This is a genomic window from Terriglobus sp. 2YAB30_2, from assembly GCF_052114765.1.
Lineage (GTDB): Bacteria > Acidobacteriota > Terriglobia > Terriglobales > Acidobacteriaceae > Terriglobus.
In genome coordinates, this window is the sequence record NZ_JBFRFJ010000003.1 from 113,481 (window position 1) to 171,151 (window position 57,671).

Sequence of the window (57,671 nt, forward strand, 5' to 3'; positions counted from 1 at the left end):
ATCCTGGTCCTTGATGTATGCGGCAACCGGGCTGTGGTCCATGAAGGCGCAGAAGCGCTCATTGCTTGAGAGCAGGTCTTTCGCGAGGGCATCTGCTGTACGGGTTAGCTCGTCGACCTGTACGATCCGCTGTCGCAAGGCAATCTGCACCTCGACCTGACGACCGAGCATCTTGAGGATCTCGACCTGCTCTTCTGTAAACGGCCGTTCAACAAGATCCACGACACACAGCGTGCCCAGCGGATATCCGTTCACATCGCGAACCGAGACACCCGCATATGCCTTTATGCCTGACTCCCCCTGGACAGAAGGAATGTTGGCAAAGCGTTCGTCGGCTGTGAGGTCAGAGACAACCAGTGGGGTGCGTTGCAGCAGCGTGTAGTGACAGATTGACTCTTTGCGAGGAGTTGACGCACAGGTCATACCCTCTGCCGATTTCAGCCACACGCGAGCATCGTCGATGAATGCCACCGTCGCAATGGGCGACTGCAGCATCTTTGCCGCAAGCCGTCGTATGTCATCGAAGGCTTCTTCCGGTTCGGAATCCAATAGTCCGGTCGCGTGTAGTGCACGAAGACGAGCTACTTCAAAGAGCTGCTGCGTCAGTGCTGCCTGAGAACCACGAATCGCCGGCATAGTAGGAACCTTGAACTATATGTCGGCAGAAGGTTTTACGACTTTAGTAACGCAGGCAAAAAGCAGAAGCCCGGCGAGCTGATTGCACTTCAGCACGCCGGGCTCTAACTATTTCGAGGGTTATTGCCTTGGCTGCTCCAGCCGATAGCCGGAGGGAACCTGGAACAACGAGGTTGCCTGCTCGCCAACCTGAATGTTGTGCAGCTGATACCGTGTCTCGCCGAACCTGGGATCATTCGTGGACGACTGAACGATGGTATCGATGCCTGTAGCGAACCAGGTCTCGGTAACGATGGCGATAGGCCGTTCATTGCCTACCTGCCCGGCGGGAATCGTAATGGTCTGCTGACGTCCGTTACAGAGAACGCCTTCAATCGTTTTGGAGCCGAGATCCTGCTGCGTAATGCTGCGCGCCTCATCGAGCGGAGGAAGCTTGCGTAATGGCGGATTGCTCTGGGCTTCACGTTCATCGAGGAATTTGCGAGACCGCGGCAGTTGCAACGCTTCTTTCTGCCCCGGATCCAATACGTAAGCCATATTGCCTACCGGGTCATCGATAAAGACCTTCACTTCGTGAGGACCAGGATTGGCGGGATCGATGTTGCCAAACGTCTGCTCTCGCCGGGTTCTGCCGAGGCTGTCGCGATAAAACCTGCTGACCGTATGGCGCACGATCCGGTTGCCATCGGGCAATGTTTGAACCGTCTCGGTCGTGGAATCAGCCACGTATGGTTTGCCTTTGATCAGCTTGCTGTCAATGGAAAGCACTTCGACAGCGCGATCCTGTTCATGCCGCTCAGCCTGCTGAGCCATGTTGATGGCCGGCAGGAAAGAGATGGTTAGCGAGGTGAGAACGGTATAGACGATGCGGTGATATTGCATTGGAAGTAATCCTTTCTAAGCTGAAAATCAACGAACAAACCGAACGGCGCGCGACAGGCCATCCTGGCCCACGACAAACTCCGCCAGAACCATCTCTGAAGCAACGGCCGGAGAAACATCGAAGCCATACTGCCGAAGCTCATCCCGGCGAATCTGCATGCGGACGAGCGTAGCCATCGATGGCGCAGGCAATCCCTCACTCGATGGCAGAGTGATAAAGGGATTCATGTCGTTCATTGCAGGTGCAGTCGTTGGTCTCTTCCCCGTTCTTGTATGCGCGGCCGGAGACTTCCCTTTGGAAGCGGATGGAGTTGAACGCTCTTGAGCAGCTCCGGCTGCTGGGAGTGTGTTCGGTAGACTCGCAACGGTTACCGGCTGTACGTGCAAAGCGGGTGTCGCATGGTATCGATAGAACACTCCAACCGCGGAGCAAGCTGCCAGTGCAGCACCCAAAGCTGCCACTCGAAACCATGAACGTTGCGGAGATTTACCAGAGACGACGCCTGCCTCCACCAGCGCGACCAGACCGCGTTTCACCGAATCGGGAGCGCCGATCTCCTGATGCTCCTGACGCAGAGATGAAAGAGCTTCCTGCAATGAACGATTCATGGACGTATTCCTTTTTCCGCACCTGCCGGAACTTCGGACAACAATGTGGCGAGCCTGGCTTTAGCGCGATGCAATCGCGAGCGAACGGTGCCTATCGGTACGGCGAGGATGAGAGAGACCTGCGGATAGGTCATCTCTTCCAGCTCACAGAGAATGACAACCTCTTTCAGCAGTAACGGCAGCTCATCAATTCCCTTACGGACCATCTCGACGGCCTCTTTCCGGCTGAGCCATTGATCCGGAGCATCCGAAGATGGCGCTTCAACAGGCTCTTCCCTGTCATCCAGCTCAACGAAACGCTCGTCGCGCTCCAGGCGCTTCCACAACTGCCTGCGTGCAACGCCGCAAAGCCAGGTAGAGAATGCGCTTCGTTCTGCTTCGAAGTGATGAGGATGGCGAAGAAACGCAATAAAAGCCTCCTGCGTAACCTCTTCGGCCATAGAGGCATCACCACACATGCGCAGGGTGAAGCGATAAACGATGGCTCCATGCCGCTGATATAGCTCCGCGGTCGCATCTCCGTTGCCGAGACAGGCAGCTCGAACCAGTGCCGCATCGGATTCACGATCGCGAGAAACTCTGTATCGCTTGAACATGGCTATTCATGATTACCGCGAGCGGGCAAAAGAGTTCCCTCAGAACGAGAAAAATCGATTCCTATCCCACCCATTTGCGATGCAATGGATGGGGCACCCAGTTCTGTGGTCAATCGATCGATGCGTCTACCGGGATCCTGACGGCCCCGTATCTTCCGCCGCCTGCAGTGCCTGCTGCGCCAGGCGACGAAAGACCTCGCGCAGTTCCGTGGGACTATGGACGACGATCCGGCGTCCCAGGCTGAGCAACATCGCGGCAACCATCTCCAGACGATCACGGCCGCAGCGCAGGCGGGTTCCGCCTTCCTGCTCCTCAGTCACGACCCTCCAGGGAGAAAACGCCCGCTCCGCCTCCCCGATCGGCATATCGATCCAGACATCGATCTGGTAATCCGACTGCACAAATGGCATGTGCGCCCGCATATGCTGCTTCGCATCGAAGCGCGCAGGAGGATCGAAGCTGGTGGAGGACACCTCCAGCTCCTCAACCCGATCCAACCGGAAGGTACGCAGCGCTTTGCGCGACAGGCAGTGGCCGATTAGATACCATCGGCCATCCGTGTGGAGCACCGCATAGGGCTGAATCTTCCTGCGTGAGTCCGTTCCGTCATGAGAACGATACGAGAAGCGAATCTCTCGATGCGTACGAATGGCGGAGGCCGCACGGATCAGGGAGTCCACGGATGTAGAAACCACCCACGGCCCCGGCTCGATAGCCACCACATCTTCCACCGTGCGAATGCTGTCTCGCAGCGAGTGCGGCATGACACGCTCCAGCTTGGCGAGCGCACCCTCGGTTGCTGGTGCAAACGCCGACAGCCCCATCTGGCTGAGCGAGCGCAACCCCAGGGAGAGCGCAAAGGCTTCCTCATTGGTCAGCAGGAGCGGCGGCAAACGGTAGCCCGGCCGAAGACGGTAAGCCCCACCCACTCCACGGGAAGACTCGATAGGGATACTCAGGTCCTTCAGTCGGACGATATAACGCTGCACGGTACGCAGATCGACCTCCAGACGCTCGGCCAGCTCTGCCCCAGTCACGTGGTCGCGCGCCTGCAGAATCTCCAGCACCGTCAGGACGCGCATGATGGGGTCGTACATACGATTTTCAGTTTGGCATTAATTTGCGACAGAGGTTGTCGGGAATTCCGGCTAATCTTCTCCTGAGCCTGGATAGGCTACCTGGAGGAATCGATATGGCAACCGAGACAGCAACCGTGAACGTAGTGACTGCAGACGCCCTGCTCAAGAGCTGGCAAGGACATCGGCGGCTCACGCGTCGCGTGATTGACGCATTTCCGGAAGAGAAGCTCTTTCAGTTTTCAGTGGGCGGCATGAGGCCCTTTGCCGAAATGGCGTGGGAGTTCATCCGCATGGCCGTCCCGATCGTGGATGGAGTCGCCACCGGCAAATGGGAGGAGTTCAACAAGGGAGACAAGCCCACTACCAAGAGCGAGATTCTGCGCCTGTGGGACGAGCAGACCGCAGCTCTGGACAAGAAGTTCCCGGAGATTCCTCCGCATCGCTTCTACGAAGTGGACAAGGCCTTCGGCCAGTGGGAAATGCCGGGGATCGTCACCATCCAGTATGCGATCGACAACGAGATCCATCATCGCGGCCAGGGATATGTCTATCTGCGTGCGCTTGGCATCGAGCCACCGCCGTTCTGGGAGCGGGACTAGAGCATTTTCCCTGTAGGTGTAGAGTAGGGCTTCCGCATCCATGGGCGTTTTCCGCAATGAAAACGCCGCTTCACGCCGCTTCCGGAATACCCAGCAACAGGGAAAATCCTTTTAAACGTCTCTTACCTACCCGGAGGGCTACCGAGGAATCGCATCTATTCGCGCGACCGGTAGCCCTCTCTCCCTTTTGGAAGATCTCTTTCAGCTGAGTTGAGTCAAATTCCCGGCGCCGACATCTATCTCGATGCGGCTGCGAGTCTGCATTGATCGTGTCCGCCAAAAAGCACGATGGAGATTTGGCATGCGCGTGATGGTCGCTGAGGGGTTCGAAGGTTACAGCTCGTTAAAACTTATCCAGAGGGACAAGCCTGTTCCCGGTGAAAACGAAGTGCTGGTGCGCATGGCTGCGGCCGGGGTCACTCCTCTGGACTACACCATCCTGAGCGGCCATTATCCGAAAGCCAGAGCGCCGCTTGTGCTGGGCAACGAAGGCTCCGGCGTGGTTGCGTCCACAGGCGATGCTGCGTTCCCGGAAGGGACACCGGTGATGTTCTTTGGCCCCTACGGAGTGCTTCGCGATGGCACCTACAGTGAGTGGTCGGTGGTACATCGCGATCATCTGCGCCGCGTTCCGGAAGGCGTCGATCTGGCGGCGGCCGCTGGTTTGCCGGTTGCCTATCTGACCGCCCAGCTTGCCCTGGAGAAGGCAGGATTTGCTCCCGGGAAAAGCGTGCTGGCGCCCGGAATCGGAGGCTCGGTAGGAAATGCCGTCACGCAATTGGCACGAGCCCGCGGAGCAGCTCATGCAATCTCTACCAGCTCTTCCTCTTCAAAAGCCCGTGAGGCTGCCGAGCTTGGCTTCGCAGAAGTGATCGACCTGTCACAGGAAACGCTGCGGGATGGAGTCAGACGCATTACTGAGGGAAAAGGCGTGGACGTCATCATCGATGGCGTTGGCGGCACAGTTCTGAGTGAAGCGCTGGGAACGCTCGCCCTATCGGGAACAGCAGTCACACTTGGCTACTCAGGTGGCCAGAAGAGCACGATCGACGTCACCGACCTGATTTGGAAGAGAGCCTCACTGCTCAGCCTGTCATTGATGTCGTATTCTCCCGAAGCCTGGCAAAAGGCGTGGGACACCATGGAGCCTCTGTTCGCCGCAGGCAAGCTGGTGCCAATGGTAAAACGCACTTTCCCCTTACAGGAGGCAGCCGAAGCCTTACGCTTTCTGCTCGAAGATCGCCCCTTCGGCCGCGTCCTTTTGCAGGCATAGGCTCTTTCGCGATCCTCAAGACCTTCTCTAGAAGGTCTTGAGGAACTCGATCAGCGCTCGCTTATCATCATCCGAAAGTCCTGGCTCGCCCTCGCCCGTCAACATATCTGTGCCGAAGTAGTGTCCCTTGTTCACAACGAAGTCAGGGCACTTGTTGAACTTGATCAGATCCGGCTCAACGCTCGCGAAGATGTGATTGATCTCCGCATCGCTGGCGCCGTCGCCGATCTTCTTCAGGTCTGACTTGATCTTGAGCACCAACCGGATTGCCTGGAGATTGTGTTCAAAACGATCCCAGCTGCTGCTGTTGTCACTCATCAGGTTCAGGCTTGCAAGCAGGCTAACAGGCGTCCCAGCAGGGATGGGACCGAGCTGGACGCCGTCCTTACCAAAGAGCCATGGCGCCAGCGCATGCGCGACCTCTGGGTGGCTGGAGAACGGCTCCGGCAGATAACCCGCGCCTGCTGTCAGATAGGAGCGTTGCGTCGTGCGATCCACAGCCCCCGCAAGCTTGTCTGGGAGAACGCTGTCCTTCTCCCTTGTCTCAGGCCACAGGAGCTGATGAATCGCATCGTTGAACTCCTTCATGCGCTCATCGACTCCAGGATCGGGGCTTGGCCCAATGCGATAGTAGTTTGAGTTGTTCCCGACCGTGTTGTTCAGCAGGAATGGCGCCGTTGACCAGACGCTGATCAAGCTTGGGACGCGCGTGTACCCCCTGCCACCCGCCGGCATCTGATAACTCGATGTTTTGCCGGTGTAGGGATCCTGCACATCGATCGAGCCGACGGAAGGCAGGTCCTTGTAACTCTGCGACGTGAAGTTATCCCAGATATTGCCACCAAGACCGTTCGTTGCCAGCGGACTGCACGCGTTGGTCTTAAGTAGCGTGACCGGTATCCTGGCGTCCGTAGAGAGGAAGTTATCGTTCAGGAAGTCATCTCGCAGCACAATATCCCGCATTGCCTTCTTGAATTCCGGCGTCTTGGTCCACGTCCAGTATTTGTTCCAGCAATCGAGATAGTTCTTCCCTGCGCATCCCTGCAGGCTCACGGCATTCGGAGAATCGGGCAGCTTGCTGGAGTGGCACCGCGCGCAACGTTCCGCAAAGACCTCCTTGCCGCGTGTCATCACGGCTTTGTCTTTGCTGAGATAGACCTTGCCGCCAGGAGCATCCGCCAAATGGTGCGCATCGGAGCTCTTCAACATAAACAGCGCCAGATAGGGCGTCTGCTGCTCATTGGCCACCCAGTAGCTTGAGTTCTTGCGGGCGACCGCGATCTCGATCGGAGTAACTTTCTTGCCGCCGATCAATGCATTGAAGTGCTGCAGCCACTCCTCGCTGAACATGCCGATATTCAGATACACGCGATTCAACGCGCCCAGAGCGCCTACGGAGTCAGCACCGTCTTTCAACACGTGCGGGGTATAGACAATGTCCGGAGCCTGAAAGAACTTCGTCAGCTCATTGCCCGGCGGGAGAACGTCGTTGAACTGCTTGTTATTCAGCCCACCGCCGGCCAGTGTCTCTTTCCCCCACCGACTCCCCTGCTCAAGGCGCGCCTTCAGGCCATAGACCGCATTCATCGTCCGCGGATTGTTGATGTTATCCGTGGAAACCAGTGAGGTGTCCAGAGAACCAGGCCGCGATGTATGGAAGAGCTGATAGACAAAGCTCGTGTGGTCGCCATCCCAACGGAAGATGCGATCAATCCAGAAGTACTGCGCGCCGACCAGCGAACTGAGGTTCTCCCACTTCGGATTGTTGGGGTCAGCAGGCGGCTTCAGCGGATTAGGACCTACATGGCAGAACCCGCACGACATACCGACGCGATACGGCCGGACTAACTTCGGATCGTTATAGTAACTCGGGTCGGTGTAATAGCGGTTGGCATCCCAATGCCGCTTGGCCTCTTCATCGAATGCAGGATTCGGAAACAGACGCATGCCGACAATCCCGGTCGGGTAACCATAATAGGACCCCACATCCACGGTCGTTCCCCGCGCTCCGATCTTCACACCCGGATACTTTTTCTCATCGGCATAGGGATCAGCCGGGCAATTCGGATCCCTGACATCCAGCCACAAGCCAAATCGATTCGGGTCTGGTCCAGTGGCCTTCTGGAAACAGGGCTCGTTGATCAAACCGAAATAGGCCCACCGATTGTCACGTGTCCCTTTGAGTGAAGGATGATCCGAGATGGTCTTCAGAAAGTCGAGCGCGCCGAAGCTCTTGACCGAGATCACATCCCAGAAGCGATCATTTCCTCCGCTCCACACGATCCAGTTGTTGCGGCCCTTGATCTCTTCGGCGCTGAGCTTGATGCCTCCATCCATGTCATGGAAGTAGTCATCATCAGCGGCTTTGAAGCTCTCCGGCGCTCTTCCTGCCAGCGCGGCTTCGTCTTTCAGTTTCCCTGTAGTGGAACGCGTAAAGGCAAAGAAGGCGGAGACGACAACCACCAGCACAATCGCCACCAGAGCGACGAGGGACAAAAGAATAATGCGCCAGATGCTTCTGCGTGGTTCCATATCGCGATCAAAATCGCTCATCTCGAAACTCCTCCTGAGGGCTGGCTTGCCTTTGCATCTTCCAGAATGACGTCGCTTGCTTTCTCGGCAATCATGTACACCGCGCTCACGATGAAATATCCGGGAATGCGGGAAAATACAGAAGCGTCTACAACGCGTAGACCTTGTACGCCATGGACGCGGAAACGGTTATCGAGAACAGCCATCGGGTCGCTTGCCGGGCCAATCTTGTTGGTGCAGGAAGCATGATGTCCCCACGCCTCATGCTGTACAAACTCCGCAATCTGCTGCTCTGAATCGATCACTGTTCCGGGCCATACCTCCGTCATACCGGCAAGCTTGCGGATCTCCCCGTTGATCTCCCGGACAAATTGCACACCCTTTACGACGGCATCCAGATCTTCCTGCCTGGAGTCGTTCCCTTCACCGAAGTAGCGGAAGTTGATCTCCGGAACATCGCGTGGATCCGCGCTGCGTAGCTTCACATAACCGGCCGTGTTCTTTGTATGTGCCTTCAACACCGCCCAGGTAAAGCGATCTTGATATTGCCTGAGTGCATTTGAGTAGCCCGGGACGTATCCTTCGAAGGACGACGGCAGGCCAAAGATAAATAGGTCAGGATCAGGCTTGTCTGGTGTCGAGCGCTTTGTGATCGCGATCGCGGCACCATTCGAGGTATAAACCCCTGTCCCCTTCTTCCAGGCTTGAAAAGCTTCGTCCCCCTGTGCGCCATCGGCAGGGGCTTTGAACGAGGCTCCATGCAGCAGGGCGAACGGCTTCTCCATCTGAGAGACAATTCCGACCTCGTAGCGGTCCTGCAGGTTTTGTCCCACGCCAGGCAGATGCTTCACTACACCGATATTCAAGTCGCGCAGCTCATTCTCATTCCCAATGCCCGAGAGCATCAGCAGTTGCGGGCTGTTGAATGCTCCGCCCGAAAGAATGACTTCACGCCGCGCTCGAACAAACTTCGTCTCAGGCTGATCGCTCTGTGCGGCCTCTCGGGATGCGCGGTATAAACCTCTTCCGGCGAGATATTCCACGCCAACAGCGCGTGTTCCTTCGAAGACGACACGTGAGGCCAGGGCGTTCAACTGAATCTGTAAGCGCCCCTGGCTACGGCCGGCGGCATCGAGCAGGCGTTCCCGTGCACTGTTGCGACAGCCGGACCGCGTTGCCAGCGGCGTCAGCACTACACCTTCACGGCTCGTACTTGTAACCGCACGCCAGTCATTTGGGTCAAAAAGAGTCTCCAGCGCAAGCCCAACATTGTCGATATGGTTGGCGAGGCCTTTTACCGCCGCCAGCGTTACCAGCTTCAGCAGCTCTTCATCCTTGAAGACCATCTTTGGATTTGCGATCTGCGTGTGCAGCCAGCCGCTGAACCCATGTCGGGAAGGATTCGATCCCTTGCCTAGCAACATGCCCAGGATCGCCTCTTTCAAGCGCCGAAAGGAAGAGACGTAGTCGCAATACTCAATCCGTTCGAAATACCGCCTCATGTTCTCCGGCGACCACGAATTGTCACCGGTCAGTGCTTGGAGATGCTCCCAGTCACTATTCTGCGGATAGACGGTGATCATCGCGTTGTGAGCGGTACAGCCGCCGAGGGTTCCAGCACGTGGATAGAAGATGCCGTTTTGTTCAGCGACAAACTTCGTATCCTTCTGCTGCATTGCCTGGTCGCTATAGTGGCGTACGAAAAAGTCCCAGCTCATCGCCGGGTCTTCACTCGCGAAGGGATGAAAGCAAGGGATGCGGTAGTTATATCCGCTGTTGTCGCCACCGGCTTCAAGAACCAGCACCGAATAACCAGCTAATGCGAGGTTGGCCGCGACCGGGCCGCCGCCCGCGCCGGAGCCTACTACTACAAAGTCAAAGATGTCATCTGCCACTGCAGCCTCGACGCAAACGGGGGAGTCAACTCGGAAGCCTGGGTGCTACGGGGAGAAGAGAAAAATAAGACGAATGAAACAGACGTATTATGGTCACCTAACAAAAACAGGGAATGCTTCTATCTGTCAAGCAGAATTTCATCATTTCGATCATGACGACCAAACGTGCTCTCAGACCTCACTTCGCGATCGGTGTGCTCTCGACGTTGGCCCTGTTAACAGGCTGCGTGCCCAACCGGATCTATCGTCCTGGCTCGGCAGCAATCGAGACCTCTCCCACAATCGACGGAATCCCCGGAGGCTCGCACTTTAAGCTTGCAGCCATCGAATTCGATGACATGGGTGAGGCATGGGAAAAGTGCGCCTCGATATCCGAGGTCGATAGCTGCCAGTTGTCCCGCACTGTTGACCTTATTCGAACGGAAAAACAACGCGCCGGCGAAGTTGTGGTTGTTGTCTTTATCCACGGTTGGAAGAACAACGCCTCGAAACAGAATGAGGAGAAGAAGAACCTGCACGATTTCAAGATCGTGATGGAGCGGCTCTCGCGCGCGGAAGCCATGAGCGTGCAGGGCGTCCATCACACGCCGGCTTACGTCGGCGTGTACATGGCGTGGCGGGGCCAAGTCGTAGCCGGGGATCTCTTCGCAACCTTCTGGAATCGTAGGTACGCGGCGCAGCGCGTGGGCAGCACGGACTTTGCCGAATCGCTCTACCGCATTATGGGGGCGACCAAAGAAAACAGCCCGAGCTCCCGCATCGTGATCGTCGGGCATTCCTTCGGAGCGCGTGTGCTTGAAACCGCACTCACCAATACGTTCGTGAGTCTGTTGATTCCTCGTCCAGGAAGCGGCGATCAAGGCGAACAACTCTCCCCCGCCGATCTTGTGGTTTACGTTAATCCCGCGACCGACAGCTTCCGCACCAAGCAGATGATCGAGCTGATGCAGCGGACCGGCTTCGATGTAGCAAGAGGACAGACCGCCGGCAAGAGCCCATTGTTTCTTTCGGTCACATCCGTCGGAGACACAGCTACGGGCGTGGCCTTTCCATTGGGGCAAGGCTTGTCTGCGGCGAGCAAGAGCTTCCGTTCAAACTATGAGGGCATGCCACAGGCGCCGCCACAAAAGACGTTCTTCACGCATACCCCAGGCCACATCCCTTATTTGTTCAGCCACGAGGTTCACAACACGCAAGCGCCCTGCGTGAGCACGCAGGATATGGTCCGCTTTCACGCGCGGGGAACATGCTTCGAGCTGGCGCCCAGGTCGTCTCGATGGAACGATACTGCCTTCTGGGTAACGACAGTTCCCAAACAAGTCATTCGCGACCATACCGACATCTTCAACGACGGATTCGCAACAATGATCATTGAATTGATGAAGCACTACCAGGTGCTTGACAGTCCACAGGCAACGACCATGCTGCATCGTCAGTGATTCGTGGAACCTACGGTTCAGAGCGATTGCACTTTGTCATTTTGAAGCGCTCGGGTCCACGTCCAGTTTTGCTGGCGGAGAAATCTGCTTTTCTTGTTTCTCTGCCAGGACGCCCGCCCTGGAACATTGCTCTAATGCACGGTTGAGAAGAGCTCATTGATCTTCTGCAGCAGATCATTCCGTTTGAATGGCTTGCTCAGAAACGCGAGTTGCCCTTTATGGAAGCCCTCGCGTGCTTCCTTGTCATTGGTGTAGCCGGAAAGAAAAAGCGTCTTCAGCACGGGGCGTTTCGTCTGCAGCTTCTCTGCCAGCTCCCTGCCTCCCAGGTTTGGCATCACGACATCGGTGAGCAGCAGATCGATCTCGCCGTCGTACCCCTCTGCAACGCTGAGCCCATCCATCCCATCGCATGCTTCCAGCACCGTATATCCCTCACGTTTCAACACTGCTGCGGTGTAGGCACGAATGGCCGGCTCATCCTCGACAATGAGGACCGTTCTTCCCGTGACCGGCCCTTCTTCGATCACCGGACTCTCCACCGGCGAAGCAAAAGTTTCCTCTCCGGAAGATTTGAGTGCGGGGAAAAGCACGTCAAAGCGAGTTCCCTTACCCACCTTGCTGGAAACGGAGATATAACCCTGAGCCTGTTTGACAATGCCATAGACCATGGCAAGGCCAAGACCGGTGCCCTTGCCACTCGATTTGGTAGTAAAGAAGGGCTCAAAGATATTGCGTTGAACCTCCTCGCTGAAACCTATTCCAGTGTCGGAGACGATAAGTTGAGCGTAGGTACCAGGCTTGAGCCCTGGAGATAGTCTTGCGGCAGCGCCCGTTATTCGTGTCAGCCTGGATTCGAGACGAAGTATTCCACCCAGAGGCATCGCATCCCGTGCGTTGGTGGCGAGATTCATCACCACCTGCTCAACCTGGGTGGGGTCAGCGAAGATCTCATTCACCTTCTCTGACAACACAAGATCGATGCGGATGTCTTCTCCAATAATCCGGCGCAGAAGATTATGCGTCTGTGACATCACATCATTCAGGCGAATGCGCTCAGCCCGGATAAGCTGGCCTTTTCCGAAAGCGAGGAGTTGCTGTGTCAGCTTCGCCGCGCGGTCGCCTGCATCCAAAATTGCGTCGACCAGCTCACGCTGCGTTGCATCCAGCGGATGCTCCGTGAGCAGAAGCTGCGAATAACCGTTGATGATCGTCAGAAGATTATTGAAGTCATGAGCGATGCCGCCGGCCAGCCGGCCCAGGCTTTCAAGTCTTTGCGAGCGATTGAGCTGATCGGTCGCGATACGAAGCGCATTTTCTGAGAGACGGCGTTGCCTGGCGTCGCGAAAGGCTAATACGGCTCCCACGATATGACCATCGTCGTCCCTGATGGGGGCCGACGAGTCATCAATCGGGATAAGCTGCCGGTTTCGCGTCATGAGAGACGTTTCTCCCTTGAGATAACGCGTCTCGCCCTCTCGCAGAGCCCGCTGCAGCGGATTCTCCAGCACCGTATTGGCGACATCATCAATAAACGTCAGCACCTGTTCGACAGGAACACCCGATGCTTCTGCGAGCGTCCATCCCGTCAGCTCTTCCGCTACTGGATTAAGAAAGGTGACCATCCCGTCTACATCGGTCGCAACGACTCCGTCGCCAATGGAGGAGAGGGTTGCCGCATATCGGCGCTCACCGTCGCGCAGTCGTTGCTCCAGCCGGGACCGTTGTGTCGCAACCTCAATGGCAATCAGCAGCTCCCTCTCATCGAGAGGTTTCAGCAGATACCCAAAGGGAGCGGTCTGTTTGGCCCTACTGACGGTAGAGGCATCGGAGTGCGCGGTGAGATAGATGATGGGGACTTCTCCATCCTCGTTGATCGCGCTTGCTGCCTCAATGCCGCTCATGTCGCCCTTGAGATGGATGTCCATCAGCACGAGGTGGGGTTTCTCAATCCTGGCAAGTTCAATCGCATCCCTGCCAGTGTCTGCGACGCCGACAACGCGATGCCCCAGTCTGCTAAGCCGAGCCCGCAGTTCCATGGCGATGAGGGCTTCGTCCTCGACGACAAGAACATTGAGGGGAAGGCCCGCGGTTTCCGTGCGTGCGATGGGTTCTCTCATCGGAGCGGCACCACGATTTCTGCACAAGTGCCTGGATGGAGCGGGCTCATCTGAAATTCGCCATTCACCTGCTTCACAAGCGACCGGACCAGATTCAACCCGGTGTTCTCGGTTAAGTAGGGAGTGTCCTCCGGAGACAAGGTATGGAACGCTCCAACTCCATCGTCGACGACAGAAACGCGCATGAAGTTTTCCGGTTTGACCGTCACCGAAACGGTAACTCTGCCATGCGTTCTTCCCTTGAAGGCGTGCTTGAACGCGTTGGTCAGCAGCTCATTCATGATTAGACCGACCGGGACGGCGCGATCGATCGATATCTCTACCGGTTCCACATGCGTGATCAGTTGGATATGAGCGCCGGCGCTGTGATTGATATGGACGTTTTCCGCCAGCTCTCTGGTATAGGTACCGAACTCGACCGCATTCAGGTCGCCGGAACGATAGAGGGACTCATGGACAAGGGCCATGGATCTCACGCGGCTGCGGCTCTGCTCCAGCGCCTGCCGGGCTGCCGGGTCATTTGCATCAAGAGACTGAAGATAGAGCAAGCTGGAGATGGCAGCCAGATTGTTCTTCACCCGATGATGAATCTCTCGCAAGAGCACCTCTTTCTCGTTCAGCGAACGCGCCAGGTGATATTCCTGCTCTCGGTGTAGGGTTATGTTCATGGCGACACCGGCGAGATAAATTTCTCCATTTGAACCGGCGAGAGGAAACTTATGGGTCCTCCAATATTCCAGACCTTCGCCCAGACCAGGCGTCGTCTCTTCCACTTCGACGGGAGTGCCGGTTGCAAGCACACGCAGATCTACCTCACGAAAGGAATCCGCTGCTTTTCGAGGCCATAACTCATGGTCAGTCTTCCCAATCCACTCGCTCCGTGAGATGTCGAAGAGCTCCGCAAATGTCCGGTTGTAATACTGCATGCGTCCCTCCGCGTCCTTGATGAACGCCAGAAAGGGGCTGCTGTCCATAAACGCATCGAAGCGCCGCCGGCTGGTCTCTGCGGCACTGGCGAAAGCACTTGCTTCGTTGCGAAGTTCATCCAGGTGCCGGGCGGTTCTGACCTTATCGGGAATCTCCACCGAGATGCCCGCAACCATACGATCATCTGCCGCCCCCTCAAGAGGCACTTTGATCGCGCGCCAGTACATCGGGCCACCCGAAGCATCAACGGTCTCCACGCATTGATCGAGCATGCTGCCGGAACGCAGGATCTGCTCATCTTCCTGAGCAATCGTGCGAGCCACCGTGTCCGGCCACAGATCTACACTGCTGCGGCCAAGCCATTCTGTCTGCGAGATACCGAAGCGCTCCGCGAGTTTCTTGTTATAGAAAAGAATCCGCCCCTGGTGGTCTTTAAGATGTGCCTCAATCGGCAGTGCATCGAGGAAACAGCGAAAGATCCGATCTCTTCGCTGAATCTCACCCGTGGCCTGATCCAGGGCTGCTTCATCCATCAATTGCCGGAGCTGCAGGGCGAGTTGACGACCGAGCGCACGCAGAGAGCGGATCTGGACGGCCCCAAGTTCGCGAGGGCGGGTATCCATAAGACACAAGGCGCCGAGGATTTCCCCATTGGGCGCCTTAAACGGAATCCCCGCGTAGAAACGGACTCCGTTTCCAACCCGGCGCGCAAGCTCACGAGAATGTGGGTCCAGCTCTGTGTCGTTGACAACGAGCAGATCGCCCTGTTCCAGAACGTACATCCAGATCGGCTGATAGCCAGCGAGATCGCTTGTCTCGATCCCTATCTTCGATCTGCAGATGACACAGTCTTCTTCGACGAGCGCGATTGCGCCCATCGGGGCTTCACATATCTCGCCGGCGAGGGCCAACACTTCCTCAAATTCCCTCGATATCTCAAATAGCAGGAGAGAGCGCACGGCTTTGAGGCGTGCAGACTCGTCTGCGTGCAACTCGTCTGGCCGCACGTCGCGTCCTGGAAGCATTGTTTTTAACCACCCACTACATCGGTACTACGTTCGGAGATCTTGATTCTGATCCTATCCGGGGCAGGGATACTCCCCAAATGGCCCTGAAGTCACCTGGCCGTGATTACTTCCCGAAATGGGAAAACTCTTCAACGAAGGCTCGACCGATCTGACCGGACTTGCGAACGTCATCTTGCCATCACCGGAAAGACAGCCGGAGAAGCCGGCTTTCGTGGGACCGAAGATCGATTCTGATCTGAGTGGTTGCGGGGATACCCTTTGTAGACCATGGATCGAGGATCGACGTCGGAAGTGGAACGTCGATCGATCGCCAGGAGAACTCGTGACTTTCCGGCATCTCCGCCACATTAAGGAGCAGCACCGCGCGGTCGCCGTTTTCAAGGGGACGTTCCCATATTTCAAAGCCACCGAGCTTGCGCTTCAGGACGGCTTGCCGTCCCAGGCCGTCCTGATCGATTGCGATGAGCTTCTTATTCAGAAGAATGCCTCGCGTGGTCTCCGTCATAGTTCGTACGTCGTTACCGGCAAAAAGGGGTGCAGCCAGCATGGCCCAGAGGTTCATATGCGAACGGTTCTCAAGATCGTTCATGCCGCCATTTCCCACCTCCAGCATGTCTGGGTCATTCCAGTGACCAGGTCCGGAGAATGGGGCCGCCATCTGTTGCGTGAGTGCGTTTTGATGCATCGTCCCAAAATCGGCATGTATGTCCGCCGTGGTACGCCAGGTACTTGCGCCTACATCGGAGCCCCACGACCAAACATCCTCCATCCCGTACTGGCAAAGGCTGTAAAGAATCTCTCGGCCCGTAGCCTGCAACGCGGCACCCATCTTCTGGAAGACCGCCTGGCTCTCCGATGGCAGATAAACCCGAGAGGCCGTGCACCAGTCATACTTCAGGAGGTCGACTCCCCATACTGCGAAGGTTTTCGCATCCTCTACTTCATGCCCATAACTTCCTTCATGCTTTCCGCAGGTCCGTGGCCCTGGAGAAGAGTAGATGCCAAGCTTCAGGCCTTTTGCGTGGACATAATCAGCGAGCCCCTTCATATCGGGGAAACGTTCGTTTGGATGGAGGCGCCCGTTCGCATCCCGCTGGCCTTGCCAGCCATCGTCGATCACGATGTAAGAGTAGCCCGCCTCCCGCATTCCGTTGGAGGCGATTGCGTCCGCGACCTGTCGGATGATCACGTCACCCACGTTTTGGTGAAAGTAATTCCAAGTGTTCCATCCCATTGGGGGTCTCATGGCAAAATCCGGAGGCGCCTTGACGGCATGGATGGCGGGTAGAGGAGGACGATCCGCTGGAATCCTGAGATCGCGCTGATCCGCTCGCGAAAGGAGCAGAGTCTGGTCCGGCTCATGACTACCCGTGAACAAGAGTTCAAAACCGGTTGCGGTGCGGGCTCCAGAAAACTGAAATGTTGTACCGGCTTGGAAAGAGATTTGATCTCCTTCCTCTCGACCGTCATGGATCGGTAGATCGCCCCAGTCGAACCGAACCGTTCCCATGAGACGACGATCCACCTGCCTGAACTCGAAAAGCACCGGCCGGCTCGAGCCGTCCCTTAGCCTCCGTGTCGCCTTCCACCAAGCTCTGTCTGCGGGCCGCGAGACTGTATGCGGAACGCATACCCGGCAGAACGACAGCATAACTAGAAAGGCTAATAAAGCCAGGCTTCGTCCCCTACGGCGGACGGGCCAAAGTGAAACCAGGAATACCTTAAGACCGATTGCCATCCATACGGTCTTCGTGGTGGAATGTTTGCGCTCAAGCAAGTACATAGGTTTTCGCAAGAATCGGCGGCGACAACCCCTCAGACAAGTGCATTAACCGTCAAAGAACGTCTGTTAACGTCAACGCCTTCAGAATTCACCGATACGCCTTGGATCTTCGACATGCCGACAGCAAATATGCCGTTACCCCCAACCGAGAATCACTCCCAGGAAGATACTCTGGCACACGATGAGCGCTGGCTTCTGATTCAGCGGATTGTCCGAAGTAAAGGGTTTCAGCGGGCAGCGCAGCTGCGTGCGATTCTGCTCTACGTTTCAAAGTTCGCGATTTTCGGAACAGAAGAGCAGTTGCGCGAGCATGATATCGCTCGCGAAGCACTTGGCCGGCGTGGGGATTTCGATCCTGCTTATGACAACATCGTTCGGGTTCAGGTAAGCCATCTCCGCCGCAAGCTGGCGGAGTATTTCGCTGACGAAGGCAAAGAAGAAACGATGCTTATCGAGATTCCGAAAGGAAGTTACCTTCCCCATTTCGAATCGGTACGGCATCACAATGGCGCTCCCGCCGAGGAACACACGACTCAGTATCCTGAATCTATCGAGCCTCAGGGGACGACTCACGACCTTCTGAAACCTCCAGGTGTGGTACCTTCACCCCTCGGCGGCGTCAGCCGATTACCCCTGGTCTGGGCTTCTCTCGGAACCGCAGTTCTGGCAATGGCGATTGGATTGGGCATTCGGTGGAATATCGGGGAGCGTTCGCAACAAAATGTTCCGCCGATCCTGCTACCGATGTTGCAACAGGGCAATAACGTGGCCGTCGTGCTTCCCGATGTGTCGTTGATGATCATTCAGCAGATGCTTAACACGGAGATTGGTCCGCTGGAATACATCGAGAGCGATTTTCCTCGCAACCAGGTGAGCAAGGTTGCCGATCCCCAACTGCGAAATACATTGATGTTTCTTGGCATAAGAAAGACGACCAGCTTCAGCGAGACGCGGCTCGGGCTGGAGTGGATGGAGACCTTATCGAAAGCCGGCATGCATGGGAATCTTCTCTATTCGCGGGACCTGCATGTGCGCGATCTAAGTGATGGCAATGTGGTACTGATCGGCAGCCGGCGAAGCAATCCCTGGATGTCACTTTTCGACTCGCGGACAAACTTCCAATTCATCGAGAGCACGGAGACCCACACTTACTCATTTGTGAATCACCATCCGCTCGCCGGGGAAGAAGCGCGCTATATTCCTCACCATGTTGCCAACCAGGACATTAATTATGTGAATGTGGCTCTGGTTCACAGTTTAGGAGAGAAGGGATTTGCGCTGCTGATCAACGGCTCCGATTCCCAGGCGAACGAGGCGGCGGTTCGGTTTGTCCTGGAGGGGAAATTTCCCAAAGCGATTCAGGACGAACTGCATCGCAAGGATTTTCATGGGATGGAGATCCTTCTCAAGGGATCACACCTTGACGGCGAGTCCAACGACAGATTCGAGATTGTAACCTTCCGAGTGGCCTCCGCGTAAAACTCGCCTGTGTCACTGCTAGAGCATTTTCCCTGTGGTTGGAACGTAGGGATTCCGCATCTATGGGCGTTTTCCGCAATGAAAACGCCACTGCACGCCCCTTCCGGGATACCCAGCAACAGGGAAAACGCTCTAAAACTCAAGCCGTCCCCCCAATTGCAGGAAACGTGGATTGAACGAAGTAGAACTCTTCCCAAAGAAGGAGCTGTTGGTCACATTCCCGATGGGGCCGAGGTTGGCGCGATTCAGCAGGTTCGACGCTTCGCCTCGCAGCGTAAAGGTCGCTTTCTCTCCGCGAATCCAGGGAATGGCGAAGCCTTTGGCCAGGTTTGCATTCACCGTAAAGTAGCCTGTGTTCCGGAAGATATTCGCTGCCTGGTTTCCCATGCCGGGTGCCTTGGTGTAGTTCGCGGGAGCACTGAAGTCGGAAAGAACAAATGCCCCATTACGGGCCTCTTCTCGACTGAAGGCGCCACGGTGGGACCCGTTGTACGAAGGAATACCGAAGTTATTGCCGTCAGCCATGTATCCACCGCCAAGTGGATTTGAGGCCGTGGGCGCGGTGTAGGCCGTTGTATTGACCACGGTGAATGGTGTCCCCGACTCGGCGGTAATGATGGTGCCCAGGCGCCAGCCCGAGGCCGTTAAGTTAATAAGACGATTTTCTCCGACCCTCGGGACCGTATATCCACCAGAGAGTGAGAACACGTGGGTTCGATCGAACGCCGTGCTGCCATAGTATTGCTTGGGAGCAATCACATTAGCCATCAACTGCGTTGTTGATGTGTTCGATTGCCCAGCGTTCGGCGCATCCTGCAAGGCGTGACTCCAGGTATAGGAAGACTTCCAGAACAGTCCCTTGTGGCTTTGCCGAATGGCAAAGATCACGCCGTTGTAATTGCTCGTAAGGCCATTGCGGTAGAACGTAATCTGACCCCAATCCTGGGTACGACGCTTCTGAAATCCGTTCGCGATCAGGTCACCAGGAAGCAGGTTGTAATCGCCGCCGTAATACAGGTCATAACCGCGGCTTCCCACGTAGGTGAGAGAGAAGACAGCCCGCCCCACGCTCTCCTGCTCGATACCAAGCGAGTAAACCATGACCTTCTGCGACTTCAGGTCACGGTCGTATCCATTCAAGCCCGAGGCGAACTTGGTTGTACAAGAGGGGTCGTAACAAATATTTCCCTTCGAATCGGCGCCATAGGTCACCACTGGCGGCAAATGGAAACCATACGGAGCGACGGGAGTTTGAAAATCTCCATAAGGAATCGGTTTAAGAAATGCCTGGTATTGCGGAGCGCTCGATGTCGATACGGATAACGAGATCCGGTTGGGCGGATTCGTTGGAAGATTCATCGAGACTTCACCAGGCTGCACGGAGTCAAGATAAAGACCGACCCCGCCACGCACCAGCAGCTTGCCATTGGGTGCCGGTGTCCAGGCAAAACCGCCACGAGGCTGGATATTTCCCTTTCTGCGGCTGACGAACGCATTGTCTGCGCGGCGGGTACTCGCGTCCAGGACATTGCTCAACAGATCGCTGCCGGAACCAGTGAAGATTGGATAGAAATCCAGTGCGTCATTGGCAGTTTTTGAGGGGTTGCCGAAGTCATCGTAACGGATACCCACATTGAGTGTAAGGCGGGGACGGATCTTCCATTGATCGTCCACGAAGATGCCATTCCAACTAACCTGCGATCCGTATATCTGCGGCTGATATTTGCCGTCACCGCCGATTGAGAAGTAAGACGCATTCGTCGCCTGATCCTGCAGGAAGGTCAACTCGTTCGTGAATTGAGTGCTGAATGGACGGGCATAGCGATCCTGCCGCGAGTAGGAATCGCCGTGGAAATACTGGTATCCGAGTCGCAGGCTATGGGCGCCAAGATTCCAGCTCACCGTATCGCGAACATTCAGGGGATGCTCGCGCGTGCTGGTACCGTTTTGCGTCGTCTGAATATTCGATCCGGTATTAATGCGCGGTGTTGGTGGAACTGACTGCGAAATCGGATTCGCCGCCTCAATGGCCTGCCAGGTACGGGCAGCGCCGAAATGGGCCTCATTAACCAGACGCGATGAAAAGGCGCGAACATAGTTAATAGACCAGTACCAGGTCACGCTGGGCGATGCGGAATCGAAAAATGCCCGGTCCGAAAGAAATCCTGAGGTCTGGTTGAGATGGATATATTGCCCGTAGATGCGGTCTTTCCCGCCACGGAAAAGCTGATCCAGACGAATGTTCCATTGTGTGCCGTTATATGGGTTGGTCTGTGCCGACTGTCCGACATAACGTACTGGAGTACTGCAAGGGAGATTATTTGTCGCAGGTGTTTCACAGCCTGATGTTGCGGTGTGTGGAAATGCGGCGGAAGCCAGAACAGGAACACCGTTGTAAACCCTCGTGGGAGGCGCCATGGCGAGAGCCTTAGTCCCCATGGCGGTTGGGTAGGCCGTTTGCGCCCAATTCACCAGTTCTGGAGCCAGCCAGGTGTCGAGACCACCACCCGCGCCCGCTGAGCGAAGCAGTTGCACCGAGCCAAAGAAAAAAGTTCGATCCTTCCATAGAGGCCCGCCAAGCGCCGCGACAAAATTCTGACGATGGAAGTTGAAGTTCGAGGGAGAGAAGACCTTTGACGCGCTTAGAAAGCGTCCTGTGTATGTGAAGTCCAGGCTGCCGTGAAAGCTGTTCGCGCCGGACTTGGTCGTGAACGCTGTCTGGAGGGAAGAACTCTGTCCGTTTTCGACCGAATAACTCTGCGTCTGTAGGCTGACCTGATCGATCATGTCCGGGTTAGGCAGAATTGTTATATTGCCCCGGGTGGTCGTGCTCATTACTGGCAGGTCGTCGATGAGGTAGAGATTGGATGCGCCAGGCAGACCATTTGCGGTGATCGGAGAGGAAATAGAAGAATTCGACCCTGGCTGAAAGGTGCCGCTCCCAAATATCGACGAGCCATAACCAATCCCGTTACTTGGGTCGACAAAGCCACCCACCCCTGGTGCAAGCTGAACCAACATCGTGGTGTCGCGATTTGGAAGCGGCAGCAGACCGATATTCTCACTCGTCAAGGTGGCCTGTACCCGGGTTTCATCGGGATTGATGCCCTCGGAGGTAGCGGCGACATTCACCAGTGTGTCGGTTGCTCCGACCCGGAGCTCTACATTTACACCACGCACTTCATTGGCTCCAACCTGGACGTCGATCTGGCTCGTGGAAAAGCCCGGGGCACTGATCCGGAGTTGATACGAACCAGGAGCAATGGATGGAAAAAAGAAGCTTCCGGACGACGAGGTCGCTGTTTGGAGATCGCCCCCCGTAGACAGGTTATGAAGTACGACCGAGGCTGCTGGAACAATCGCGCCGGTCTGATCCGAGACCGTCCCTTGAACCGTCCCGCTGAATTGAGCGATTGCGATGCTGCTCCATAGCAATGCAAACAGACCAATGACCCGAAGATACCTGCTTCTCATCTTTCCCCCAAAGGCAGCCGGCAGAGTGGATGCAACCATGCCTGATCCGGCGCAACGCGAATCCTCGGGGCCAGGTTTCTGCTCCGTCAAGGGACTTAACGTAAGTGAACCGGCGTTTACGTTAATTCGCTTTTAGAGTCAGAGACATACCGCCACGTCACGAACTCTAGCCACCAACCGAATCGAAGAAACGTAATCCCAAACGGCAGAGCCCGCAGCGTGCATTCCGGCACGCGGAATAGCTACCTATTTACGTAAAGATGTGTTCTTAGACGGTTAAGTCACTTGAGCCTCGTCGGCATGCGGCACGACGATTCCCCGGTTCCCAGACCGGTGGCTCACGCGTTCTGAAACGGTTCACATGGCCGGGACGAGGCGTTGCGGCAAGCATGCCGCAGCAATGGATGCAAACGATCGTCGACTAACAGGCGGATGGAGGATACATGTTGGTAGCCATGACTCGTAAAGCTGTATCGGCAAGCAGCACCCCGCGATGGGTGCGGCTTGTTCTAGGTATTTTTCTTCTCGCAAGTGCACATGCGGCAATTGGCCAGGGTACATATACCGGCAAGATCGGAGTGGAAGTCTCAGAAAGGCCTACCGGCTTCCGTGATGCCTTCGTCCATCAGGGGCGGCTTTTTCTTACGACAGATGGTTCTGCGAAGGCCCCTTACGACGCCAACGGTTGGCCCACGACGGACGGACTTGCGGTGATCTTTGACCAGCGTCCCTACCTGGCATGGAATCCGCCCATGGATGATCCAGATGCCGTACAACCGGATTGCAGTGGAAAGTACCTGATGTCCTTCTATGGACAGGCGACGCTGTCTGCGGGACCAGACTCGCCCTATCTTACTTTCTCGAACCAGAGCTACGACCCTGTCAACAACTATTCCATGGTCTACGTGACGCTGCCGCCAGGACAACCCTCGCTGATGACGATCCTATTCACCAACACTCAGCGAACCCAGACATCGGGATTAAATACCGGCATTCGCTATCTGAAAGCATTCCGTCCAGGACTGTATCCAAACGGTTCTCCAACCCATTTCGATCCTGCCTACATCAACGCCCTGGCTCCGTTTGGCTATCTGCGCTTCATGAGCTGGACCGGGACAAATTATTCGGCCGGATATTACGGCGACCCTGGGCATCACCTTATTAACTGGGCCGACCGCAGCCTTCCGTCGGACGCGTATCAGGGGATGGGAACTGCCGTGCGTGCTGGCGCGACAGGGGTCTCCTGGGAGTATGTGATCCTGCTGGCCAATGAAGCGAATAAAGATATCTGGATCAACATACCGGTCAGCGCCACAGGCTCAAGCCCTACCGACACGACCAGTTATATCTACAAACTTGCGCAGTTGTTGAAGAATGGGGATTCTTTCACGGGCAATCATGGGCTTAATCCCGGATTGCATATTTACATCGAACACAGCAATGAGGTTTGGAACTCGAGCTTCTCACAATACACCTGGAACCGGCTCGCAGCCATCGATGAGGTAGGGCAAGGTGGATCTCCGCTGAACAACGATGGGGATACCGTTCAGCTCGACTGGGCCTATCGGCGTCATGCCAAGCGCTTGTATGAGATCGCGAAGATCTTTGAAGCGGTCTTTGGATCTGGATCGCTCAATACCACTATCCGTCCGGTTTACGCCTGGTGGAACCTTCAGGAGGGCACGAACTCTACGGGAGCAAAAACACTGGCGTGGATGAACGCGACCTATGGACCGCCCAGCAACTACTTCTACGCCATGGCGCAAGGATCGTACTTCAGCGATACATCTCCATCGACGACGGCGACCATTCCTGACGTCCTCGCCAACATGCTTGCATCATCGAATGCCTCAGTGACCAAGACGCAGCAGAACAAAGCCACAGCAAATCTCTACGGCCTGAAGCTTTTCGCCTACGAAGGCGGTCCTGATAACAGGAATACTTCGAATGTCGGGATACAGATTGAAGCTAATCGAGATGCCGGAATGGGGCCGCTTGTTGAGCACCATATCGTCGATAACTGGTTTGGACAGGGCGGGGATATGTTCGGCTACTTCAGCCTCGCCGGCTACTACAGCAGAAATGGAGACTGGGGCGCGACGGAAGATTACCGGATTCTTACAACGCCGAAGTACCAGGCAATCATGAATGTACTAAGTCAATAAGTTCGCAAAATCGGTGTGCTCGCTATGTGTCGTCTCTCGTGTCGACATAGCGAGCACATCCATCCAGGAGTTGATTGTTCCCTTCGTGGGCCTGACTTCTTAGGTGTTAGTGACGTGCGCGTAGCGTGCCGTCGAGCGCCTTGCTCTCACAGGATGCTGGAGCATCGATCGGGTTGCACCGAGCGACCAGACCACCTGGGAAGCCGACAAAGAATCCCGTCCAGGATGCCGGCTCTGACGGCGGATAGTCTGTGCTGACCAACTGCGCCCCGCTGGCAAGAACTTCTTCACGCCGCTTGGTGTCGTTCGTGCGTGCCGCCGTCGTGCCATCGTCAGTGCGTGCGCGAACGAGATATCCCTGCTTTACCAGAGCATCGATCTCTTCCTTCGATCCGCTGTTCATCTCGGTGAAGGCAGCATCGTCACGTCCGGGAACAGCGTTGGTAAACATCACCCGTCCCTTCAGTGCAGGATGTCCATCAAGATAGGTCTCTTCCTTGGGCCGCTGATCGATCAGGAAGACCACCTTGCCACGCGCCTTATCAAGCGTCGGCCAGTTCCCCGCTTTCACGGCTTCAGGCAGCGTCGCGTACTCGCCGCGCACCATGTCGGGCGTGATCATCTCGTCCTCGGAGAAGACGCTGCGGATTTCGGCATCAACGGCGTCAAACGTCTCCGAAGTAAATGGCAATGGCACCTCGGCATTGGGCAGGTTACGCACCGCGCCTTCCTTGGTCTCAATCAGAAGAAAGACCGGCAGCGCCATGGGATGCGCTTTGGACCATCCCTTAACCTGCTGCAGGCACTTCACAAAGGTGTGGCATTGGCTACGCTCATCGAGGTCCTGAACGTGCATGACCTTGAAGCCCGGCTTGTCCATCTCGTGATCCGGATCGAAGTCCGGGTCAGCGGGCAGACCGGCAGCCTTGACCCATTCCACGACCTTGGGATGCGCGAACTTGCCGCCCTTGGGGTCGGCAAAGATATCGATCTCCAACTGGCGCACACCGCCGTCGAGCTGATCCGCCAGAGATGCATGACGGTACTCCAAGCTGTGGTATGCATCGGGATTTCGCTGCTCCAGCCACTTCGCCTCGCTGGGAGCAAAGCCCTTGTGATAGCTGTTATGCGAACCGATCACCTGGATCTGGTTCATGTGAATCTGTTTGTCCTGATTTCCCAGGGAGTGCTGCGCAAACGCAGCCGGTGCAGCCGCAACGGCGAGCAGAGTTACGAAAAAAGACCGCATGAGTACCTTGTAAAGCGACGATGTTGCCGCAGGATGAATGGCCTTATCTGGGGCAGAACAGAGTATATGCAAAAGGCGCTTTCTGGAAGGCGCCGGCGCCTTCAAACTGCTCCGGCGAAAAGATCGCCGGGAGCCCGGGACACAGGACGGCCAGTCATTTAGAATCTGCATATAGCGTCTCCTGTGCGAAAGTGGCGAAATTGGCAGACGCACCAGACTTAGGATCTGGCGGGGCAACCCGTGGGGGTTCAAGTCCCCCCTTTCGCACCAACTTTTTCCACTCCTGAAAGGCATCATGAGCCAGCAGAACAAACCCGCGGAAAACAGCACCACGCTTCACCTGGAAAAGACCGAAGACTACCGCGACAGCTACGCCAACAGCGTGCAGGTACGGATGTCGGTTTGGGACTTCCAGCTTATCTTCGGCACCATGCATCCGCAGGCTGCCGATGAGGTGACGGTGCGCAACTTCCAGGGCGTGTACCTTAGCCCGCAGCAGGCCAAAGCCCTGCTGGGCGTGCTAGGCGAGAATGTGCAGCAGTACGAGCGAGCCTTTGGACAGATCGCTCTGGAACCGAACTTCAATCCTCCGGGACCAGTCCACTAAGTGGTGCCAAATCGCAACGCGGCGTTGCCGCTCTGGGCAATCTATCCGCTGCTCTTCGCGGGGATTTACCTGTCGCACATCACGCTGTTGCGCCTGCCTTACTTCTGGGACGAAGCCGGCTACTACATCCCTGCCGCGCTGGACTTCTTCCGTACCGGCACGCTGATTCCCTTCACCACCGTCACCAATGCGCATCCTCCCTTGCCCTCGATTCTGATGGCCGGCTGGTGGCACATTGCGCGCTTCGTTCCCTCGGCAACGCGCACACTGGTGGTCATGGTCAGTGCCGCTGCGCTGCTGGGTGTCTTCCGCGCAGCGCGCCTGCTGGCGGGCACCGCGGTTGCAGCCACGACCGTGCTTTTGACCGCCGCCTTCTCCATCTGGTTCGCGCAGAGCACGCTGGCGCACGCGGATATCTTCGCAGCGGCCTTTACCCTTTGGGGTCTCTCGTTTTACTTCGAAAGCCTTGTCCGGACGAGCTCCACCCGGAATGCCATCTGGGCAGCTATGCTCTTTGCCTTCGCTGCTCTGGCCAAGGAGACGGCCATTGTGACTCCTGTGGCTCTCGCCGGTTGGGAGCTGGTAACGGGCATTCGCGCTCGCAAGGTGCGGTGGACCTGGGTGCTGGTGCTGGCGTTTCCCTTGCTGCCCCTCATCGCCTGGTACCTCTATCATCAGCACGAGACCGGATACATGTTCGGCAACCCGGAGTTTGTGCGCTACAACGCCACGGCAACGCTCGACGCCAAGCGAATCGCGCTCTCGTTCTATCACCGCATCCTGCACCTGGTGGTGCATATGAACATGTGGGTGGCTACAGTGCTGACAACCGGAGCCCTGCTGCTGACGCCCTATGCCCCGGATCGTGCCCGGCGTATCGCAGCGCCGGCCATGGCGGCGATCGCCGTCGTCCTTCTGGCTAACCTGCTTGAGTTCTCCGTCCTTGGCGGAGCATTGCTGACCCGCTACCTGCTGCCCTGCTTTCCCCTGTTGCTGCTTCTGTATGTCAGCCTCTGGCGGCATCACTTCCGGCAGTGGTGGTTGCTGGCAGCTATCAGCTTCGCGGGATTTGTTGCAGCCATTACCGTCAATCCTCCATACGCCTTTGCTCCCGAAGACAACCTGACCTACCGCGACTTCGTAATGCTGCACCAGCAGGCCATCAACATCATTACGGAGCGTTATCCCCAGGCAACCGTCCTGACAGCATGGCCTGCATGGACAGAGCTGATGCATCCGGACCTCGGCTATGTGAAGCAGCCGTTCAAGGTCGCACCCATCCAGAACTTCTCAGTCGAAGAGGTACAAGCCGCAGCCCGGCATCCTGAGAAGTACGACACGGCGTTAATCTTCAGCACCAAGTACGAGCCCGCGACAGGCAAGCTCAACCTCGGCCGGCCGCTCGAAGGCGAGGCCACCCGGTACTTCGACTTCCATCGCGACCTGCTGCCAGCGGAGGCCGCCGCCGTGCTGCATGGTGAAGTCGTGTGGCAGGCGCAGAAGAATGGCGAGTGGGCGGCAGTGATCCGTTTCCCCAGAACCGTGGACGCTGCCATCGAGGCTCCAGAGACGTCAAAACACCTATAATCAGACCGGTGATGATGTTTTCGAAACGCCGCATTCTAGAGCATTTTTCCTGTTGCTGGGTATCCCGGAAACCGCATGCAGCGGCGTTTTCGTTGAGGAAAACGCCCATAGATGCAAAAGCCCTGCACTACCCCTACACGAAAATTGCTCTCCTGGGTCTTCTCTCGGTTGCAGGCGCCGTGACGGCACAGGCTGCACCCGTCTCTCATGGCCACGTTGTGCTGGTGTTACCGTTCGACAACCGCTCAGGGCAGACGGGATTGAACTGGATCGGCGATTCCTTTCCGGAGATGCTGAACCAGCGTCTCTCGTCCTCCGGTTTTCTGACCATCAGCCGCGATGACCGCATGTATGCGCTCGATCATCTCGGTTATCCCCTGGATCTGAAACCCAGCCGCGCCACCGCATTGCGGATTGCACAGACGCTGGACGCCGACCTCATCGTCATCGGCAGCTTCACCATGCAGGGGGACCGGCTGGCAGCGCAGGCGCAGGTACTTGACGTCAACAAACTCTCGATGTCCAAACCAATTGAAGAATCGGTCGACAAAAACCGCTTCTTCGATCTCGAAAACGCGGTCGCCTGGAAGATTGTGAAGGACGTGGATCCTTCCTTTCCTGTCGCGGAGCAGACCTTCCTGACGCAGAGCGCCAATGACAAGCTGGAAGCTTTTGAGAGCTATGTCCGCGGCGTCTCGGCACAGACGCCCTCAGAGCGGCTGAAGCGGCTTAAGACAGCGGTCTCGGTCTCCCCGGACTATGCCGCCGCCATCCTGGCGCTGGGCAAAGCGCAGTACGCGCAGGGACAGTTTGAAGAGGCTGCGGCTACGCTGTCCAAGCTTCCGCAGAACAATCGCCTGGCCCTGGAGGCGAACTTCTATCTTGGCCTGGCCAACTTCAACTCCGGCCAGTATCCGGCCGCGGAGACGGCATTCGGTTTTGTCGCCAGCCGTCTGCCTCTCCCCGAGGTCGTAAACAATCAGGGAGTCGCGGCCAGCCGCCAGGGGAAAGACGCCGGAGCACTGTTTCAGCGCGCCTCCACGGCCGATCCGAAGGATGCCGATTACCACTACAACACCGCGACCGCGCTCTTTCAGCGCCGCGACCTCCCCGGAGCGAAGGCTGAGTTGCAGAAGACCCTTAGCCTGAGACCGGCCGATGTCGAAGCTCCCTTGCTGCTGCAGAAGATCGATAATCCATCCGTTGATTTCGAGGCACTGCCCCGTATCCGCCGGACCTACTCTGAGTCCGGATTCCGTCAGGCCGCCTTCGAGCTCGAACAGATGCGGGCCATGCAAACTGCGACTCTGCCTCCGGCAAAACAGTCTGAGGCACTTGTGCAGCAGGGACAGGACTATCTCCAGCAGGGTCTCGTGCTGGAGGCCGAGCGTGAGTTTCAGTCGGCGCTGCAGATGGACACAACCTCAGCCGCAGGCCACATCGGTCTGGCACAGGTACGCGAGCGCAGCGGCAACACCGCGGAAGCCCGGAGCGAGGCTGAGGCCTCTCTCAAGCTGAAGCCCAACGCCGCAGCCTACCTGGTTCTGGCCAGACTCGAACTGGGGGCCGGACAGCTTCCCCAGGCAGCAAACGACGTCAGCAATGCCATGCGCATTGAGCCCAGCAACGCCGCCGCCATCGCGCTGAAACAGACCATCGCCAGTCGCGGACAACCGGTGCAGTAATGTCGCTCGCGCTCGTTTCTCATCCGACGGTTCTCTTCGTTGCGATCTTCATGGGCGTGCTGCTGATCTACGCAGAGGCCAATCGTCCGGGCACCATAGTTCCCGGCTGCGTCGGTCTTCTGCTGGTGCTGGCCCCTCTGCCTGCCCTGCTCACGCCTCCCGTACGTCCGGCTTCGGCTGGACTTCTCTCGGCAGGTTTTGGCCTATGTGTCCTGCAAGCGTGGATTCCTGTCCGCTGGCTGGCTACGGTGATAGGCGTTGGCGGCATGGCAGCTGGGATCGCACGGTTTTACGACAGCTCGGTGCAGCCGAACCCGGTCGCCGGAGTTCTGCTGAGCGGGATTCTGGGCGTCACCACCAGCTATCTGGCAACAGTTGCACTACGAGCGCGCCGCGCCAAGCGCCTCACGGTACACTAGAAGCATCGTTTTTCGGTAAGGAGTCACCGCTGTTCATGTCGAAGTTGTGCCGCGCGTTTCTGCTCGCAGGTTTAGGTCTCGCCTCCGTCGTCTCCACTTCTGCATACGCGCAGACGTCCACCACCAAGCGGCTGGCGAAGCACATTGACCGCATGGACTTCGCCCTTCAGGGCGCGTACGTCAGCCACTCCAGTGTCAATGGAACCAACTATCTGAACCAGAAGGTCGATCAGAGCGTGAGCACGACCTTTGGCGCTTTGGTGCAGCTTCGATACACCATAAAACCCCCGGTCGGATTTGAGTTCAACTGGAACTACAGCCGCTCAACCCAGACCTACTTGGGAGCCACCCCTTCTGGCATTTTAACGGTTCAGGCAACACCGAACGAGTTCACTGGCGGGTATGTCTATCATGGGCCGGAGATTGCCGGGATTAAGACATTCGCCTCAGCCGGAGCCGGCTCAACCGACTACAAGCCGACCCGCTTTGGCGGTGTTGGTCTACAGCCGCAGTGGCGCCTCACCTACTACTATGGATTCGGCGGCGAGATGCCGGTCTTTACACCGAACATTGGCATTCGTGTTCAGTTCCGCCAGGCCTTTCATAAGGCGCCTGACTTCGGAGCGAACTACCTGCAACTCGAGAAGCAGAACACGACCATCGAGCCTGCTTTCGGGTTCTACGTACACTTCTAGGTAACTTTAGGGGGATATCCACCGCGCCATAGTTGGCCTATCATCGCGTTTGTAGGCTATGGCTGACGCCGTGGCCCGGTGGATACCATCCCCTGTTATGAGCACTTTGGTCGACGACCTGGATCTGCAACCCGCGCGGAAAGATCGCGAAATTCATCTCAGCACCGGCTCGGTGCTGGGCATTTTCTTTGCTGCTGCCTTGATCTGTGCCTTGTTCTTCGGCTTCGGCTATACCGCCGGCCGCCGCTCGGCGATTGCCACCCCCGCCGAACAGAGTGAATCCGGCAGCAACTTCAGTAATTTCAAGCCCGCGCCCGGAGCGGTCGCGATTCAGCCGGTCCCCGGTTATCTCTCGGCAAAGCAGGCGGCTGACGCCAACGCAAATACCGGCACGCAGCAGTATTACGGCGCTGCCGGTAATACCACGGCTCAGGCGCCGCCTGCCGTCACCGCCGCGAATGCTGATACCACGCCGAAGCCATCTCAGCCGGTAAAGACATCCACCCCCACGCAGGAGCCCGTACCAGCGCCGGCACCCGCTCCGCGCCTTGCTGCCACCGTCGCACAGCCGCAGGTACCCACGGTACAGCCAGTCTCCCTGCCAACAACGCAGCTTCAAGGACCGGCCATCGTGCAGGTTGCCGCAGTCTCGCACCAGGAAGATGCAGAGGTGCTGCTGAGCGCATTGAAGCGGCGTGGCTACGCGGTCTTTACGACCTCGGCTCCGACAGATCACCTGATCCACGTGCAGCTCGGACCGTTCTCCAATCGCAAAGACGCAGAGGCGATGCGTCAGCGTCTGCTCTCGGACGGCTATAACGCCATCGTCAAATAGCAACCGCGTCGATGGCCGCAGGCAGCTTCTCGTAGATACCACCGAAGCCACCGTTGGACAGAATAGCGACGACGTCGCCCGGCTGCATCTCCTTCACAAGCTTCGCGACGATCGCATCCACATCCGGTAGCAGCTCCGCGGGCTTACCAGCAGATTTCAAACCAGCGACGACACTCTCCGGGTGCAGCCGTTCTTCGGCTGGAATGCTCTCGCTCTTGAAGACAGCGGCCAGGATGATGGCGTCAGCCACCGCCAGCGACTCGATCAGCTCTTTCTCAAAGACATTCCGGCGCAGCGTATTCGAGCGTGGCTCCAGTACAGCGATCAGACGCCGCGATGGATACTTTGCGCGCAAAGCACGTAGCGTCTCGCGGATAGCAGTCGGATGATGCGCGAAGTCATCAATGATGGTGACACCGTGGGTTTCGGCAATCACCTCGAGGCGGCGCTTCACGGAACGGAAGCTGGCAAGAGCCTCGACAATGCTGGCAGAATCAATTCCCTGCGTCGCAGCCAGGGCCGCGGCAGCAGTTGCGTTGAGGGCATTGTGTTCGCCCGCCATCGGCAGGTAGAGTTCGGCAAAGGGTTCGCCACCGCGAAGCAGCGACCAGCGCGAACCTTCGTCTTCATGGCGAAGGTTGGTCACTCGCCAGTGGGAGTTCTCCGCCAGTCCATAGCGCTCTACGCGGCAGAAGGCGCGGGCGACGCATTCGGTGACGTTCGCGCTGCCGTCAAAGGCGACGACGACGCCATTGCGCGGCACAAGGTTCACGAACCGCTTGAACGCTGTCTTCACGCTGGCAAGATCCGCGTAGATATCGGCGTGATCGAACTCGACATGCGTCAGGATCGCCGCCTGCGGGAAGTAATGCAGGAACTTCGGTCCCTTATCGAAGAAAGCAGTATCGTACTCGTCGCCTTCGAGGATGAAAGGCTTGGTGCCGCGAACGCGAAAGCTGGTGCCGAAGTTTTCTGCAACACCACCGATCAGGAAGCTCGGCGAGAGCTCCGGCCTGCGGCGCGAGGCTACCTCAAAGATCCAGGCAAGCATGCTGGTGGTGGTCGTCTTGCCATGGGTTCCGGCAACGACAAGCGAGTCGCGGCCGCGAAGAAACTCATCGTGGATCAACGTTGCCATCGAGAGGAACGGCAGGCGATGCTCCAGCACATACTCCAGCTCGACATTGCCGCGCGAGATCGCATTGCCGACAACCACAAGATCAGGTGCAGGCTGCAGGTTCTTCTCGGCATAGGGCTCAGAGATCGGAATACCCAGCGACGCCAGAAGATCCGACATCGGTGGGTACGCTGCCGCGTCTGAGCCCGTGACCTTGTGTCCCTGTGCCTGCAGCATGCCGGCCAGCGAAGCCATCGCCGTGCCGCAGATGCCGATGAGATGGATGTGTTTGAGTCCCTGCATCTAGACGACAGCGCTTTCCAGAAAGTTGAGTTGCGACTCGTTGGAGCAGTCGAGCATGCACGACACGCCCAGCGGCAGACTGATATTCGGCTCCGAGACATGGCCCGAGCGCAACCCTATCGCCACCGGCCCGGCGAAGTCACGCAGCGAGTGTTGGATAGCATCTTCAAGCAGTTGCATATCTTCCGGAATAACGCACTGCTTCATGTCTCCGAAGACAATGCCCTGCACCGTATCCAGCCTGCCTGCCCAACGCAGATGTAGCAGAATACGATCCCACTGGTAAGGCTTGGTGCCGATGTCTTCCAGAAAGAGAATGCTGTTGTCAGTCTCCGCCGCCCAGGGCGTCCCCAGTGATTGCGCAAGGATCGAGATGCAACCGCCGCGCAGAACTCCGGTCGCTTTGCCTGGGCGCAGCACGCGCAGGCCGTCCGCAGAAGTCAGGCTCCATTCCGATGCACCTTCGAAGACCGAGTACCAGCTCGGCCAATCCACACCATTCTCGCGGGCAAAGTCTGCGGCTACCATCGGGGCATAGAAGGTGTTCAGGTTGCAGTGCGTCTGGAAGTAGGTGTGTAGCGAGGTGTGATCGCTGTAGCCGATGAAGACCTTTGGATTGGCTCGAATCAGCTCGGTATCGAGCAGGGGCAGCAACTCCGCTGTTCCCCACCCACCGCGCGCTGCAATGATGCCATCGATGGTCTTATCCGCAAAGGCTGCATGCAGATCGTTGACTCGTTCTGCGGCGGTACCAGCGTAGTAGAGCGGACCTCCGCCGAAGACATGCGGATACAGCACCGGCTCATAGCCCAGCTCGCGCAAAGCAACTGCGCCCTTCTCTACCAGCGCACGCTGAGGTGTGCTCGCCGGTGACACAACCGCCAATCGAGCGCCCTTGCGCAGCGCCTTCGGCTTGGGGCTCACAGGGTGACCTTTCCAACACAGATAATCTCAGCAGGCCCGGTCAAACGCATCTCTTCTGCCGGCGTAGGCCAGACCACGCGCTGGGTTCCGCCCTCAGCCGTAGCCTCAAGTGTCGTGCTGCAATCGCGCAACGCAATCGCTGCGGTCGACGAGGCGCATGTGCCTGTGCCGGAAGACGCCGTTGGGCCAACGCCGCGCTCAAAGATGCGGAAGGCGATATGCCCCGGCGACAGCACACGGACAAATTCGACGTTGGTCTGCTTCGGAAAATCAGGATGGAAGCAGATCTTTTCGCCTAGCGCCTGCCAGGCAAGCCCATGCGAGGAGAAGTCATCGGTGTCCACAAAGATGACGAAGTGCGGATTCCCAACGTTGACGTTGGCTCCTTCCACGGCGCCGACGCCCTCGATCTGGACTGTCTGCGGATTCACCTGAGGCACTCCCATGCCGGTCTCGATCAGAAAGCCCGTATCTTCGCAGGAGACGGTCGTGCACGCGCGCGGTCCACCGTGCGTCCCGAGCGTTACCTGCTTCAGGCCCTCGCTATAGGCCAGCCACGCAGCCACACAGCGGGTGCCATTGCCCGAGAGCTCTGCTTCGGAGCCGTCGGCATTGAAGAGGCGAAGGAAGTAGCTGCCATCGTCGCGGCGTTCAAGGAACTCAACACCGTCGGCGCCGACGCTGGTGTTGCGGGCGCAGAGCTTGCGGGCGATCTCTGCATGTTTACCGTGAGCCAGCGTCTCTTCCACCACGAGGAAATCATTGCCACAGGCGTGTGCTTTTACAAAAGGAATCATTGTTTCTCTCTACTTCTTCGGCTGATAGATCTGTGACTCGTAGATCCGGGCGCAGGGCTGCCCTGTCGTACAAAGCACAGTCAGCTCTTTCAGGTTGCTGGAGTTCTTTTTGACTGCATCCGAGACCGGATCCTTGTCGATAGCAACCACATAGGCAGCATACTTCGCCGGCTCAGCAAGAGCCCGATGGAAGCTGTCGTAGTCCGACTCGGAGATGAACTGCTTCAACGGAATTCCGGTCTGCTGAATGGCTCCAACATGGTCTGAGGTGTACATCATCACCGGCAGCCCCTGCGGCATAGCCAGAAGCTCGCGGGCAATGGAGGTCTCAAACGGAACGCGTGTGCGCGAGTTAACAATGCCTTCCTTCAATACCAGCGGCGTAAACCATGTCATGGCCACGCAGTTCGCGATCGCAAGCACCATCACCGCGGGCTGCAGGAAAACCGCCTGCACGGGCCGGGTACGGATGAGACGGTTCTCGAACCATGCAACTACGACAAAGGCAAAGACGACCAACGCCGGAAGCAGCTCCATGCCGTAACGCGCGTTGTAGTACGAGTGCGGATAAAGCTGCGGAATGAAGATCGGCACCGATCCGAATGAGACCGAATAGATATAGAAGGGCAGCGGCATCCACAGAAGGACCGACGCGCGCGCCAGCCCACGCTTCCACAGCATCCAGGTGCCGGCAATTGCAGCCGCCATCAACAGGAAGCCCGTCTCCCAGGCAGCGGCATCCACCTGCGCGGTCCGTGTATAGAAGAGCAGTGCCCAGGCGGGGTTATGCCAGCCGCGATAGTGCTGCCCCGGAGGAGCTGTCTTGCGCTCGATGGCAGCGGCCGAGTACGGTCCACGCATGAAGTCCAGCGGATCTCCGGTGTAGCGCCAGTTGTGCGCCATCCAGCCGATGGGAGCCAACACGGTCAGCACGGTGAGAATGATGAAGGCGACACGCACCCGCTCGAAGACACGCTTGTTCTTCACCAGCGAGATAGTCAGCATCAGCCAGACGCACGCGGCAAGGATCCAGCCGTCGTAGCGTGTGTAGACCGAGAGTACAGACAGGATGCCGGCGGCAATGAGCCTGGCCTTGACCACACGGATCTGCTCGTCGCGAATAGCGTCGATGCACTCCATCACAACAACGGTCGACCAGACGAAGATCGCGAGGAACAGCGGCTCTGTCATGGCAGTGGTTGCCAGGTAGAGAAGGTTCGGGTTCAATGCATAAAACAGCGTCGCGCCAAAGGCCCAATGACCTGGCAGCATGCGGCGGGCAAGACGATAAAAGCCGACATTGCCAAGAATGTAGAAAGCAAAGGAAGGCCAGGTCCCACCTGTGCCTGTCTGCCACCACTCTATCTTGGAGACGAACGGCACCAGCAGCAGATGCGGCAGCGGCAGCCAGACGCTGCCAATCTGCGGCAGCCCCGGATTCACCGAATCGATGATGCGACGCGCGATGGCGAGATGAGCCACTGCGTCGCCGTAGAGCAGAAGGTATCCGCGCGAAGCCGAGATGAGTACTGCCAGAAAGGCCAGGATCATTGACGCAAGCGCAATGGGAAACATCTCCTCACGCTTCGCCGGCTTGATGGCCATGCGCGCGGCAATGGTCCCCTCATCATTGGGGATAGCGTCACGATTCCCCTGACGCGGCTGTTCGTTGTACTTACGCCTCAAGCTCAAGGTGTGAGATCTCCTGGAAGAGACGGAAGCGTTCCTCCACCTCGTCCTTCGTCGTGTGCTGCAGACGCTCGGTCCCGAAACGCTCGACGGCAAACGACCCCATCACGCCGCCGTAGAACATCGCCTTGCGGAAGACTGCGGGCGTGAGCTTCGGCTGCGATGCGATGTAGCCGTAGAAGCCGCCGGCGAATGAGTCGCCGGCGCCGGTCGGATCCACAACCTCATCCAGTGGCATGGCAGGAGCGCGGAACGGCAGCGTGATGTGCGTCGTGTCCACAAAGCTGCGATCACAGAAAAAGGCGGTGGCGCCATACTCTCCGTGCTTCACCACCAGGGCCTTCGGCCCCATCTCCATCACCTCGCGTGCGGCCCGCAGCAGGTTCGGCTCGCCCGCCAGCATACGTGCCTCGCCATCGTTGATGAGCAGGACGTCGAGCTCCTTCAGGACCTTTTCCAGGTTGGCGCGATGATCGGCGATCCAGTAGTTCATGGTATCGCCGGCAACCATCTTCACCTTGGGCAACTGCTTACGCACCTGCAACTGCAATACCGGATCGATGTTCGCCAGGAAGAGATACTCGCTGTTGAGATAGCTGTCAGGGATCTTGGGAGCAAAGGTGCCGAAGACATTCAGGTCGGTCGCCAGCGTCTTCGCCTCGTTCAGGTTCTCGACGTAGGAGCCGGTCCAGTGGAAGCTCTTACCCGCGGCGTGCTCAATACCGGCGACATCGATGCCTTTGGAGGTGAGCACAGCTTCGTGCTCGGGAAGAAAGTCCTCGCCGACGACACCAACGACCCGGACCGGCGTAAAGAAGCTGGCGGCTAGAGAAAAGTGCGTCGCCGCACCGCCCAGAACGTTCTCGCGCTTACCGCTGGGAGTTTCAAGGTTGTCGAAGGCGACGGAGCCTACTACCAGAATTGCCAATGTTCTTGTTCCTCTTTAGATCTGGGATCTTATTTGTAGCAAGGGATCTTATTCGTACTTGTCGAGCAGCAGCGCAAGTTTGGCGCGTGTGGCCGGGGGAATAACCTTCTTGTCGGTCATGACGGCGTACTTCAGCGCCGAGGAGCAGGCACAGGTACGTTCGCCGGTCGGCATGGCCGCAACCGCCGCCTTAACCACCTTGGCCGCATTCGCCGAATTCGTATGCATCACCGCAATGATCTGATCGACGGTGACATCATCATGTCCTTCAAACCAGCAGTCGTAATCGGTGACCATCGCCAGCGTGGAATAGCAGATCTCCGCCTCGCGGGCGAGCTTCGCTTCCTGCAGGTTAGTCATACCGATCACATCCGCTCCCCACGAGCGATACAGGTTGGACTCCGCGCGGGTGGAGAACTGCGGCCCTTCCATGCAGACGTAGGTTCCGCCGTGCTTGCCCACCACACCCACTTCCTTGCAGGCCGACTCAAAGGCCTTCGTGATCGTGGCACAGACGGGGTCGCCGAAGGCGACGTGACCAACGATGCCGTCACCGAAGAAGGTAGACGTCCGGGCAAAGGTGCGGTCGATGAACTGGTCAGGAATCACGAAATCCGTCGGCTTATGCTCTTCCTTGAGCGAGCCAACCGCGGAGACGGAAAGGATGCGCTCCACGCCAAGCTGCTTCATCGCATAAATATTGGCGCGGAAGTTCAGCTCCGTCGGCAGAATGCGGTGTCCTTTCCCGTGGCGGGCCAGGAAGGCGACCTTTCTGCCTTCGAGTTCCCCCAGCACCAGCGGATCGCTTGGATCGCCGAAGGGCGTGGTGATCTTCTCTTCGCGGATGTTGGTAAAGCCGGGCATGGAGTACAGTCCACTGCCGCCGATGATGCCGATCTCTGCCTGCTGCAACGCGTTCATTCTCCTGTTGGGGCCAAACTCTGAGTATATCGTTCAGCAGCGTGGATTCCTGCCTTCATCGCCCCCAGGCGGGCGAACCCTGTGACCAGAGGAGCCGAGAGCGGCTGCAACGCCAGCCTTTCGGGGCCCTCGCCCTGGTTGGAGGTGATCTGATCCCGCAGCTTACGGGCCAGATCTAACGGAAATCCTTCGCTGGTAAAGATGCCGGAGCCCATGGTCGAGACCAGGACATCCCCCTCGCTGGTCGAGTAGACCTCCTCGCCCTCTTTCTCGTCATCCTTGCGACGCTGCAGACCTGAGTACTTGCGCGCCAGTTGCGCGGTATAGAGCTTCTGGAAGCTCTCCGCCGAGTCAGTATTCTTCCAGCGCGAGTAGTAGAGCAGGCCCAGATTGCCGGTCGTTGCCGGGGCATTCTTCTTGAGCCCGGCGTAGTAGACGCCTCCGGCCCAGGCCGGAGCCAGAGCATCGGCCATCTGCGGTCCTGCGAAGAGTTCGGCAAGCATATGGACATCGAACTCCCCAAGCACGCCGACATCGTAGGGGGTGTAGTCCTTCTCGACCAGCGGATGGATATCCGCCAGATGGATGAGCGGCTGCGGAGCCTTTGTCACGTAGGTCTCTGGATGCATGATCTGCGACGTGTTCACCGGTGGATCGTCGAGAACGCCGGTGAAGGCCTTCTGAACGCCGGAGCGGCGCAGGATGGACTGCTCGAAGGTCAGGCCATTTGCATACGGAAAGAGCAGGCTCTGCTGCAGGATGAGGGGAGCGCGCGCCAGCACCGGCGAGCTCTCCGTCCCGCTGAGCATATCCTTCATGCGCCCCATCAGCTCCTCGGGAACATCCGCCAGCGTGCGGCCCGTGTCCTTCATGGAGTAGTCGACAAAGACAACCATCGCCTGCCCCTCAAGAACAGCCTCGCGCGTCGTGTCGACCTCATCGTTCTTGATGTGAGCGTTGTCCTGCTGCGCGTTCTTCGCGATGTCCTTCAGTCCCTGGTCGCCCCACTTGGTGAGGTCGACGTGCTGGTCCTGCAGCGCGTGCGTCAGCTCATGCGCCATCACCGGCTTCTGGGTCTCGGCATCTACCCAGTCCAACAGGTTGATGGTCTTGGTCTTGTTGTCGTAGTAACCCGCGATCTGCTCGGTCAGAAGGCTCAGCAGAAAGGGCTTGAGATCGAAGTCACGGTCGAGCAGACCGAACTTCTTCAGGACGATCTCGCTACGCTCCATGCGCTTGGCGCCCTCGTCCTCGTCGAACTTCTGCTTTAGGTATTTCGTCACCGCATCGCGGGTGATGAGTACCTTCTTCACCGGGCGGCTGGAACGCAGGCCGGAGTCTTTGGCGGCAAACCCCTGGATCTCGTCCACGCTCTTAAAGAGCTCCTCAGCCTCTTTGGGGGTGATGTGGATTTCCGGTTTTTTCCCGGCATCGGAGGTACCCGGAGGAGGTCCGGGCGTCTGGGTCTGGGCAAACGCAGCCAGCGGCAGAAGTGAAACGGTAACAGCAAAAACAGCGCGGTACGGGTGGCGCATCAAACGGGAGTCTCCCATCATCCAACGAAACGTATACTTAGGATAGACGCCGTTTTATGAGCACACTTGCACACAACGAAGCTCCGGCGCTTTCAGTGGACCATCATCTCGCCCTGAAAGCACTCCTGTCCATGGCGGCTATCTATCCCTTGGACGCAGAAGGGCGGATCGCGGTTCGCGGCGAAGACCGAGTTCGCTGGCTGAATGGCATGTTGACGAACAACATTCGCGATCTGAAGGCCGGAGAAGGCTGCTACAACTTCCTGCTCTCGGCCCAGGGGCGTATCCAGCACGACGCCACAGCATTTCTGCTGGAAGATCAGATTCTGCTGGAGACCGCCCGCGAGCGCATTCCGGCGCTCATGGCGGCTCTCGACCACTTCATCATCATGGATGATGTGGAGCTGGAAGACGTCTCCGAAAAACACCAGGGGCTGGGCATTGCCGGCCCCAAAGCCGCAGAGGCCCTGGCCGCAATCGGCTTGGACGTGGCCGGAATTGCGCCTGTCTCTACCCGCGCCTTCGAATGGCGAGGCTCAATCGTCTGGGTTGTCGCTCGGTACAGCCCACTCACGCCGCGCTTCGAGCTGTGGGCGGCGAATGTCGCACAGCTTACAGAGGCTCTCAATACTCTTCCCCAAGCGGATGACAACGCCATCGAGTCTCTCCGGATTCTGGAAGGCGTTCCGGCCATTGGCCGCGATCTGCGGGAGAAGGAGCTGCCGCAGGAGACCGGACAGGCTCGCGCCCTGCACTTCACCAAAGGCTGCTACCTGGGACAGGAGATCGTGGAGCGCATCCGCTCCCGTGGCAATGTGCATCGCACCTTTGCCGGTTTCCGTTTCAGCGGCTCTGTCCCCGCTGCCGGAACGGCTATTCTGGCCGACGGCGCCTCGGTTGGCGAGCTGACCAGCGTAGACTCCGATCTGAATATCGCTCTTGGATTTATTCGCCGCGAGGCCGTGGAACGCGGTCAGGCGCTTACCTACGAAGGGGGCGCTCTGACGTCGTCACCGCTTCCCTTCCGCATCAAATAGAAGGCATTTTATTTATGGCAGATAAAGTTACCCCGTTTGTTGTCAACGATCGCCGCAAGTTCACCACAGAAGGAGAGCTGCGGCCTGAGTCTGAACGTCCTCACGAAGAAGAGCAGGAGGGGGCCTCGAAGGCTGCTGTCACGGCAATGCCGGAGCCTCCCCAATCTGAGCCGGCTGCGGAACCTGAGGCCGCGGAGGCCGCAGAAGCCGACGAGCAGGAGCTGCCGAAGCTTACGGAAGAGCAGGCAGAACGCTCGAAGGCAGCCTATGAGGCGACCGCCGAGCGTCTGGATACGGCTATCCGCGCCGCAAACCCGGGCATGGAACAGCCGCCGCCCGTGAACTTCGACCGCCTGGTGCAGTCCATCTATATGACCGCGATCATGCAGCTCGGCGGCGGAACACCCGAAGGCGAGCAGGCGCGGGTCGACATTCTGGGCGCACGCCAGTCGATCGACATGCTGAACGTGCTGCAGGAGAAGAGCAAAGGCAACCTGACCGAGGCCGAATCACGGATGCTCGAAAACGCTCTCTTCGAAGTACGTATGGCCTTCCTGGAGATTACGCAGGCTTTGGCCCGTCAGGCTTCTCGGCAGCCTGAGTCTCCGCTACCTCCACCGCCGGGCGGAGGTCCGCGCATCGTTCGCTAGTGGCATGGAGGCGACCCTTACATTTCTCGGCACTGGCACCTCTATGGGTGTGCCGACGCTTGGTTGCGGCTGCGCCGTGTGCACCTCCGCAATGGATGGCACACGGCCGCACAACCGTCGCACCCGTGCTTCCGTTCGCCTGGACTATAACGGCCGGACAGTGCTGATCGATACCGGCCAGGACTTTCACTTCCAGGCGATACGCGAGAAGGTCACCCAGGTCGACGCCGTGCTTTACACCCATGGCCATGCCGACCACGTTCTCGGCATGGATGACCTGCGTCCGCTGTCGTTTGCCAATCCCATTCCGCTCTACGCCGACGATGAGACAGCAAGCGTTATCGAACGCATCTTCGAGTACACCTTCCGCACTCAGGATCGCTACATGACCTCTGCGCGTGTGGAGATGCACCGCATCAGCACCGATCCCGGCACCACGGTCGAACTCTTCGGAGCGGTTTTCCAACGTATCCCGGTGCAGCATGGCAGACAGGTCATCACGGGCTGGCGTTTTGGAAAGGCTGCCTACCTGACAGACCTCTCTTCCCTGCCTGACGAAAGCTTTCCGTTGCTTGAGGACCTCGACGTCCTGATCGTGGATGCCCTGCGCCGTGCGCCGCACCCCTCGCACTCGAACCTTGAGAACTCCATCGCACTGGTGGAACGCATCAAGCCGCGGCGGGCGTTCTTCACCCATATCTCGCACGACCTGGACCACGACGCCATCAACGCCGAACTGCCGCCACACATCCGTATGTCCCACGACGGCATGTGCCTCGATTTCGAGATTGCCGAAGACAGAACCGCAGAGGGCAGGATTGCGGGGGGCAAGGAATGAAGATCTTCCGCTCCATTGCCGAGGTTCCGGCGAACTTCGGACCTTCGATCATCAGCATCGGCAACTTTGACGGAGTCCATCGCGGCCACCGCTGGGTGATCTCGGAGATTATTGCGCGTGCCCGGGAATCCGGCACGAAGTCGATTGCAGTCACCTTCGATCCTCATCCGGTGCGCATTCTGCGGCCCGACTCGCCGACGAGGATGATCTCGCCGATCGAAGAGAAACTGCGGCTGCTCGCCGCCACAGGCCTGGATGCAACGCTCGTTCTGCCGTTTACGCAGGAGCTGGCGCAGACCTCTGCCGAGACTTTTATCTCAACAGTCATCTGCAACTGCCTGCGTGCTACCGAAGTACATGTCGGCAGCAACTTTCGGTTCGGCTACCAGGCACAGGCCGATGTGATGCGACTGGCGGAGCTAGGCAACGAACTCGACTTCTCGGCAAGGATCTACGAACCGGTGCCTCTGCGCGGCGGCATTATTTCTTCAAGCCGCATTCGCCAGCTCATCCTTGCAGGAAACCTCTCCACTGCGCGTGTCCTTCTGGGAAGGCCTTACAGCATCTGCAGCACGCCTGCCAGGGGCCGTGGATACGGCACGAAGTATGCCGTACCCACCATCAACCTGGCGCCGTACAGCGAGTTGCTTCCCGCCAACGGCGTATATGTCACCACGCTGCAGATCGGCGAAGAAGGTCCTATCTTCGAAGGCGTGACCAACGCCGGCAACCGGCCAACCTTTGGCCCGGACAGTTATGCCGTCGAGACACATCTCTTCAACTTCCTTCCCGTGGACATGACCGAAGAGACACCATTGCGGCTTACCTTCCTGAAGCACCTCCGGCCTGAGATGAAGTGGGAGTCTCCCGAAGCCCTGAAAGCACAGATCGGCAAAGACATCGGTCGGGCACAGCGCTTTCTGCGCGGCTATCGACGGTTGATGCAGTAGCAAGCCCGAACTCCCATTAGCAGTCTGGATATTCTTTCAGTGGGAAGCCGAGCCGACCGAGAAGAGCACCGTTCGATAAATCCCAAATTTCACCTGCTGATGTCACAAGCTGATTCATCGTTTCCATAAAAAGGACTTCCCAAGCATCGAATTCACAGACGTCTTCGTGCGCTCCAGTTTCCGGATCGAACTTCAAAAGAGTTCTGCTCGTCTTCTTTTCAAACTTCCACAAAACACCGAAAAAAGCATTCCTCTTTCGACTGTAGTGAAGTCGTGAAATTTGACTGCCCGCACCCGGTTCAAAAATCCATCGAAGTTCTCCACTAGAGCGACTGAAACAGCGAACAACGCCGCCCATTTCGGAAAAACAGACCGAATCCGGCGAAAATCGTGCATCCAAAATAATGGAACCAAATCCGCTTAGGACGTGAGTCTGGCCACTTCCGATAAGGAAATTCTGGCGATGGTTGCCTTTCGCCGGTATCCGCAACGCGTCTCCGGATACCTCCTCGACGTAACGTTCGGCATCATCGATAATCTCGATAACTTCGCCGGTATGAATATCGAAGCGCAATACTGATTGCCCATTTTTGGTACACAAGACCGACTTTCCAGATGGGTGAAAACTTAGCGAACTGGGGTAAACGACCCTCTGTTCCCAGAGTTTTCCGCCACTTGGAATGTCATAAGCGGCCACTTTGCCGAGACTCTTAGATAAGCCGGTCACCAAAATTTCCCCGAACGGGGAAATTGAAAGATTGCCGGCACCAGAACAAAAGACAGTGGGAAACTCGCATATTATCTCTCGGGAGTTCAGATCCCAAATCTGGACGGTTTCTTTAAAAAGGCCCGCAGCAATACGAGCTGAGCTACTAGATGCCGCAAGTTCGCGAATAGCGGAATTCAGCATACAACTATGCAATCATCCTCAAGAATCTCCGTTAGTTTGTTCCCATCATCTCGCAGATAGATCTGATGACGCCTCTCAAGGCATTTTTCATTTTGAACTACTGTTTAAATCTGACCACCACCGCCTCCTCCATTATTGCAATAAGAAGCAAAAGGGTGGTTATAGCAGGGATTCACAATAATGATGAAATCTGACAACACTCGCCCACCTCCAATACCGAAATTACGAAGCATTTGTGTCCCTTGTTGCAAGATTTCTTGAGGGGTTGCAGTTGGATTCTCTTCAATCCATCTTTCCCAAGTCCCATTCCAGTCTCCCCCTGCTTTCGTATGAACGCCGTTACCGGAGCGGAGCCGGTGCGACGCCTTTGCTAGCGGAAGTAAATATTTGCCAATATCTATTTCATGACCTCTGAACCAGTTTGCGAACTGTTGCGGAAATATATGGTGTAGTTCTATATCGTCCGGTCCTGCAAAACCGCTTCCGCAAGCCCCGAACTCGCATCCAGGCGTGCTCAAACCGCCCACATCTCCAATCATGGAAGCAATACTGGAGTATGGACCGTGGTGATACGCTCCTTGCTCATCCCAATTCCCATTGCTTGGTCGAGGTTGGAGACTTCCCTTAAATTTCGGGCCACCGGCTAACCAATGGATTAAGAAACCAAAAGCACAACTCGCATCCGCTCCGACGTTGCCCCCGAGAGTCACCGCGGCTCCCAGGCACCCTCCCGCCCCGCCGGGATACCCTACTCCATCGAGTCCAGTCGGATCCATCTCCGTAAGCGGCGAGTTCCCAACATAGGCGTAACGATTGAGGCTCTGCGGATCGGAGTCATCATAGCTTCCGTCGTACGGATCGGGGCTCATCCATCGGCCCTGGGTCGGCGAATACTGGCGGAACATGGCGTGGTCGGTATTAGACTCCGCATCGTGATCGAGACCCGCAAAATGCAGGTTGTCCTGCCCATCGCCCTGGGGACTGATTTCGTTGGCGGAATACTCGTCTCCCCATGGAGCGGAGACGTAGGTTGCTGCAACCGCGCCGGTGTTATCAGTTCGTAACCGCTCCGTTCCAACCGGGTTCTGATGATCGAAGTAGGTCCTGCCATTCCAGGCACGGTAAGCGATCCGCTGATTACCCCAGTAAATGCGGCCCTGGGTGGCAAGGTCACCCGGCTGGTACCAGCCAGTGATACGCCGACCAGCGTAGTCGTAGGTCCATTCGTAGGTGGCGCTACTGGTCTGCGTTCGCACCCGGTGGTTCAACGCATCGTAGGTATACTGCGCGGTCGCACCGCTGTCTACCTGCGTGATGTTGCCTTCCGCGTCGTAAGTATAGATATGGAGCCCATCGTTGCGTAGGTTCCCAGCCGCATCGTAAGAAGCGCCGGTTAGTCCCTGAATCTGGTTGGTGGAGCTGTTGAAGGAGTAGCTCAGATTGTTTCCCGATGGCGATGAGACCGCAGGCCAGCGGTTGCCATACCGGTCATAGCTGTACTGGTAGGTTTGCGACGAGCCGGTGGTGGCAGTAGCCAAGGTGAGCCGGTTCAGCTCGTCATATCCATAGTTGAAGCAGCGGCCTGTCTCGCATGTAGTCGTCACCCGCGAGCCCGTCTTCGCGAACCAGGTTCCGTAGAACTGGCTGCTGTAGCAGTTGGTCCTGCTCGGTGTATTGCAGCCGACCTGCATTGTGAGCCGCCCCATGGAGTCGTACCAGCGTTGAATCGTGTCTCCGTTACCGAGGTCGTACAGAATCGGCCCGAATGGACCGTTCTGAACGTTCGATACCAGGTTGGAAGGATTGTTCGCGTCATTATAAGTCTGATTGGTGATCGATGTGACCTCGCCCGCAGGAGAATGGCTATAAGCAATCGTGCCAGTCGCACCGTCGCCCCATGAGGTGAGGTTTCCGGCCCAATCGTAACCAAACGTCATATGCTTATAACTTGGTGACCAGTTGCATCCCGATGGAGTGCACTCCGACAGGCCAGTGACTCTTCCCATGGCGTCATAACTGAAATTTGACTCTGCCACGTTGCCTAATACGGGGACGGAGGTGAGCGAAAGCCGTCCTTTCAGGTTTGTTTGGGTCGTATTAGCCCAGTTCATGCTGACGTCATAAATAAAGGTCTTCGTGGGAGTCCCATCATCATAACTAACCGAAAGCGCACGACCCACCTTGTCGTATTGGGTCACCGTGTTGGTCCTGGTGCTGGCACTGGTCTGATTAGCACGGGGCCGAGTCCGAGTCACTTGCAGACCCGTCGAGTTGTAGGTATAGCTGTACGTCGTCTCGCCGCGCTCCGGCTCCTTGGTATAGATGGTCCGGCCCAGCGAGTCAGTTTGGAAGATGCGCTGCTGCACTCCCTGCGTGATCGTGGTCTTGCGATTCGCAAGATCATAGGTATAGGTCGTGAGATATCCCGAACCGGGGATGTCCAGACCACAGTCCGGTGGGGCACCACTTTCTCCCTGGTATACGGTGCTCGAAACCTCGCAGACTGCTGCGACTCTTCCCAAGGCGTCAGTCTGGGTTATTTTCTTCACGCCGCTGACATCGGTTACCATCACTGCACGTCCAGTGTATTGATAGCTGGTGGTGCCATCTGGCGTGCTGATCGTCGAGGTACGGCCGAGAGCGTCGTACATATAGCTCGCGCCTGAACCTGAACATTGTTTGGCGGTTGACCAGCCACTTCCCTGATAGCTCAAGGATTGAAACTGCAATTGACCGAGAGAGTTGTAGCAATAATCCGTTTGATACCAAGGATTCGATCCCTGCCCATTCCAAACCGCCACTCTGCCCTGGCGGCCAAACCCATCGAACAATGTCTCTGTATCGGCGTTCTGACCCGAGGTCATGGCCTGTACTGAACTGGTCTGATTGACAGCAAAGGTGAATGTTGATTTGGCGCCAGTGATCGGGTAGTCGATCTCCTTTGCTCGCCCGAATGCGTCGAAGTTGCTGTAGGTGGTCGGCTGCGAGTTTGCATCCGTCGTGCTGGTCAACGCACCGGTACTCACGTCATATCCCGCACCGGTAGAAAGGACAATCCCGCTCGATAGCGTAGGGGCGGTCACACTTGTGGTATACGTGTTTGTCGAATCATGCCCATACGTAGTCGTGCCATTCGGATCAGTCGAAGACAGGAGAGTTCCCGTATCGTCGAAGCTATAGCTCGTGGTGAGTGTTCCGTTAGTGGTGTTGAGCCATCTTGCGACAGAACTGAGATATGGGCCGCCGGCATTACTGGAACCGTGCTGCGGAATCCCTGTCGTTTGCGAAGCTGTGTTGGTGTATCCATAAATCGTAGCGGTTATCCAGCCGCCCGGCCACTCGCCTGGATTGCAGCTTATCTCCTGCGTCAAATCAAAGCCAGAATACACATAGTGGGTTTCCGTAGTTGGCGTGGAAGGAGCACTACCAGCGTAAAAATCCCATCCTTTAACTGCGGTTGTCTTCCCGAGCCACGGCGAGTCAAATACATACTGCTGTTGGCTTTGTAGCCCATTGTCAAGTGTTGTGACAGATGACGATTTTGTGATGTAGTTCGAACCACATCCGGAACACTGAAAGGAATATGCGTTTGCAGTTGTGACTATAGGGGTACCGCTCGCGCTGCCGGTGTAGACTGACACCTTTGTATTCCAGGCGCCATTGTTTAGCGTCATTTCGTAAGCCGTCTCGTCACCGCTCGGCTTGTGGACGACCACTTTTTCTTGACAGCCCGTTCCATTGCTCGCACATTGCGTGATGACCGATGGAGTGAATGTCGTCGCCGGGTCGGAACCAACTGTCCTGCTCGTTAGCCAGCGATTCATGTTGTTGTATGAATCCTGAAAATTGGTCCAGCCGTATTGGATGACACCACCGGTAGGCAAAGTGACCGATTTCATCTCTCCATAGGAGTCATATGTAAAGGAATACGAGCTTCCATCGGGCAATTGAATGCTCTGCACAGGATAAAAAGTCCCCGCCCACCCCGAAACCGCAGGTTGATCGAACCGCGTGAAGATGTCAACAGGTGATGTAGTGACCGTGTAGCGAACTCGTGTGCCGTTGTTGCTGATCGGCCCATTTGGCGCAAGAACGTCGTAATAAGTAACGCTTCCGTTTTTAGTTACGATAACGGGAGTTCTTCCCACATCATCGATGAGATTTCCGTTGGCGTCGCTGGACCAATAGTTGCCGAATCGATCGATTACCTGGGGATAAACCTGGTTGCCATTGTTATCCAGGATGAGAGGATTTCCATTTGCATCCGCCTTCAGTAGGTAACCGCTGGCATCTGATGCGTAATTGGGGCCGATCGTATCCATATACGTGCCGGCGCAGTCATCCTGAATAATTGCTCTAGCGGAGCCAAAATCTCGCACAGTCCCTGAAGGATCGCTCCACGAGACATTGTAGACAGTGGTGGTTTGAGCGCCACCCATCCCCCCGGCGCAAGCATAGGAGGTCGACGGATAGGCCAGGGTATACACCAGAGTGCCAGTTTCGGCTCCTGTGACGAACCTCCATCCTCCCTGAAGATCTGGAGCATTCGGTATATTGCTTGGGTAGAATCCGTAATTCAGGTTGATGCCATTGACGGAAGTGGGAGGGAGTATTCTCCAAATCCGGCTGTCGTAGACAAGCCGCTCATCAAGCTGAAGCGCACCACGCTGTTTGTGCGTAGCGAGCGGAAATTCCATATGCAAATTCCCGTTCGTGATGTTGATGAATCCATTCTCGACAGGAATGTTGACGGCAAACGCCGGATTGCCCGTCGCATAGATGTAGTCCTGAGCAAAGGAATAACCGGCAACCAGGCACAAGTAGATACAGAGAAACAAGCGAGCGGTTCTCATCGTGGCGTCCTTAGAACTCGAAGTAGTTCGATTGAATATTGGGATTGAGCTGGACTTCGGAAAGTTGAATCGTCCACTGTTTCTGACCATCGAGAGACTGCGTATACAGGAACGGAATCATTACGCCATCCACTGGCCGGTAGTCTCCGTATGTAATGACACGCAGGAGTTCGCTTTGCGCTCCATTGGGCCGGATGGCGTTCGCGGTCTTGACCAGGAGATGTGTTTGGGGGTCGAAGTAGAGATCAGTTGCAATATTCTTCCGAGGGGTAAGCGGCTGTTCGATTGTCACCCGGTGAAGACTCATACCGTCGATGACCGTCACGCCATGATCGAGGACCGAGGATCTGGCCTGAAGGTCAGCAAGACGCGGAAGCTCGAACTGCACGATTCCTGATGCTGCGATCTCAGGAGCAAGCGGGAACATCTTTCCATCAGGCTGCTGAATACTGCCTAAACGGTTATTGATCCGGCTGCTGAAAGCTCCAATTGGCGTCTGTACATCGAGACGAAACCTTTTGCTGCCAATAATGGTTAAGGTCGCTGAATAGGAATTCTGGTCACTGCTGTAGGTGATCAGCCCTGATCCCTGCATTCCATTCCAGGGAGCGGCACCCACAACTTTCAGATGTGCAAGCACCTCAGATAGAGCAGCGGGATCAAGCTGTCCAAGCTTGTCTGTGGCGACGGGAATCGGTGTAGGAGCCGGGCGGGACTGAGAATAAGCATTTATAGCCAGCCACGACAATAATGCACAAATTACTGCAGCCCTAGCGATCAGCGAGGGTTTTGACCTACCAAAGCAGAAAGACATCGTACAGTCCCTTTCAGAGAACAGGGACCTGGGAAGAGAACAGCAGGTATTGATCGAACTTTGTTTTTTGGAGACTCTTCGTAAAGTAGACGTAATTCCCAAATGCGTCAATATGCCCTTTGCTAGACACTGGGAAACCTGGGTGGGGAAACCTGGGGACGGAAACCTGGGGACAGACGGAACGTTCCCATTCCGACTCGAGAAAATCTGCGCTTCAAACATCAGTTGTGCCTGCGCGGACCTCTCGGTCGGATTTGCCCCCTCTTTGCGGCGATGAGGTCCTGTTCATCGTCTCTTCTAGAACATGATTGGACATCACACAGTATGCCAGTAGCGACGTTCTAGGCTGTTGCGCAAGCAACAACTTCAAATACACCGCTCGGTCGGTATTGTCTTCTAGAATGTACCGTCTCGCATTGCCAAGCTGTGTAACGTGATGCGGCTCCCCAACTGCAACCACTCGCGCAAATCGTCCCATACCTCGGCTTATCTGTTTACGTCCCGTCTGTCCCCAGGTTTCCCAAGGTTTCCCAGGTTTCAACCTCTTGGTTTCAACCTCTTGGTCCCATCCGATTGGGATGAAATGAGGAACGGAAGACAAGCACCAACGTGGAAGCCGTCGCCTGTCTCTTGCGATGGGAAGGGCTGTTTATCGGGTCCTCAAAACTTCCAGACAATTCCTGCCGATGGCACCGTCTCTTGTGTGAGCTTATTGACCTTCAACATCCGGCCCCATCGGTTTCCTGGATCGGCGATTGCAGGCACGTCATCACTTATTATTTTGAGTAGCCTGTTTCGCCAATTGCTCCTTTGCCAGTAGATGGCTCGCCTGCACGTCGCCTCGGCCAGCTTCTTGTGCGGTCTGTGCTGGCGTCTCAGTGGACTCCTGTAGTGCTTGTTTTGCCGCAGAGCTAATGTTTACCGAAACCGCCGTGCTGTTTGCGGAGCCGCTCGCACGAGAGGTTGATGGAATGGACTTGCCTGTATTTTCTGCTGGGCTTGTCTCATCCGCCGAGTGAGTTGAAGAGAGAGGTGCGGCTGTCTGTGGCGTCGAGGGGTTTGGCGTGGATGATGAAATTGAAGATAGCATAGTGTGCGATTCTCCCTTTCTTACCACCCAATCGGCTGCTCTGATCGATTTCTTTAGTTCTGGACGGCCTCATCGGCCACGCGTGAAGCGTTCCCTAACATCAGTCACACAAACAACGTCGCGAATATGAGGCTAGGTGGGAAACCTGGGGACGGAAACCTGGGGGAAACCTGGGGACAGACGGGACGTTCCTATTCCGACGCGAGAATCTGCGCTTCAAACGTCAGTTGTGCCTGTGTGGAGCTCGCAGTTGGATTTACGCCATCTTTGCGACGACGAGGTACCGTCTCGCACTACTACCTTGTGTAACCTGATGCGTCTCTGAACTTGCAACACTCCCCAAGGTTGTCCCACACCTCAACTTATCTGTTTACGTCCCGTCTGTCCCCAGGTTTGCCAGAATTGGTCTACGAGCTTCGCGTGCGCGGATTTGCCTACAGCTCAAACGCTTACAACTCCCATTTCGAAGCCCCAGACGCAGCAAGGCCGCCCCGAAGGACGGCCCGCTGGCTATGATTCCGAGAACGCCTACTGTTTCATCTTCTCCATGAACGTGAGCGGCCTGACGAACAGGACTACTTGTCCGGGCTGTGGCGTGGCTGTGACCTTACCGCACGTATTGCGCGAAACATATCCGTGCTCAAGAACTTCTTTCGTGATGAAGTTCTTAAGGTCAAGCCAAGAGCGGCTTCCTTCTGGCCCACACAACACGTAAGGAGCATTGATTCGGAAGGATTCGTCGTATTTCACAACGGGATGCTTTTCAACGATAGTACCGTGGCCCGTCGAGATGGGGATGTTTTCCTCGTTTGAACTCAGCGTGAGCTGTAGTCGGGCAACGCCGTTGTCATCCGTAGGTATTGCGATCGCTTCCTTGCGCTCCTTTCCCACCCAGACATTCACGTAAGCGGAAGTCCCAACCATAGGGCGTCCGTTCCTACCGTCAACCAACTTGATTTCGAGCGTTTGAGCAGCAAGTGACATCGCAGGCATGACCAGCAAGACGGTCACAAGCAAGTTGAGCCATCCGCAGCGGAAGGATATTTGACGGTGCCCGATCAGCATTTGGGGTATCCTCCCGCGTTCGTCATGTTCAGCATGTAATGGAAGAACGCACCAATGGGATTGTATACGTAGCCCGAGTCGATGTGAAGGAAACCTGGGGACAGACGGGACGTTCCCATTCCGAACGCGATAAATTTTGCCTTTCAAACATCAGTTGTGCCTGTGCGGATCCCTCGGTCGGATTTGCCCCCTCTTTGCGACGATGAGGTCCCGTTCATCGTCTCTTCTAGAACATGATTGGACACCAGACAGTATCCCAGTAGCGACGTTCTAGACTGTTGCGCAAGCAACAGGAATCGTACGCCTTTTGTTTGTCATCCCGCAGGCGTGACCACGATTTCATATCTTTCTCACTTAGCAGTGATGATTGCAATTTCGCAATAAACTCCAGGTCACCTGTCGATCGTTTGTTTCAGGAAAGCGCAAGTTGCTTTTTGCGCGCGAGATTGATCCAAACAATTGCCACAAGGTAGGCAACACCATAGCCCCACAGCAAACCAGCGGCGGCTACACGCAGCATCTGTTCATCGAAACCGTATAGGCCATGGAACCAGCGCAGGGCAATACCGTCCAGCATCATGGCGATCCCGCCCACCAACGCTGTACCTGCAAGCAGCTGTTCGTTGGTCAATCGTCCAACAACCTTGCACAACCACACTCTGATCGCACCACCAATCGGCGCCTTCAGAAAACGCCACTCAAATCGGCCGCTTCGAGGGATTCGCCGAAGGAGGTTCCACTCCCCTTGACATTCGACCTGTATCCGCTTAGCTTTAGGTCGAATGTCGACTAGAAGCACAAAAGAGCAGCTTGAATTGATGCAGGGGACACTGGACCTCTTGATTCTGCAGACGCTTGCCTTCGGCAAGGCACACGGACATGCGATTGCGCGCACCATCGAGAGAAGGTCCGATGAGGTGCTGCAGGTTGGGCACGGATCGTTGTATCCAGCCTTGCAACGGCTGCTCAAGGCCGGACTGATTGATGCTGAAGACGGAGTTTCGGAGAACAATCGCAAGGCCAGGTTCTACCGATTGACCTCGAAGGGACGGAAGCAGCTATCCGCCGAATCTTCAAAGTGGGAGCGCCTTACGAGCGCGATCGCGCGTGTCCTTTCACCTGTCGTAGAAGAGCAATCGTAGCGAGGGGAAAAACAATGTTGAAATGGCGTCGTCGCAGGGAGAGGCTGCTGCAGGAGTTTGAGGAACATATTGAGTTCGAAGCTCTCGACAACATCGCGATGGGGATGTCTCCTGAAAAAGCCCGACGGCAGGCGCGCAAGAAGTTCGGGAATGCACTGGTGACTGCTGAGGCAGCCCGCGATGTGTGGGGTTGGGTCTGGCTGGAGCATCTCCTGCAAGATGTCCGTTATGCCGTAAGACAGCTACGGCGCGATCCTGGCTTCTCTGTCACAGCAGTGGTGGTCCTAGCACTGGGACTGTTTGCCAGCACGGCCATCTATGCATTTGTGGATGCGGCACTAGTGAAGCCACTGCCGTATCGTTCGCCCGGGCGACTGGTGGCGCTGTTTGAGCGGATTCCCGTGGGAGACCGCTATCACCTTTCGTATCGCGACTACGTGGAGTGGAAGAGACGGAATCAAGTCTTCAGTTCGTTAGATGTGTATAGGCCGGAGCCGGTGACTGTGCGGAACGCTGAGGGCGTCGAGGAAGCACCAAGCGGGCTGGTGAGCGATGGATTTTTTCGGACTCTGGGAGTTCAGCCTTCGCTGGGCAGGGACTTTCTTCCGGGCGAAGAGGACCTCTCCGCTGAGAGGGTCATGCTGCTAAGTTATGGAGCATGGCAGCGTAGGTTCGGGGGAAATGCAGCCGCGGTCGGCAGCTCGATGTCGATCAATGGAGCCCCTTACCGCATCGTGGGCGTGCTACCGAAGGAGTTTCACTTTGCTCCAGTGGGCCGGGCCGACTTCTGGCTACCGTTGCGCGGGCGGTGTAAGGAGTACCCCGCTTGCTATCCCTTCTATGGCGTGGCGCGCCTGAAAGATGGAGTGTCCCTGCAGACTGCGGCGGAGAACTTGAGCACAATCAGCAGCGAGATCGCGCGAGAGTTTCCTAAGTTCAATGGTGATCGCACGTCGTCGGTGCAACCGCTCACACAGACGATTCTGGGAAATACAAGGCCTACCCTGCTGGCTCTGCTTATCGGTGCAGCGCTACTATGCGTGATCGGGTTCGTAAACGTCTCAAGCCTGCTACTGGTGAGAACGGAGAGCCGCAGGAGAGAGATCGCGATGCGTCAAGCACTGGGGGCCACGCGGCAACGGCTGATGCGGCAGTTCATGATCGAGGGCCTTGTATTGGCCGGCTGCAGCCTGGCAGTCGGGCTTGCACTAACGTGGGCCTTGCTGGGGACGCTTAAAGCACAAATACCGGTACATGCTCTGGCCGCCATGCCCTATCTCGAAGAGATGCAGTGGAATCTTCGTGTCATGCTCTTTCCTGGTGCCATAGCGCTAACCGGAAGCGTGCCGTTCGCAGCGCTACCTGTGCTGCATATGCGGAGGATAAACGTGCAGGAGGGCCTGCGAGAGGCTGACCGCTCGGCAAGCGGAATGGGGTGGAGGCGGTCCGGCGCTGGGCTGGTGGCGGTAGAACTCGCAATCACGATGGTGTTGCTCGTGAGCGCGGGGCTGTTAGCCAAGAGTTTCTACCGCCTGCTTCACGTGGAGATGGGTATCTCAGCAGAGCGGCTGGCGATGGTGCACGTATTACGTCTTGAGGACGACGCCGCTCGTGCAATAGCTCTGGAACGCAGGATCGTAGCTCGGATTGCCCAGATGCCGGGTGTTGAGTCCGTAGGCATAACAGCGGAGCCCGTAATTAGTGGTGGAGAGCACTTCGTGAGCAGGTTCTCGCACTTTGGCGTGATGGGCCGGTCGTATGTGGGTGAGGGCGATGAGATGCTCGACCAAGTAGCTGGTGTGGGGTACTTCGAAACCTTGCAGGCGCTCCTGGTGGCAGGCAGATTCTTCACAGCTGCCGACGGCGAGACGAGACCGTTAGCGGTAATCAACGAGACGACGGCACGGCAGGAGTTTGGAGTGGAGTCGCCGCTGGGCAAAAAGATTGTTAGCCAATACGATCCGGACCATCCAATAGAGGTTGTAGGAATAGTCGCCGACGTGAAGGATGGCGCCCTGGATAGTAAACCGCTGGCGGCGGTGTACCGACCGTTCACACAGATAACGCCGTATGACTTCTACGCCGTCTTCCGCATCAAGCAAGATGCGACCGTGTCGGCGGCATCGGTCACACAGGCGTTGAAACAAATGCGTGAAGCGATGATTGTTGATGGCGAGGAAACGTTAACGGAGCGCATTAACAGCTCAGAGGCGGCGTACTTGCGTCGTTTGGCCGCGTGGATTGTGGGGACGTTTGCATGATTCGCGCTGGTGCTAGGCACTGTAGGGCTCTATGGTGTGATTGCGTACTCGGTGTCACAGCGGAGACGCGAGATTGGCGTGCGTATGGCTCTAGGAGCGCAAAAGTCTTCGGTGTACGCACTCGTAATGAAAGAATCAGTGTGGCTGTCGCTGGCGGGTATTTCGGGTGGGTTGTTGTGCTCGGTGGCCGTGACGATGATGCTACGCAACCTGCTATTTGGAGTATCCCGATGGGATGGCGTCACGCTAGGCGGTGTTGCGGGATTGCTGCTAGCGGCGTCGCTGGTTGCGAGTTATTTACCGGCACGCCGCGCGGCGAGTCTGGACCCGATGCAGGCATTGCGGGCGGAGTAAACCTACATTTGAGAGGATCGCACTTCTCACAACCCCGAGGTGTGCACCCGGGCCGTAAGAACAGCTCCCTCTATGGCTCCGCAGGCTTCGCCGGAGCAGGCGCGGCCGGAACTGCTGACGGCGATTGTGACGGAAGACCGGGTACCGGAACCGGCTTCGGCACATTGTTCTGTGCTGGTGGATTTTGTGAAGCGGGCTGCTGCTGAATCGGCGTCTCGGTCGGCTTCTCTGCCGGCTTCTCCGCCGGTGGCGGAGGCGGAGTCTTCGGGGCAGGCGCACGGTCCACAGGCTTGATCGTCTCCGAAGTCTGATCTTCGTCGCTGTCTTCGTCCGCCTGTTTCTTCTTCTGCTCCTCAGTCACCGAGCGGGCATCGGAGTTCACCGTCACCTCGAGCTGCTTCTTCTCGCCGCCGGTGGCGAACTGTTCGTCCGGCTTGCCGGCGATGGCCAGCTTCATGAACTCCATCCAGATGGGCAGAGCAGCGCGGGCTCCAGTCTCCTTCTCGCCGAGCGACTGGCGATCGTCATATCCGATCCACACGCCGCAGGTCACCGACGGAGAGAAGCCGATGAACCAGGCGTCCGTATAGTTGTTCGTTGTTCCCGTCTTGCCGCCGAGAGCGTGATGCAGTTGTGAAGCCGCGGCGCCTGTGCCGGAGATGGTGACCTGCCTGAGCAGCGTCATCATGGTTCGAGCCGTCTCCACCGAGGTGACCTCGCTCACCTTTGGCGCGGGATCGTCCATCGGCAGACCATCGGAAGCGGTAACGCGGCGAATGTAGTGCGGCTCAACGCGGATGCCATCATTCGGAAAGACGGCGTAGGCGCCTACCTGGTCAAAGAGCTTCATATCCGCCGCGCCGATCGCAACTGGGAGAAACGCCGGAATCTTCGACGTGACGCCGAACCGCTGGGCAACATCAATGACCTTCTGGATGCCAACCTGGTGCGCCAGCCGCAGCGCCGGAATATTACGGCTCTCCGCGAAGGCCTCCAACACGGTCATTGAGCCTTTGTAGTCAGGCTCGTAGTTGTGCGGTGTATACGGTCCGCTGGGAGTAGAGAAGGTTGTCGGCACGTCCAGAACATGGTCCGTTGGCTTGGTGCCGGCTTCCACCGCTGCGGTATAGACATAGGGCTTGAACGAAGAACCCACCTGGCGCTCCGCCTGAGTCGCACGATTGAACTGCGACAAGGAGAAGTCGCGGCCGCCAACCATGGCCAGCACTTCGCCGTTCGAGTTGTCCATCGCCATCAGAGAAGCCTGTGCTCCGGAATCCTGTTCCAGCGCAGCATGGATTCCCTTCTCCCCTTCGGCGGCCAGGATGCGGACATAAGCGATATCGCCCTTCTTCAGCAGGGCGTCGCCGGTCTTCAGCTGCGTCCATGCCCAGTCCGCGGGCTCGATATAGGCTTCGCGCTGGCCGATTCGTACACGAATCTCCTTCTCGCTCACATCCGTTACCAGAGCATGGAAGTACGTATCCTTCTCGATGGGCATGGTCCAGTCGGGATGCACATAGGCTGCTGGATCCTGGCCGGCAAGAATGATGTTCTGTACACGGTTCTTCCAACCATGGCGGCGTTCATAGGCAGCCGCACCGTTTAGCACCGCGTGGTTGGCAGCCACCTGCAGGTCGTAATCGAGCGTTGTGTAGATGCGCAGGCCGGCACCGTGCACCTCTTCCGCTCCGAACTGCTGTTCGAGCTGGCGGCGGACCTCTTCCACAAAGTATGGAGCGACCGAGTTTGCGGGAGGCTCAATCTTCAGACCCAGCGGAGCCGCCTTGGCCCGAGCCTCTTCGGCCTCGGTAATCCATCCATCCTGCTGCATCTCGCTCAGCACCAGGTTGCGGCGTTTCAGCGCACGGTCAGGATGCCGCACCGGCGAGTAATACTCCG

General features: G+C 57.1%; 43 protein-coding genes and 1 tRNA gene (2 of these 44 cut by a window edge). 19 read left to right on the forward strand and 25 right to left on the reverse strand.

From position 1 onward, the window contains the following. The 5 genes from AB4Y89_RS05865 to AB4Y89_RS05885 form a co-directional block, all read right to left on the reverse strand. On the reverse strand, positions 1–636 hold the 5' end (the start) of the coding sequence (locus tag AB4Y89_RS05865; protein ID WP_442299974.1) for a diguanylate cyclase. Its footprint begins 912 nt before the window's first position; only the first 636 of its 1,548 coding nucleotides appear in the window; the start codon lies at positions 634–636; the stop codon falls past the left edge of the window. 120 nt (positions 637–756) lie between these two features. Beyond that, positions 757–1,518, reverse strand: a complete 762-nt coding sequence (locus AB4Y89_RS05870) for a hypothetical protein (RefSeq protein WP_442299975.1) — start codon at positions 1,516–1,518, stop codon at positions 757–759. A gap of 27 nt (positions 1,519–1,545) precedes the next feature. Further along, positions 1,546–2,127, reverse strand: a complete 582-nt coding sequence (locus AB4Y89_RS05875; RefSeq protein WP_442299976.1) for a hypothetical protein — start codon at positions 2,125–2,127, stop codon at positions 1,546–1,548. Further along, on the reverse strand, positions 2,124–2,723 hold the full coding sequence (locus AB4Y89_RS05880; RefSeq protein WP_442299977.1) for an RNA polymerase sigma factor: 600 nt from the start codon (positions 2,721–2,723) through the stop codon (positions 2,124–2,126). Before AB4Y89_RS05880 ends, AB4Y89_RS05875 begins: the two co-directional genes overlap by 4 nt. A gap of 126 nt (positions 2,724–2,849) precedes the next feature. Beyond that, entirely contained in the window at positions 2,850–3,821 is a 972-nt protein-coding gene (locus AB4Y89_RS05885) for a helix-turn-helix transcriptional regulator (RefSeq protein WP_442299978.1), read from the reverse strand. A gap of 95 nt (positions 3,822–3,916) precedes the next feature. Between AB4Y89_RS05885 and AB4Y89_RS05890 the strand changes: the two genes are divergently transcribed. Together AB4Y89_RS05890 and AB4Y89_RS05895 are read left to right on the forward strand one after the other, a co-directional pair. Then, on the forward strand, positions 3,917–4,402 hold the full coding sequence (locus AB4Y89_RS05890; protein WP_442299979.1) for a DinB family protein: 486 nt from the start codon (positions 3,917–3,919) through the stop codon (positions 4,400–4,402). Positions 4,403–4,703: 301 nt separating this feature from the next. Continuing rightward, complete coding sequence (locus AB4Y89_RS05895; RefSeq protein ID WP_442299980.1) at positions 4,704–5,675, forward strand: quinone oxidoreductase family protein; 972 nt, start codon at positions 4,704–4,706, stop codon at positions 5,673–5,675. A 27-nt stretch (positions 5,676–5,702) separates the two neighbouring features. On the opposite strand, the gene AB4Y89_RS05900 is transcribed toward AB4Y89_RS05895, so the two are convergent. Together AB4Y89_RS05900 and AB4Y89_RS05905 are read right to left on the reverse strand one after the other, a co-directional pair. After that, entirely contained in the window at positions 5,703–8,228 is a 2,526-nt protein-coding gene (locus AB4Y89_RS05900; RefSeq protein WP_442299981.1) for a hypothetical protein, read from the reverse strand. After that, positions 8,225–10,102 (reverse strand): GMC family oxidoreductase, encoded by a 1,878-nt coding sequence (locus tag AB4Y89_RS05905; protein ID WP_442299982.1) that lies wholly within the window; start codon positions 10,100–10,102, stop codon positions 8,225–8,227. The genes AB4Y89_RS05900 and AB4Y89_RS05905 overlap by 4 nt, the downstream gene beginning before the upstream one ends. A 152-nt stretch (positions 10,103–10,254) precedes the next feature. Between AB4Y89_RS05905 and AB4Y89_RS05910 the strand changes: the two genes are divergently transcribed. Beyond that, the gene (locus AB4Y89_RS05910) at positions 10,255–11,541 is read left to right on the forward strand and encodes a hypothetical protein (protein ID WP_442299983.1); all 1,287 of its coding nucleotides are present in this window, start codon (positions 10,255–10,257) and stop codon (positions 11,539–11,541) included. Between the two features lie 131 nt (positions 11,542–11,672). On the opposite strand, the gene AB4Y89_RS05915 is transcribed toward AB4Y89_RS05910, so the two are convergent. From AB4Y89_RS05915 to AB4Y89_RS05925, 3 genes are all read right to left on the reverse strand, one after another. After that, a complete protein-coding gene (locus AB4Y89_RS05915) occupies positions 11,673–13,658 on the reverse strand; it encodes an ATP-binding response regulator (protein WP_442299984.1) in 1,986 nt (661 codons plus the stop codon). Beyond that, positions 13,655–15,610 (reverse strand): PAS domain-containing protein, encoded by a 1,956-nt coding sequence (locus tag AB4Y89_RS05920; RefSeq protein ID WP_442299985.1) that lies wholly within the window; start codon positions 15,608–15,610, stop codon positions 13,655–13,657. Before AB4Y89_RS05920 ends, AB4Y89_RS05915 begins: the two co-directional genes overlap by 4 nt. Positions 15,611–15,791: 181 nt before the next feature. After that, positions 15,792–16,847, reverse strand: a complete 1,056-nt coding sequence (locus AB4Y89_RS05925) for a glycoside hydrolase family 27 protein (RefSeq protein ID WP_442299986.1) — start codon at positions 16,845–16,847, stop codon at positions 15,792–15,794. 663 nt (positions 16,848–17,510) lie between these two features. Here AB4Y89_RS05925 and AB4Y89_RS05930 point away from each other — a divergent pair. Beyond that, positions 17,511–18,875, forward strand: a complete 1,365-nt coding sequence (locus AB4Y89_RS05930; RefSeq protein ID WP_442299987.1) for a hypothetical protein — start codon at positions 17,511–17,513, stop codon at positions 18,873–18,875. Between the two features lie 132 nt (positions 18,876–19,007). Here AB4Y89_RS05930 and AB4Y89_RS05935 read toward each other — a convergent pair whose 3' ends face one another. Beyond that, positions 19,008–22,349 (reverse strand): carboxypeptidase regulatory-like domain-containing protein, encoded by a 3,342-nt coding sequence (locus AB4Y89_RS05935; RefSeq protein WP_442299988.1) that lies wholly within the window; start codon positions 22,347–22,349, stop codon positions 19,008–19,010. Between the two features lie 455 nt (positions 22,350–22,804). On the opposite strand from AB4Y89_RS05935, the gene AB4Y89_RS05940 reads away from it, so the two are divergent. Then, entirely contained in the window at positions 22,805–24,514 is a 1,710-nt protein-coding gene (locus AB4Y89_RS05940; protein WP_442299989.1) for a hypothetical protein, read from the forward strand. A gap of 106 nt (positions 24,515–24,620) precedes the next feature. On the opposite strand, the gene AB4Y89_RS05945 is transcribed toward AB4Y89_RS05940, so the two are convergent. After that, positions 24,621–25,763, reverse strand: a complete 1,143-nt coding sequence (locus AB4Y89_RS05945; protein ID WP_442299990.1) for a phosphatidylinositol-specific phospholipase C1-like protein — start codon at positions 25,761–25,763, stop codon at positions 24,621–24,623. A 185-nt stretch (positions 25,764–25,948) separates the two neighbouring features. On the opposite strand from AB4Y89_RS05945, the gene AB4Y89_RS05950 reads away from it, so the two are divergent. The 7 genes from AB4Y89_RS05950 (at position 25,949) to AB4Y89_RS05980 (ending at position 31,591) form a co-directional block, all read left to right on the forward strand. Beyond that, positions 25,949–26,033: transfer RNA gene (locus AB4Y89_RS05950), tRNA-Leu, on the forward strand. 25 nt (positions 26,034–26,058) lie between these two features. Beyond that, positions 26,059–26,370: a DUF3467 domain-containing protein gene (locus tag AB4Y89_RS05955; RefSeq protein WP_147649113.1), complete on the forward strand. Its 312-nt coding sequence runs from the start codon at positions 26,059–26,061 to the stop codon at positions 26,368–26,370. After that, complete coding sequence (locus AB4Y89_RS05960; RefSeq protein WP_442299991.1) at positions 26,371–27,957, forward strand: ArnT family glycosyltransferase; 1,587 nt, start codon at positions 26,371–26,373, stop codon at positions 27,955–27,957. It abuts the gene before it with no gap. A 179-nt stretch (positions 27,958–28,136) separates the two neighbouring features. Further along, on the forward strand, positions 28,137–29,642 hold the full coding sequence (locus tag AB4Y89_RS05965; protein ID WP_442299992.1) for a tetratricopeptide repeat protein: 1,506 nt from the start codon (positions 28,137–28,139) through the stop codon (positions 29,640–29,642). Beyond that, positions 29,642–30,061 carry a hypothetical protein gene (locus AB4Y89_RS05970; RefSeq protein WP_442299993.1) on the forward strand — a complete coding sequence of 140 codons (420 nt, stop codon included), beginning with the start codon at positions 29,642–29,644 and terminating at the stop codon, positions 30,059–30,061. Before AB4Y89_RS05965 ends, AB4Y89_RS05970 begins: the two co-directional genes overlap by 1 nt. Before the next feature lie 35 nt (positions 30,062–30,096). Next, on the forward strand, positions 30,097–30,756 hold the full coding sequence (locus AB4Y89_RS05975) for a hypothetical protein (RefSeq protein WP_442299994.1): 660 nt from the start codon (positions 30,097–30,099) through the stop codon (positions 30,754–30,756). Between the two features lie 97 nt (positions 30,757–30,853). Further along, positions 30,854–31,591, forward strand: a complete 738-nt coding sequence (locus AB4Y89_RS05980) for an SPOR domain-containing protein (protein WP_442299995.1) — start codon at positions 30,854–30,856, stop codon at positions 31,589–31,591. Here the strand turns inward: AB4Y89_RS05980 and mpl are convergent. The 7 genes from mpl to AB4Y89_RS06015 are packed head-to-tail and all read right to left on the reverse strand — an operon-like array spanning position 31,584 to position 39,805. Beyond that, positions 31,584–33,011: a UDP-N-acetylmuramate:L-alanyl-gamma-D-glutamyl-meso-diaminopimelate ligase gene (gene mpl / locus AB4Y89_RS05985; RefSeq protein ID WP_442299996.1), complete on the reverse strand. Its 1,428-nt coding sequence runs from the start codon at positions 33,009–33,011 to the stop codon at positions 31,584–31,586. The genes AB4Y89_RS05980 and mpl overlap by 8 nt on opposite strands. Continuing rightward, positions 33,012–33,935, reverse strand: a complete 924-nt coding sequence (locus tag AB4Y89_RS05990) for a S66 peptidase family protein (protein ID WP_442299997.1) — start codon at positions 33,933–33,935, stop codon at positions 33,012–33,014. It lies immediately after the preceding gene. After that, the gene (dapF, locus tag AB4Y89_RS05995) at positions 33,932–34,732 is read right to left on the reverse strand and encodes a diaminopimelate epimerase (protein WP_442299998.1); all 801 of its coding nucleotides are present in this window, start codon (positions 34,730–34,732) and stop codon (positions 33,932–33,934) included. Before dapF ends, AB4Y89_RS05990 begins: the two co-directional genes overlap by 4 nt. Before the next feature lie 9 nt (positions 34,733–34,741). Further along, the gene (locus tag AB4Y89_RS06000) at positions 34,742–36,424 is read right to left on the reverse strand and encodes an ArnT family glycosyltransferase (protein ID WP_442299999.1); all 1,683 of its coding nucleotides are present in this window, start codon (positions 36,422–36,424) and stop codon (positions 34,742–34,744) included. Further along, the gene (locus tag AB4Y89_RS06005; RefSeq protein WP_442300000.1) at positions 36,408–37,349 is read right to left on the reverse strand and encodes a PfkB family carbohydrate kinase; all 942 of its coding nucleotides are present in this window, start codon (positions 37,347–37,349) and stop codon (positions 36,408–36,410) included. The genes AB4Y89_RS06000 and AB4Y89_RS06005 overlap by 17 nt, the downstream gene beginning before the upstream one ends. Positions 37,350–37,397: 48 nt before the next feature. Beyond that, the gene (mtnP, locus tag AB4Y89_RS06010; RefSeq protein ID WP_442300320.1) at positions 37,398–38,261 is read right to left on the reverse strand and encodes an S-methyl-5'-thioadenosine phosphorylase; all 864 of its coding nucleotides are present in this window, start codon (positions 38,259–38,261) and stop codon (positions 37,398–37,400) included. Positions 38,262–38,266: 5 nt separating this feature from the next. Next, positions 38,267–39,805, reverse strand: coding sequence for a hypothetical protein (locus AB4Y89_RS06015; protein WP_442300001.1), 1,539 nt, complete (start codon positions 39,803–39,805; stop codon positions 38,267–38,269). A gap of 56 nt (positions 39,806–39,861) precedes the next feature. On the opposite strand from AB4Y89_RS06015, the gene ygfZ reads away from it, so the two are divergent. Genes ygfZ through AB4Y89_RS06035 form a run of 4 tightly spaced genes read left to right on the forward strand, consistent with a single transcriptional unit; the run spans position 39,862 to position 43,280 of the window. After that, positions 39,862–40,842 carry a CAF17-like 4Fe-4S cluster assembly/insertion protein YgfZ gene (ygfZ, locus tag AB4Y89_RS06020; RefSeq protein WP_442300002.1) on the forward strand — a complete coding sequence of 327 codons (981 nt, stop codon included), beginning with the start codon at positions 39,862–39,864 and terminating at the stop codon, positions 40,840–40,842. Positions 40,843–40,856: 14 nt separating this feature from the next. Next, positions 40,857–41,492, forward strand: coding sequence for a DUF1844 domain-containing protein (locus tag AB4Y89_RS06025; RefSeq protein WP_442300003.1), 636 nt, complete (start codon positions 40,857–40,859; stop codon positions 41,490–41,492). A 4-nt stretch (positions 41,493–41,496) separates the two neighbouring features. Then, on the forward strand, positions 41,497–42,330 hold the full coding sequence (locus AB4Y89_RS06030; protein ID WP_442300004.1) for an MBL fold metallo-hydrolase: 834 nt from the start codon (positions 41,497–41,499) through the stop codon (positions 42,328–42,330). Continuing rightward, the gene (locus AB4Y89_RS06035) at positions 42,327–43,280 is read left to right on the forward strand and encodes a bifunctional riboflavin kinase/FAD synthetase (protein WP_442300005.1); all 954 of its coding nucleotides are present in this window, start codon (positions 42,327–42,329) and stop codon (positions 43,278–43,280) included. The genes AB4Y89_RS06030 and AB4Y89_RS06035 overlap by 4 nt, the downstream gene beginning before the upstream one ends. A 16-nt stretch (positions 43,281–43,296) precedes the next feature. Here AB4Y89_RS06035 and AB4Y89_RS06040 read toward each other — a convergent pair whose 3' ends face one another. The 5 genes from AB4Y89_RS06040 to AB4Y89_RS06060 all read right to left on the reverse strand — a co-directional run bounded on the left by AB4Y89_RS06040 (position 43,297) and on the right by AB4Y89_RS06060 (position 52,643). Further along, positions 43,297–44,190, reverse strand: coding sequence for a hypothetical protein (locus AB4Y89_RS06040; protein WP_442300006.1), 894 nt, complete (start codon positions 44,188–44,190; stop codon positions 43,297–43,299). A gap of 104 nt (positions 44,191–44,294) precedes the next feature. Next, positions 44,295–49,043 (reverse strand): RHS repeat-associated core domain-containing protein, encoded by a 4,749-nt coding sequence (locus AB4Y89_RS06045; protein WP_442300007.1) that lies wholly within the window; start codon positions 49,041–49,043, stop codon positions 44,295–44,297. 10 nt (positions 49,044–49,053) lie between these two features. After that, positions 49,054–49,638 carry a hypothetical protein gene (locus tag AB4Y89_RS06050; protein WP_442300008.1) on the reverse strand — a complete coding sequence of 195 codons (585 nt, stop codon included), beginning with the start codon at positions 49,636–49,638 and terminating at the stop codon, positions 49,054–49,056. A 1,837-nt stretch (positions 49,639–51,475) separates the two neighbouring features. Continuing rightward, a complete protein-coding gene (locus AB4Y89_RS06055) occupies positions 51,476–52,012 on the reverse strand; it encodes a hypothetical protein (RefSeq protein WP_442300009.1) in 537 nt (178 codons plus the stop codon). A 412-nt stretch (positions 52,013–52,424) separates the two neighbouring features. Next, positions 52,425–52,643 carry a hypothetical protein gene (locus AB4Y89_RS06060; protein ID WP_442300010.1) on the reverse strand — a complete coding sequence of 73 codons (219 nt, stop codon included), beginning with the start codon at positions 52,641–52,643 and terminating at the stop codon, positions 52,425–52,427. Between the two features lie 151 nt (positions 52,644–52,794). Between AB4Y89_RS06060 and AB4Y89_RS06065 the strand changes: the two genes are divergently transcribed. The 3 genes from AB4Y89_RS06065 to AB4Y89_RS06075 are packed head-to-tail and all read left to right on the forward strand — an operon-like array spanning position 52,795 to position 55,769. Continuing rightward, positions 52,795–53,154 (forward strand): PadR family transcriptional regulator, encoded by a 360-nt coding sequence (locus tag AB4Y89_RS06065; RefSeq protein ID WP_442300011.1) that lies wholly within the window; start codon positions 52,795–52,797, stop codon positions 53,152–53,154. A 14-nt stretch (positions 53,155–53,168) separates the two neighbouring features. Beyond that, on the forward strand, positions 53,169–55,415 hold the full coding sequence (locus tag AB4Y89_RS06070; protein WP_442300012.1) for an ABC transporter permease: 2,247 nt from the start codon (positions 53,169–53,171) through the stop codon (positions 55,413–55,415). Positions 55,416–55,424: 9 nt separating this feature from the next. Next, positions 55,425–55,769 carry an FtsX-like permease family protein gene (locus AB4Y89_RS06075; RefSeq protein ID WP_442300013.1) on the forward strand — a complete coding sequence of 115 codons (345 nt, stop codon included), beginning with the start codon at positions 55,425–55,427 and terminating at the stop codon, positions 55,767–55,769. 70 nt (positions 55,770–55,839) lie between these two features. Here the strand turns inward: AB4Y89_RS06075 and AB4Y89_RS06080 are convergent, their stop codons facing one another. Continuing rightward, a protein-coding gene (locus tag AB4Y89_RS06080) for a penicillin-binding protein 1A (RefSeq protein WP_442300014.1) crosses the window boundary here: on the reverse strand, positions 55,840–57,671 show its 3' portion. 694 nt of this gene lie beyond the right edge of the window; the window shows 1,832 of its 2,526 coding nt (coding positions 695–2,526); its start codon lies off the right edge, out of view; the stop codon is at positions 55,840–55,842.

Bases quoted from the DNA above. Each gene is read 5' to 3' on its own strand.
- AB4Y89_RS05945 (WP_442299990.1), bottom strand. From the start codon at position 25,763: ATGCGGTCTTTTTTCGTAACTCTGCTCGCCGTTGCGGCTGCACCGGCT.
- AB4Y89_RS05880 (WP_442299977.1), bottom strand. From the start codon at position 2,723: ATGTTCAAGCGATACAGAGTTTCTCGCGATCGTGAATCCGATGCGGCA.
- AB4Y89_RS05890 (WP_442299979.1), top strand. From the start codon at position 3,917: ATGGCAACCGAGACAGCAACCGTGAACGTAGTGACTGCAGACGCCCTG.
- AB4Y89_RS05920 (WP_442299985.1), bottom strand. From the start codon at position 15,610: ATGCTTCCAGGACGCGACGTGCGGCCAGACGAGTTGCACGCAGACGAG.
- AB4Y89_RS05885 (WP_442299978.1), bottom strand. From the start codon at position 3,821: ATGTACGACCCCATCATGCGCGTCCTGACGGTGCTGGAGATTCTGCAG.
- AB4Y89_RS05955 (WP_147649113.1), top strand. From the start codon at position 26,059: ATGAGCCAGCAGAACAAACCCGCGGAAAACAGCACCACGCTTCACCTG.
- AB4Y89_RS05870 (WP_442299975.1), bottom strand. From the start codon at position 1,518: ATGCAATATCACCGCATCGTCTATACCGTTCTCACCTCGCTAACCATC.
- dapF (WP_442299998.1), bottom strand. From the start codon at position 34,732: ATGATTCCTTTTGTAAAAGCACACGCCTGTGGCAATGATTTCCTCGTG.
- AB4Y89_RS05895 (WP_442299980.1), top strand. From the start codon at position 4,704: ATGCGCGTGATGGTCGCTGAGGGGTTCGAAGGTTACAGCTCGTTAAAA.
- AB4Y89_RS05930 (WP_442299987.1), top strand. From the start codon at position 17,511: ATGCCGACAGCAAATATGCCGTTACCCCCAACCGAGAATCACTCCCAG.
- AB4Y89_RS05910 (WP_442299983.1), top strand. From the start codon at position 10,255: ATGACGACCAAACGTGCTCTCAGACCTCACTTCGCGATCGGTGTGCTC.
- AB4Y89_RS06030 (WP_442300004.1), top strand. From the start codon at position 41,497: ATGGAGGCGACCCTTACATTTCTCGGCACTGGCACCTCTATGGGTGTG.
- AB4Y89_RS06050 (WP_442300008.1), bottom strand. From the start codon at position 49,638: ATGCAGGGATCAGGGCTGATCACCTACAGCAGTGACCAGAATTCCTAT.
- AB4Y89_RS05975 (WP_442299994.1), top strand. From the start codon at position 30,097: ATGTCGAAGTTGTGCCGCGCGTTTCTGCTCGCAGGTTTAGGTCTCGCC.
- AB4Y89_RS05875 (WP_442299976.1), bottom strand. From the start codon at position 2,127: ATGAATCGTTCATTGCAGGAAGCTCTTTCATCTCTGCGTCAGGAGCAT.
- AB4Y89_RS05935 (WP_442299988.1), bottom strand. From the start codon at position 22,349: ATGAGAAGCAGGTATCTTCGGGTCATTGGTCTGTTTGCATTGCTATGG.
- AB4Y89_RS05900 (WP_442299981.1), bottom strand. From the start codon at position 8,228: ATGAGCGATTTTGATCGCGATATGGAACCACGCAGAAGCATCTGGCGC.
- AB4Y89_RS05970 (WP_442299993.1), top strand. From the start codon at position 29,642: ATGTCGCTCGCGCTCGTTTCTCATCCGACGGTTCTCTTCGTTGCGATC.
- AB4Y89_RS06025 (WP_442300003.1), top strand. From the start codon at position 40,857: ATGGCAGATAAAGTTACCCCGTTTGTTGTCAACGATCGCCGCAAGTTC.
- AB4Y89_RS05980 (WP_442299995.1), top strand. From the start codon at position 30,854: ATGAGCACTTTGGTCGACGACCTGGATCTGCAACCCGCGCGGAAAGAT.
- mpl (WP_442299996.1), bottom strand. From the start codon at position 33,011: ATGCAGGGACTCAAACACATCCATCTCATCGGCATCTGCGGCACGGCG.
- AB4Y89_RS06065 (WP_442300011.1), top strand. From the start codon at position 52,795: ATGTCGACTAGAAGCACAAAAGAGCAGCTTGAATTGATGCAGGGGACA.
- AB4Y89_RS06055 (WP_442300009.1), bottom strand. From the start codon at position 52,012: ATGCTGATCGGGCACCGTCAAATATCCTTCCGCTGCGGATGGCTCAAC.
- AB4Y89_RS06015 (WP_442300001.1), bottom strand. From the start codon at position 39,805: ATGCGCCACCCGTACCGCGCTGTTTTTGCTGTTACCGTTTCACTTCTG.
- AB4Y89_RS06070 (WP_442300012.1), top strand. From the start codon at position 53,169: ATGTTGAAATGGCGTCGTCGCAGGGAGAGGCTGCTGCAGGAGTTTGAG.
- AB4Y89_RS05915 (WP_442299984.1), bottom strand. From the start codon at position 13,658: ATGAGAGAACCCATCGCACGCACGGAAACCGCGGGCCTTCCCCTCAAT.
- AB4Y89_RS06040 (WP_442300006.1), bottom strand. From the start codon at position 44,190: ATGCTGAATTCCGCTATTCGCGAACTTGCGGCATCTAGTAGCTCAGCT.
- AB4Y89_RS05940 (WP_442299989.1), top strand. From the start codon at position 22,805: ATGACTCGTAAAGCTGTATCGGCAAGCAGCACCCCGCGATGGGTGCGG.
- ygfZ (WP_442300002.1), top strand. From the start codon at position 39,862: ATGAGCACACTTGCACACAACGAAGCTCCGGCGCTTTCAGTGGACCAT.
- AB4Y89_RS05925 (WP_442299986.1), bottom strand. From the start codon at position 16,847: ATGGGATGGAACACTTGGAATTACTTTCACCAAAACGTGGGTGACGTG.
- AB4Y89_RS06045 (WP_442300007.1), bottom strand. From the start codon at position 49,043: ATGAGAACCGCTCGCTTGTTTCTCTGTATCTACTTGTGCCTGGTTGCC.
- AB4Y89_RS06035 (WP_442300005.1), top strand. From the start codon at position 42,327: ATGAAGATCTTCCGCTCCATTGCCGAGGTTCCGGCGAACTTCGGACCT.